At 63.9% G+C, this 56,868-nt stretch carries 48 protein-coding genes, 1 tRNA gene and 1 pseudogene (2 of these 50 running past the window's edge); 30 read left to right on the top strand and 20 right to left on the bottom strand.

The features are described from left to right. A protein-coding gene (locus tag ACTQ1Z_RS00570; protein ID WP_441857883.1) for a MalY/PatB family protein crosses the window boundary here: on the bottom strand, window positions 1-576 show its 5' portion. 606 nt of this gene lie to the left of the window's left edge; 576 of the gene's 1,182 nt are visible here — the first part of the coding sequence; it begins with the start codon at window positions 574-576; its stop codon lies beyond the left edge, outside the window. Between the two features lie 95 nt (window positions 577-671). After that, on the bottom strand, window positions 672-2,039 hold the full coding sequence (gene dcuC, locus ACTQ1Z_RS00565; RefSeq protein WP_441857880.1) for a C4-dicarboxylate transporter DcuC: 1,368 nt from the start codon (window positions 2,037-2,039) through the stop codon (window positions 672-674). A gap of 231 nt (window positions 2,040-2,270) precedes the next feature. Between dcuC and ACTQ1Z_RS00560 the strand changes: the two genes are divergently transcribed. Next, window positions 2,271-2,798, top strand: a complete 528-nt coding sequence (locus ACTQ1Z_RS00560; protein ID WP_320680076.1) for a MarR family winged helix-turn-helix transcriptional regulator — start codon at window positions 2,271-2,273, stop codon at window positions 2,796-2,798. A gap of 163 nt (window positions 2,799-2,961) precedes the next feature. Here the strand turns inward: ACTQ1Z_RS00560 and ACTQ1Z_RS00555 are convergent, their stop codons facing one another. Continuing rightward, window positions 2,962-6,270: an FtsX-like permease family protein gene (locus ACTQ1Z_RS00555; RefSeq protein WP_441857876.1), complete on the bottom strand. Its 3,309-nt coding sequence runs from the start codon at window positions 6,268-6,270 to the stop codon at window positions 2,962-2,964. A 240-nt stretch (window positions 6,271-6,510) separates the two neighbouring features. Beyond that, window positions 6,511-7,281, bottom strand: a complete 771-nt coding sequence (locus tag ACTQ1Z_RS00550) for a DUF3825 domain-containing protein (RefSeq protein ID WP_441857873.1) — start codon at window positions 7,279-7,281, stop codon at window positions 6,511-6,513. Window positions 7,282-7,421: 140 nt separating this feature from the next. On the opposite strand from ACTQ1Z_RS00550, the pseudogene ACTQ1Z_RS00545 reads away from it, so the two are divergent. From ACTQ1Z_RS00545 to ACTQ1Z_RS00530, 4 genes and pseudogenes are all read left to right on the top strand, one after another. Continuing rightward, window positions 7,422-8,160: pseudogene (locus ACTQ1Z_RS00545) on the top strand (DUF554 domain-containing protein). 204 nt (window positions 8,161-8,364) lie between these two features. After that, window positions 8,365-10,086, top strand: coding sequence for a TerB N-terminal domain-containing protein (locus tag ACTQ1Z_RS00540; RefSeq protein ID WP_441857870.1), 1,722 nt, complete (start codon window positions 8,365-8,367; stop codon window positions 10,084-10,086). Next, window positions 10,079-11,431, top strand: coding sequence for an ATP-binding protein (locus ACTQ1Z_RS00535; protein WP_320680084.1), 1,353 nt, complete (start codon window positions 10,079-10,081; stop codon window positions 11,429-11,431). The genes ACTQ1Z_RS00540 and ACTQ1Z_RS00535 overlap by 8 nt, the downstream gene beginning before the upstream one ends. Then, a complete protein-coding gene (locus ACTQ1Z_RS00530; RefSeq protein WP_441857867.1) occupies window positions 11,431-14,025 on the top strand; it encodes a DEAD/DEAH box helicase in 2,595 nt (864 codons plus the stop codon). Before ACTQ1Z_RS00535 ends, ACTQ1Z_RS00530 begins: the two co-directional genes overlap by 1 nt. Before the next feature lie 18 nt (window positions 14,026-14,043). On the opposite strand, the gene ACTQ1Z_RS00525 is transcribed toward ACTQ1Z_RS00530, so the two are convergent. The 3 genes from ACTQ1Z_RS00525 to ACTQ1Z_RS00515 are packed head-to-tail and all read right to left on the bottom strand — an operon-like array spanning window position 14,044 to window position 17,280. Next, window positions 14,044-14,886, bottom strand: a complete 843-nt coding sequence (locus ACTQ1Z_RS00525; protein ID WP_441857864.1) for a spermidine synthase — start codon at window positions 14,884-14,886, stop codon at window positions 14,044-14,046. A gap of 1 nt (window position 14,887) precedes the next feature. After that, entirely contained in the window at window positions 14,888-16,099 is a 1,212-nt protein-coding gene (locus ACTQ1Z_RS00520) for an MFS transporter (RefSeq protein ID WP_320680106.1), read from the bottom strand. A 17-nt stretch (window positions 16,100-16,116) separates the two neighbouring features. Continuing rightward, the gene (locus ACTQ1Z_RS00515; protein ID WP_320680091.1) at window positions 16,117-17,280 is read right to left on the bottom strand and encodes an FprA family A-type flavoprotein; all 1,164 of its coding nucleotides are present in this window, start codon (window positions 17,278-17,280) and stop codon (window positions 16,117-16,119) included. A 452-nt stretch (window positions 17,281-17,732) separates the two neighbouring features. Here ACTQ1Z_RS00515 and mgtA point away from each other — a divergent pair, with 452 nt between their 5' ends. Continuing rightward, window positions 17,733-20,519, top strand: coding sequence for a magnesium-translocating P-type ATPase (gene mgtA, locus ACTQ1Z_RS00510; RefSeq protein WP_441857861.1), 2,787 nt, complete (start codon window positions 17,733-17,735; stop codon window positions 20,517-20,519). 224 nt (window positions 20,520-20,743) lie between these two features. Here the strand turns inward: mgtA and ACTQ1Z_RS00505 are convergent, their stop codons facing one another. Continuing rightward, complete coding sequence (locus ACTQ1Z_RS00505) at window positions 20,744-21,265, bottom strand: hypothetical protein (RefSeq protein WP_441858779.1); 522 nt, start codon at window positions 21,263-21,265, stop codon at window positions 20,744-20,746. Between ACTQ1Z_RS00505 and ACTQ1Z_RS00500 the strand changes: the two genes are divergently transcribed. From ACTQ1Z_RS00500 to ACTQ1Z_RS00460, 9 genes are all read left to right on the top strand, one after another. Continuing rightward, a complete protein-coding gene (locus tag ACTQ1Z_RS00500) occupies window positions 21,167-21,697 on the top strand; it encodes a hypothetical protein (RefSeq protein ID WP_441857858.1) in 531 nt (176 codons plus the stop codon). The two genes, ACTQ1Z_RS00505 and ACTQ1Z_RS00500, sit on opposite strands and share 99 nt — an antisense overlap. Before the next feature lie 487 nt (window positions 21,698-22,184). Next, window positions 22,185-23,045: an HAD family hydrolase gene (locus ACTQ1Z_RS00495; RefSeq protein ID WP_320680102.1), complete on the top strand. Its 861-nt coding sequence runs from the start codon at window positions 22,185-22,187 to the stop codon at window positions 23,043-23,045. Between the two features lie 499 nt (window positions 23,046-23,544). After that, window positions 23,545-23,616 (top strand) — tRNA-Gln (locus tag ACTQ1Z_RS00490). Window positions 23,617-23,785: 169 nt separating this feature from the next. Then, complete coding sequence (gene glmU / locus ACTQ1Z_RS00485; protein WP_441857855.1) at window positions 23,786-25,195, top strand: bifunctional UDP-N-acetylglucosamine diphosphorylase/glucosamine-1-phosphate N-acetyltransferase GlmU; 1,410 nt, start codon at window positions 23,786-23,788, stop codon at window positions 25,193-25,195. Between the two features lie 141 nt (window positions 25,196-25,336). Beyond that, on the top strand, window positions 25,337-26,329 hold the full coding sequence (locus tag ACTQ1Z_RS00480; protein ID WP_441857853.1) for a ribose-phosphate diphosphokinase: 993 nt from the start codon (window positions 25,337-25,339) through the stop codon (window positions 26,327-26,329). Between the two features lie 69 nt (window positions 26,330-26,398). Then, window positions 26,399-27,025, top strand: a complete 627-nt coding sequence (gene pth / locus ACTQ1Z_RS00475) for an aminoacyl-tRNA hydrolase (protein ID WP_441857850.1) — start codon at window positions 26,399-26,401, stop codon at window positions 27,023-27,025. A 321-nt stretch (window positions 27,026-27,346) separates the two neighbouring features. Further along, complete coding sequence (locus ACTQ1Z_RS00470; RefSeq protein WP_293814475.1) at window positions 27,347-28,186, top strand: sulfide/dihydroorotate dehydrogenase-like FAD/NAD-binding protein; 840 nt, start codon at window positions 27,347-27,349, stop codon at window positions 28,184-28,186. Next, window positions 28,174-29,583, top strand: a complete 1,410-nt coding sequence (gene gltA / locus ACTQ1Z_RS00465) for an NADPH-dependent glutamate synthase (RefSeq protein ID WP_320680597.1) — start codon at window positions 28,174-28,176, stop codon at window positions 29,581-29,583. The genes ACTQ1Z_RS00470 and gltA overlap by 13 nt, the downstream gene beginning before the upstream one ends. Before the next feature lie 249 nt (window positions 29,584-29,832). Then, complete coding sequence (locus ACTQ1Z_RS00460; protein ID WP_320680599.1) at window positions 29,833-30,156, top strand: SHOCT domain-containing protein; 324 nt, start codon at window positions 29,833-29,835, stop codon at window positions 30,154-30,156. A 100-nt stretch (window positions 30,157-30,256) separates the two neighbouring features. On the opposite strand, the gene ACTQ1Z_RS00455 is transcribed toward ACTQ1Z_RS00460, so the two are convergent. The 3 genes from ACTQ1Z_RS00455 to ACTQ1Z_RS00445 are packed head-to-tail and all read right to left on the bottom strand — an operon-like array spanning window position 30,257 to window position 34,007. Continuing rightward, a complete protein-coding gene (locus ACTQ1Z_RS00455) occupies window positions 30,257-31,510 on the bottom strand; it encodes an FAD-binding protein (RefSeq protein WP_441857845.1) in 1,254 nt (417 codons plus the stop codon). Next, on the bottom strand, window positions 31,507-32,292 hold the full coding sequence (locus ACTQ1Z_RS00450; RefSeq protein WP_441857842.1) for an electron transfer flavoprotein subunit beta/FixA family protein: 786 nt from the start codon (window positions 32,290-32,292) through the stop codon (window positions 31,507-31,509). Before ACTQ1Z_RS00450 ends, ACTQ1Z_RS00455 begins: the two co-directional genes overlap by 4 nt. After that, window positions 32,289-34,007, bottom strand: a complete 1,719-nt coding sequence (locus ACTQ1Z_RS00445; RefSeq protein ID WP_441857839.1) for an FAD-binding oxidoreductase — start codon at window positions 34,005-34,007, stop codon at window positions 32,289-32,291. Before ACTQ1Z_RS00445 ends, ACTQ1Z_RS00450 begins: the two co-directional genes overlap by 4 nt. A gap of 204 nt (window positions 34,008-34,211) precedes the next feature. Here ACTQ1Z_RS00445 and ACTQ1Z_RS00440 point away from each other — a divergent pair, with 204 nt between their 5' ends. From ACTQ1Z_RS00440 to ACTQ1Z_RS00415, 6 genes are all read left to right on the top strand, one after another. Continuing rightward, window positions 34,212-34,790 carry a xanthine phosphoribosyltransferase gene (locus ACTQ1Z_RS00440; RefSeq protein ID WP_441857836.1) on the top strand — a complete coding sequence of 193 codons (579 nt, stop codon included), beginning with the start codon at window positions 34,212-34,214 and terminating at the stop codon, window positions 34,788-34,790. A 15-nt stretch (window positions 34,791-34,805) separates the two neighbouring features. Further along, window positions 34,806-35,462, top strand: coding sequence for a M48 family metallopeptidase (locus ACTQ1Z_RS00435; RefSeq protein WP_441857833.1), 657 nt, complete (start codon window positions 34,806-34,808; stop codon window positions 35,460-35,462). A 33-nt stretch (window positions 35,463-35,495) separates the two neighbouring features. Then, the gene (locus ACTQ1Z_RS00430) at window positions 35,496-35,966 is read left to right on the top strand and encodes a deoxycytidylate deaminase (RefSeq protein ID WP_293814468.1); all 471 of its coding nucleotides are present in this window, start codon (window positions 35,496-35,498) and stop codon (window positions 35,964-35,966) included. An 18-nt stretch (window positions 35,967-35,984) separates the two neighbouring features. Beyond that, on the top strand, window positions 35,985-36,356 hold the full coding sequence (locus tag ACTQ1Z_RS00425) for an ArsR/SmtB family transcription factor (protein WP_343005209.1): 372 nt from the start codon (window positions 35,985-35,987) through the stop codon (window positions 36,354-36,356). A 165-nt stretch (window positions 36,357-36,521) separates the two neighbouring features. Continuing rightward, window positions 36,522-36,740 carry a cation transporter gene (locus tag ACTQ1Z_RS00420; RefSeq protein ID WP_293835986.1) on the top strand — a complete coding sequence of 73 codons (219 nt, stop codon included), beginning with the start codon at window positions 36,522-36,524 and terminating at the stop codon, window positions 36,738-36,740. Window positions 36,741-36,845: 105 nt separating this feature from the next. Continuing rightward, complete coding sequence (locus tag ACTQ1Z_RS00415) at window positions 36,846-38,801, top strand: heavy metal translocating P-type ATPase (RefSeq protein ID WP_441857828.1); 1,956 nt, start codon at window positions 36,846-36,848, stop codon at window positions 38,799-38,801. Between the two features lie 427 nt (window positions 38,802-39,228). Here ACTQ1Z_RS00415 and ACTQ1Z_RS00410 read toward each other — a convergent pair whose 3' ends face one another. Further along, complete coding sequence (locus tag ACTQ1Z_RS00410; protein WP_293814464.1) at window positions 39,229-39,657, bottom strand: FKBP-type peptidyl-prolyl cis-trans isomerase; 429 nt, start codon at window positions 39,655-39,657, stop codon at window positions 39,229-39,231. Window positions 39,658-39,822: 165 nt separating this feature from the next. On the opposite strand from ACTQ1Z_RS00410, the gene ACTQ1Z_RS00405 reads away from it, so the two are divergent. From ACTQ1Z_RS00405 to ACTQ1Z_RS00395, 3 genes are all read left to right on the top strand, one after another. Beyond that, complete coding sequence (locus ACTQ1Z_RS00405) at window positions 39,823-40,230, top strand: hypothetical protein (protein ID WP_441857824.1); 408 nt, start codon at window positions 39,823-39,825, stop codon at window positions 40,228-40,230. A gap of 81 nt (window positions 40,231-40,311) precedes the next feature. After that, a complete protein-coding gene (locus tag ACTQ1Z_RS00400) occupies window positions 40,312-40,452 on the top strand; it encodes a hypothetical protein (RefSeq protein WP_320679251.1) in 141 nt (46 codons plus the stop codon). Between the two features lie 6 nt (window positions 40,453-40,458). Beyond that, on the top strand, window positions 40,459-41,415 hold the full coding sequence (locus tag ACTQ1Z_RS00395; RefSeq protein WP_320679253.1) for a DUF5692 family protein: 957 nt from the start codon (window positions 40,459-40,461) through the stop codon (window positions 41,413-41,415). A 137-nt stretch (window positions 41,416-41,552) separates the two neighbouring features. On the opposite strand, the gene ACTQ1Z_RS00390 is transcribed toward ACTQ1Z_RS00395, so the two are convergent. The 5 genes from ACTQ1Z_RS00390 to ACTQ1Z_RS00370 all read right to left on the bottom strand — a co-directional run bounded on the left by ACTQ1Z_RS00390 (window position 41,553) and on the right by ACTQ1Z_RS00370 (window position 46,766). After that, entirely contained in the window at window positions 41,553-42,182 is a 630-nt protein-coding gene (locus ACTQ1Z_RS00390) for an ABC transporter ATP-binding protein (RefSeq protein WP_320679255.1), read from the bottom strand. After that, window positions 42,179-43,132 (bottom strand): ATP-binding cassette domain-containing protein, encoded by a 954-nt coding sequence (locus tag ACTQ1Z_RS00385; RefSeq protein ID WP_441857819.1) that lies wholly within the window; start codon window positions 43,130-43,132, stop codon window positions 42,179-42,181. Before ACTQ1Z_RS00385 ends, ACTQ1Z_RS00390 begins: the two co-directional genes overlap by 4 nt. 9 nt (window positions 43,133-43,141) lie before the next feature. Further along, complete coding sequence (locus ACTQ1Z_RS00380; RefSeq protein WP_320679260.1) at window positions 43,142-44,077, bottom strand: ABC transporter permease; 936 nt, start codon at window positions 44,075-44,077, stop codon at window positions 43,142-43,144. After that, on the bottom strand, window positions 44,070-44,921 hold the full coding sequence (locus tag ACTQ1Z_RS00375) for an ABC transporter permease (RefSeq protein WP_320679262.1): 852 nt from the start codon (window positions 44,919-44,921) through the stop codon (window positions 44,070-44,072). The genes ACTQ1Z_RS00380 and ACTQ1Z_RS00375 overlap by 8 nt, the downstream gene beginning before the upstream one ends. A 207-nt stretch (window positions 44,922-45,128) precedes the next feature. Next, a complete protein-coding gene (locus tag ACTQ1Z_RS00370) occupies window positions 45,129-46,766 on the bottom strand; it encodes an ABC transporter substrate-binding protein (RefSeq protein ID WP_441857815.1) in 1,638 nt (545 codons plus the stop codon). A gap of 146 nt (window positions 46,767-46,912) precedes the next feature. On the opposite strand from ACTQ1Z_RS00370, the gene ACTQ1Z_RS00365 reads away from it, so the two are divergent. From ACTQ1Z_RS00365 to asnS, 6 genes are all read left to right on the top strand, one after another. Beyond that, a complete protein-coding gene (locus ACTQ1Z_RS00365) occupies window positions 46,913-47,578 on the top strand; it encodes a hypothetical protein (RefSeq protein WP_320679266.1) in 666 nt (221 codons plus the stop codon). A 5-nt stretch (window positions 47,579-47,583) separates the two neighbouring features. Then, on the top strand, window positions 47,584-48,339 hold the full coding sequence (larB, locus tag ACTQ1Z_RS00360) for a nickel pincer cofactor biosynthesis protein LarB (RefSeq protein ID WP_320679268.1): 756 nt from the start codon (window positions 47,584-47,586) through the stop codon (window positions 48,337-48,339). Between the two features lie 7 nt (window positions 48,340-48,346). Next, a complete protein-coding gene (locus ACTQ1Z_RS00355; protein WP_441857810.1) occupies window positions 48,347-49,729 on the top strand; it encodes a LarC family nickel insertion protein in 1,383 nt (460 codons plus the stop codon). Between the two features lie 2 nt (window positions 49,730-49,731). After that, window positions 49,732-50,289: a TetR/AcrR family transcriptional regulator gene (locus ACTQ1Z_RS00350; RefSeq protein WP_320679164.1), complete on the top strand. Its 558-nt coding sequence runs from the start codon at window positions 49,732-49,734 to the stop codon at window positions 50,287-50,289. Between the two features lie 73 nt (window positions 50,290-50,362). Next, a complete protein-coding gene (locus ACTQ1Z_RS00345; RefSeq protein WP_320679163.1) occupies window positions 50,363-51,391 on the top strand; it encodes a dipeptidase in 1,029 nt (342 codons plus the stop codon). 161 nt (window positions 51,392-51,552) lie between these two features. Further along, window positions 51,553-52,992: an asparagine--tRNA ligase gene (gene asnS / locus ACTQ1Z_RS00340; protein ID WP_320679162.1), complete on the top strand. Its 1,440-nt coding sequence runs from the start codon at window positions 51,553-51,555 to the stop codon at window positions 52,990-52,992. 330 nt (window positions 52,993-53,322) lie between these two features. On the opposite strand, the gene ACTQ1Z_RS00335 is transcribed toward asnS, so the two are convergent. The 3 genes from ACTQ1Z_RS00335 to ACTQ1Z_RS00325 form a co-directional block, all read right to left on the bottom strand. Continuing rightward, the gene (locus ACTQ1Z_RS00335) at window positions 53,323-53,625 is read right to left on the bottom strand and encodes a PTS sugar transporter subunit IIB (protein ID WP_320679161.1); all 303 of its coding nucleotides are present in this window, start codon (window positions 53,623-53,625) and stop codon (window positions 53,323-53,325) included. Window positions 53,626-53,837: 212 nt separating this feature from the next. Beyond that, window positions 53,838-55,493: a galactose/methyl galactoside ABC transporter permease MglC gene (locus tag ACTQ1Z_RS00330; RefSeq protein ID WP_293837083.1), complete on the bottom strand. Its 1,656-nt coding sequence runs from the start codon at window positions 55,491-55,493 to the stop codon at window positions 53,838-53,840. 19 nt (window positions 55,494-55,512) lie between these two features. Next, a protein-coding gene (locus ACTQ1Z_RS00325) for a sugar ABC transporter ATP-binding protein (RefSeq protein WP_293837085.1) crosses the window boundary here: on the bottom strand, window positions 55,513-56,868 show its 3' portion. It continues 153 nt past the right edge of the window; only the last 1,356 of its 1,509 coding nucleotides appear in the window; the start codon falls outside the window, past its right edge; it ends in the stop codon at window positions 55,513-55,515.

The following is a 56,868-nucleotide window of genomic DNA, read 5'->3' as shown; positions in this document are numbered from 1 at the left end:
GGCAAGGCAGAGCTCGCCCATGCGAGTGAGCTCCTCGCGGGTGAAGTTGCGGCCGGTCGGGTTCTGCGGGTTGCAGATGAACATGACCTTGAGGGCGGGATCCTTGAGCTTCTTCTCGAGGTCCTCCCAGTCGATCTCGTAGCGACCGTCGATGAGCTTCATCTCGTTGTAGACGAGCTGACGGCCGTTGTTCTTGATGAGGCCGTGGAACGGCGGGTAAACCGGGGTCTGGAGGAGGATCTTATCGCCCACGGCGGAGAACTCCTTGACGGTCCAGATCATGGCCATGATGACGTTCGGCGAGAAGTCGATGTAGTCGGGGTTCAGCACGGTGTTGTGACGAACCTTGTACCAACGAGCGACGGCGTTCTCGAAAGCGGAGTCGATGTAGGGATAGCCGTAGTGGGGCATGTCGACGCGCTTGTGGAGGGCCTCGGTGAGCTCAACCGGGCTCTGGAACTCGGAGTCAGCGATCCAGAAGGGGAGGACGTCGTCCGGGCAGAGGGACGGGTCGAACTTCTTGGCATCGGTGCCGCGGCGATCAACGCCCTTATCGAAATCGTAAACGTGGCTCATGATTTGCTCCATTTCTTTCTGAGTTAGAACGGACTGCAAAACAACGCATTACCTAAATAGTACTGGTGGTTAGGCCGGGCTAAATTGCGAATGGCTTAGAAGAACAGGGTCCAGCCGTAGCCGATGATGACGTTCAGCAGGAACATGGTGATGCAGGGGATCATGCAGCTCTTGGAGAGATCCTGCAGGTCGATGCCGCCCATACCAGCGGTGGCGATGATGACGCCGGCGACGGGGGACATGGAGCGGCCCATAGCGGTGGCGAGCTGCATCGGGACGGCGATGCTCTGGGTGGCCATGCCCATGGTGGTGGCCATATCCGGGACGAGCGGGCCGAAGGCGTACCAAGAGGCGTTGCCAGAGCCGAGGATGAAGGCACCGAAGAACGTGATGAAGGACATGCAGAGGACGACGATGATCGGGGCACCGTTGGCCTCGGCGAGGAGGCCGGAGACGACCGTCAGGCCACCGAGGAGCTTGATGCCCTCAGCGAAGATGGCGGCGGCAGAGAGGATGGAGACGACGCGAGCGAAGGCGCCACCCATCTCCTTCATGACGAAGCTCATGTCGTCGGTGACGACCTTGTCGCGCTTACGGGCAAGCTCGATGAGGAAGACGACGAGCAGGCAGAGCAGGTTCGCGACGGCGACGTCCATCTTGATGGGGCTGAAGGCGCAGGCAATGATGATGACGAGCGGGGCAACCGGGAAGATGGAGTACCAAACCGGGCAGTCAGAATCCTTGACGGCCTCGTGCTGGAGACCCTCGACGCCCTCAGAAGCGGCGGCCTTCTTGTCGCAGTGGTTGAGCCACATGGGAAGAAGGATGGCGGCGATAACGGACAGGATGACGCCGACGGGGAGCTGCCACTGCATGAAGTAGTCAATCATCGGGACGCCGACGACCTTCTCAGCGGCGAAGATGGCGGAGGAGTCGTTGGGGCCCCAGTCAAGGAAGCTGCCCATGACGACGGCGGTGCACGCGGAGAGCGGGCTGATGCCGAGGGAGATCATGATCGGGAAGGCGATGGACATAAGGAGCATCGCGTGGCCGGAAGCGCTGGGGATAACGAGCTTAAGAGCGCAGCCGATGAGGAACAGGAAGCTCAGAACGATGTAGGGGTTCTTGATGCCACCGAGGGGCTTGGTGGCGAGGAAGGCCAGCTTGGTGGAGGCACCGATGTGCGTCATGTACATCGCGTAGCCGGTGACCATCATAAGCGTGAGGCCGACGCCGCTCATGTTCTTGGAGAAGCAGTTCTTCGCGAACACGACGCAGTCGAGGAGGATGTTACCGGTGGTGTCCTCACCGAGGACGGAGGTGCCGGTGAAGGCGGAATAGGCCATCAGAACAGCGATGCCGGACATCATGAAGATGAAGACGGAGTTGACCTTCTTCAGGACGCAACGCACGACGAATGCGATGTAAATCAGCGTCAGAAGAACAGAGATTGCAGGACTCATCGACTCACTTCCTCTTTTCTTTGAGGTTATAAAACGACCAGATGCGAACTGGCTTGCCATGGCGTTGTTTAGCATCTACATCGCCGTAGTTTAGACGCTAACTTGCGTTGTTTTACACTTAAACTATGAACGGTAGTTTATCGGCCGCGAACGGTATCGCCATTCCCCTATTAATACTGTATGTTTTATTAGTAAACTCATACGGTTACCTCGAATGAAGGGAGGTTGTATATGACGCAGCCAGTACCCAATGACGGCATTCGTCACCCCATTGACGACGTCACGGCATGTGACATCCTCCATCAGATGTCTTCTTTCTATTCCGGAACGAAGAAGCCCCATGACTACGGCACCGGCGAGGCATACACCGCCTGGGAGACCCACGTCATCAAGTACATCGCCGATCACCCGGGCGTCACGCTCACCGACATGGCGCTCGCGTTTGGCAAGACCAAGGGCGCGTTCTCCCAAATCGTGAACAGGCTCGTCGCGCGCGGCCTTATCGTCAAGAACAAAGCGGAGGGTATGGACAACCGCCAGTTCCTCGAGCTGAGCGAGAAGGGCCTCGAGCTCAACGCCGCGCATGAGCACTATGATGCGATTCACTTTGGCGAGTCGATGTCCATCGTGAGGTCTCAGTACACAGACGAAGAGGTTGACCAGGCCTTTACGGTTCTGCTGTGCTGGCTCAACGCGCGTCGCGCTATCCACAAGAAGCGCATCGAGCAGCAGAGGGCTTCTGGCAACGACTCCTTCTAGGGATTGCGGAGCGGCAGGCCGCGCAAGATGTGCGCCGGTTCCAATGCCAGCCTCTTCACGCACATATATTGTTTGCGCGCACTAACATGTGGCCGGCAGGGGACGCTCCCCTGCCGGCCCTTTTCGTCCTGGATCTGTAACCGACCGCGATTCTCGTTTCCGCCTAGTCCACGCTCTTGAGTGCCTCGAGCATGTCGACACGGCGCAGATACCGGTTGACGACCGCATACATCGCCGCAACCACGAGCACGATGACGACTGTCGATACCACGAAGGGGAGCCACCCGCAAGCAGGATCGAACATCACGTTCTCCGGCGGCACGGCGGCGATGATGTACTGCTGCAGCATCCAGCCGAGCAGCCAGCCAACCGGCAGCGCAAGACACGAGTTGATGATTGTCTCGCGATAGATGTACATCGTGACTTCGCGTGGATAGAAACCGAGGACCTTGATCGTGGATAGCTCGCGGATGCGCTCCGCCACGTTGATGGTCACGAGGTTGTAGACGATCACCACCGCCAGCAGCACCGCCACCACGATAAGCACGCCCATGATCATGTTGAGGGACTTCACCACGACGTTGATCTGGTCGATAAGCGCCGCACTCTGCACACACCCCATCACACCCGAAAGGCCCATGAAGCGCGCCGCCTCGGAGCGAATCGCCGTCGTGCCGCTGTCCGCCAGGTTCACGACAAAGGCATTCGTCTCCAGGGGCTTGCCGAAGCATTTCTGGTAGGCCTCCGCACTCATGAACATGAAGTGCTCCATGTACATCTCGCAGATGCCAGCCACACGCACGCTGCACTCGCGGCCGTCCGCATCCTTGAACGTGAGAGTATCCCCTACGCGCAGGCCGATGAGGCTCGCGAGGCGCTCGGAAATCACGGCGCCATCCGGGGAAAGCTCGAGCGCCCTGCCGGTCGAGCGCTCGCGAATGCGCAGGTAACCAGCAAAAGCGCTCACGTCCTCCGGGACAAGGAGATTGATCTTCTGGTCATCGCCCTTGGCGCCGCCCCGCTTGGTCACGCTTTCGTAGCGCACAGGCAGGTGACTGGCGACAGCACTGGAGGCGAGCTCGGCATCTATCCCCGCGCGCTCGTCCTCGCTCACGTGGCTATTCTCGGCAACGATTAAGTCATAGCCGATGATGTCGCCAAACTGGGCCTCGGCAAGGCCGTTGATGGAGTTTCGAACGGCAAAGCCGCAGAACATGAGACATACGGCACCCGCCACGCCAATGACGGTCATGAGCATGCGCTTCTTGTAGCGAAGGAGGTTTCTGCAGGTGACCTTCTGCGTAAAGTTGAGACGATTCCACACCGGCGAGATGCGCTCGAGGATGACCTTCGAGCCGGCGGCCGGAGCTTTGGGGAGGAGGAGCTGGGCGGGTTTCTCCGCTAGACTTCGCTTGGCCACCGCCACCGCCGGGCCAACCGAGACGGCCAGGGCCAGCGCAAAGGCGGCCGCGCTCACCAGCGGGTGGAAGTGCATCTCGATGGGTGGCAGCACGAACTTCGAACCATAGGCGCTAAAGACGATGAATGGCATCAGCGTATGGCCGAGTGCGATGCCGACAAGCGCGCCAATGCCTCCCGCCGTAGCCCCATAGACCACAAACTTAAGCATGACGTCGCGGTCACGGTACCCCAAGGCCTTGAGGGTGCCGGAGTTCACGCGTTCCTCATCCACCATGCGAGTCATCGTGGTCGATGCCACGAGTGCCGCCACCAGGTAGAGAAAGTAAGGAAAGACGTCCGCGAGAGAATCGACGATCTCGCTCACGCTGCTGTAGGTCTTATAACCTTCTGAGCCCGGGGTTTCTCGACGCGAGTCGACGGCGTAAGCCGGTTGGTCGATGGAATCTCGTTGCTCGCGCGCATCGACGAGGGAGGCCTCGCCGTCGGCGATCTCACGCTCGGCATCGGGTAAGGCCTCGTTGTACTCCGCGAGAGCAGACTCGTATTCGGAGCGCTTTTGGGCAAGCATGCCCGCCGCCTCGTCATACGCGGCGCGGCCCTGCTGATAGGCAGCGAGCCCCTCGTTGTACTCGACCATGCCGGCGTCATAGGTGGCCTTGCCGGCGGCGTACTCAGCCTGGCTTGCGGATAGCTTCTCGGCGCTTGCGTCAATCTGCGCGGAGACGGCATCGAGCTCCTGTTGCTTGGCGGCAAACTCTGCCTGACCGTTCGCGACTTGCTGGTCAAGAGCCACCTGAGCCGAGGAAAGCTGCTGCTCAACGGCATCGAGCTGCGCTGATTGCTGGATGTAGCTCGCGTCGTCGATGAGGCCGGCGGCGTATGCCTGCTCAAGCTGGTCCCTCTTTTGCGCAACGTCCGCACGCTGGACGTCAATCTGCGCCTGCGTCTGGGCCGTTTGCTGCTCCGCTGCCACCTTGGCGTCATCGAGGGCTTGGACGGACGCCGCGTATTGGGAGCGCGCCTCGGCAAGCTGTCGTTCTCCTTCGTCTAGCTGGGCGCGGGCATCTGCAAGACGATCGCGGGAAGCGAAAAGCGTTTCGCGCGCACCCGCCAGCCGCGCGGCAGCCGCCTCAAGCTGTGACCAAGTGTCATCGAGGGTCACTTGTCCATCTGCGAGTCTCGCGGCAGCATCATCTAGCGCTGCTTTGGCATCGGAGAGCTGCTGACGAGCGTTGTCGAGGGTCGCCTGGCCATCAGCGATCTTGTCGTCAAACTCCGCGCGCACCGCAGCAAGACGGCGCTGCGGTGCGCGTGTGAGCGCGGTGGCAAGCTCCTCCTTATGAGCCGCGACGCGTGCGAGGTACTCAGCGCCATACGGGTCGAGACCCTCGGTGTCATCAAACGTAAGACGCGCAACCATGCGATAGTCCGCATTGAAGACGCCGGGCATTACCACGGCATATCCCGTAAGGTCACCCGTTCCCACCGTTGTCTTGCCCTTGTTCACGCTCGCGATGATCTCCGTCGAGCTCACGTGTCCCACAACGCGGAAGTGCGTCTGCGTCAGCACCGTGCTGCCACCCATGCCGGCCTTTTCGACCAGGTCGACCATCGAGCCGAGCGGAAAGCGATCTGCGAGGAAGGAGTCGACGGCTATTTCGTCAGGAGCCGAAGGCATGCGACCGTCAACGATCTCAAACTGACTTACGCGCTCAGGGACCGACTCGAGTCGAATGGAATCATTGGTGTCCGCAATCGTGACGTCCTTGAGGTAGCCGAACTCGACCTCGCGGACGCCGGGAGTCGCTTTGATATCCGCCTGGTCATCGGCGTCAAGGCCAAGGTCGCCAATAACGGTAACGTCCGCCATGTCGTAGCGGTCGAAGAATCGGGCGGAAGTCGCGCGCATATCCGGGCCCGCGACCTTGAGGCCCACGAGAGCGAAGGAGCCCAGGGCGATAAGGCAGACAATGGAGCAGAAGCGTCCCCTCGACTTCTTGAACGTGGCGAGGACGTCACGCCAAAGCATGGTCTTCTTTACGCGTGCCATGACGCTCTCTCCCGTACTAGGCCCAGTCACCTGCGGTTATTGTATCCATTCGACCGAGTGGGATTACATAAGTCTGTCTGATAAGCCAACCAGCGTGGTCCAAGCCGTCACCTGCCCGAAAAGGCAAACGGAAACCACTGGCGCGGCGGGGCACGCGCGGCGTTCGTACGCAGCGCAACGTACCAAGATGCCGTCCGATACCCCCGACGCCCCATCTGGCACACGCTCAGTTTCCTGGCCCTACTTTGCCAGCCAACTCGCCATCGGACGGCAAATCTGGCGCGCATTGTTATATGCCATATCAAGCGTAAGGCACGTTCGCGCAGAATAGAACCCGTCCTCACGGCAGATAGTCAACGCGAGCTCCGGCTGGCTGCCCGTAAGGCGAAGTGGCAGAAGCAGCTGGATGCGCCCGTTGTAGTACTGCGGCACCGCAATGGTGTAGTTCGCAGCCGCGCGGCGCTCGGCCTCCGCAACGGCGCCCTCAAAGGCCCGGCGCAGCAAGCACTCGTTTCCCTCGCCACGAAGTTGTTCCGGGATGCGAGCCAAGTTGTTCTTATCGCCCAAAATATGATCGATATTCGGACGAACCCGCAGGTGGAAATCGTAAATGAGGTCTGCGGGGTTATCGGTGTAATGAACGCGGGCAGGGAGCTCGTCAACCTCTGACAGCGCCAAGTCGCTCGACTTAAAGAAGCCCTTAAGGAACCATGGCTGGGCACCTGGGCGGTTGTTGGGCTGGAACAATGCGTATATCGCCTCGAAGCGCGGCGTGAAAAGCCCCGTATTGAAGCAGGCGAAATCGCCATCCAACACGATGAAGGACTTCCCTCTCCCCTCTTCATCGACGCGTTCCTGCAGGTACGCGGCACGACGGTACGTGAAGTCGATGTAGTTGAGCAATATCCTGTTATCCGGGCCCCAATCCTCGGGGTCAGCCAGGTCTGCCAGGTATTGGTAGCAGGGATAAGGACAGAAGGCGAAGTCGACAATCCTGTCAGGGTAGACCATGCGTCCTCCGTTTCTCGGGTTTGAGGCTACTATACGCGTCATCCATACCGCACGCATCGCAAGAATCGAGGCGCGAGCGCAGATGCCGCTTGTCGGCCGCCTGTATACTAAAGGACCGCGCAAACCAGTTAAGGAGCCCAATGCCCGGCCTCGGTACCCTCATCAACGTCATCCTGATCATTATCGGCGGGCTCATCGGCCTCGCCGCCAGCTCGCTCGTCACGGAGCGCCTGCAAGACGCGCTTCTCCGCGCATGCGGCGCGTGCATCGTATTCGTTGGCATCGCAGGCACGCTCCAGCACATGCTCGTCGCCACCGTTGCGGAAGACGGAACCGTTCTCCTCTCCACGTCGGGCACGATGATGCTTGTCGTGTCGATGGCGCTCGGTACGGTCATCGGCGAGGTCATCGACATCGATGCTCGCTTCGATGACCTCGGAAAATGGCTGCGCGACCACACTGGCAGCTCCGGCGACCCCCCGCTTCGTCGACGGCTTCGTCACCGCATCGCTCACCCTCTCGGTCGGTGCGATGGCCATTGTGGGTTCCATCCAAGACGGCCTTGCGGGCGATTGGTCCGCCCTCGCGCTCAAAGGCTCCATCGACGCGATCATCGTCTGCGCGATGGCGGCGTCTATGGGCAAGGGCTGCATCTTCTCCGCGCTCTCGGTTGGCGTTTTCCAGGGACTCGTCACGGCACTCGCCACGCTTATCGCCCCAGTCCTATCTGATGCGGCGCTCGCCAACCTCACCCTCGTAGGCTCTGTACTCATCTTCTGCGTGGGAATCAACCTCATCTGGCCTCGCACGTTCAAGCCGGCAAACATGCTGCCTGCCGTGCTCATCGCCGCCGCATGCGCGGGGCTCCCCTGGTTCTAAGCTCAAGCGGTCCAAAGCCCGGCTCCGGCGCGCGGCCTGGTCCTGGCGCGCGGCCCGGTTCTGGCCCAAAGCCTGATTCTGACCCGCAGCCTGGTTCTGACCCAAGGCCCGGCTTCCCTCGCGCCACCTGGGAGAAGCAAGTCAAACAGATGTTCGCAATCAGTGCTATCATAGGCGTCCCTAAGGCTGGCTCGGGAGGGAGGCATGATGCGATCTACCGCTCAAGAAGTTCTCGACATGCTCCTCCAGAGCCCCAGCCTCCGCCGCAGCGACTTCGTAGACCGCGTCTTCACGGATGAGCCCATCCTCATGCGCGGCTCCCAAATGGCCAGCTATGTCCCCCCGCGCATCCAAGAGATGCGCGAGATGGCGCTCTCGCCCGAAGGTCGTGGGATGATTGGCGCCCAGCTCTTCACCAAGCAAGCGCTCTTCATGGAGGATTACGAGGACGACGTCGAGTATCACGGCTCGTTCGAGCGCTATTTCCCCACTTACGTGGATATGAATGATCGCCAGCTCAGAGGCTATTTCTCATGGAGAAGCGCCATCCGTCGCGGAGAGGAGACCCCTAAGGCGCCCCTCTCCTTTGCGTTTGTTCACCTCTATGAGCTAATCGCCAGCATTGGCATCGAACACGAGCCCATCGGGCGTAGCCGCGAAGGTCTCACTAGGGCTGAGCAGGGTTTCCTTGCCATCGAGCATTTCTGGAAGACTCACGAGGACACCTACCCCGAGCTGCAACGTTACGTAACGCGCTGGCTCCGCGATTACGCGGTCTGGCATGGGCTTGACGCGTCCTACCTCGCTCCGTACGTAAATACCGCCTTTGACGAAGCGCTCGTCAGCCTCACGGAGTCCCTCGGCTCTTGGATGGCGGCGACGCCCCAGAAAAAGCCTCGCAAACAAGATGCGCGAGCAATGGTTCTCGCCGGTGCAGACAGGCCGGAGGAGGAGCGGCTCTTCTCCGCACTCGACCCGCTGTCCACCTACCGGCCGCGCGTAAGCCGCCTCTATCGCGACCGTCCGGAGACGCTCCGCCATGTGACCTGCTCCGCTATCGCTGAGCTTGCCCTCTATTACGAGAAGCACCGCAAATCTGGCCTTGTCGAAGATCTTTTCGGCAGCTCACAGGCCTTCCCCTACGTCATGTTCATGAACGCCGTCTTCTGGACGGGTAGCCCCCACGAAGACACGGTTTACGAGATAAGCCCATGCAATCGCTACGGTTGCGCCAAGGGGCGCTGGTATCACGAGGGATTCCTGACTACCGCCAAACGCAGCTCCAAGCTCGGAGCCATTCTCCGTCTGATCGACCAGCGCCTGCGTGTCGCGATTGACTATCCCCATCCGCTCACCAAGAAAGACGCGCCCAAGTACCTCGACAAGATCGTCGCGGAGCAGATAGAGAACCGCCTCGCTTGGGAGGCGGATCGCGAGGCAAGGGCCGTTCGGGTCGACCTCTCCCAACTCGCCGGCATTCGCGCCGCGGCAAACGCAACGTGCGATTCGCTCCTCATCGACGAGGAACGAGAGGATGAGGCTGTGTCGGCCGCGGCAGTGACGTCGGCGGCAGCAGTGGCCGTGTCGCCCGCGGCAGAGGCGATGCCAGCCGCGGCTGAAGCGGTGTCGCCCGCGGCCCCCACGCCGCAGGTCGTAGCACCCACCGAAGATTCTTCCGCGGAAACAACGCCGGCACCCTATGGCCTCACCGCCATTGAGCTCGAGCTTCTTCAGTCACTTCTCGATGGCACCCCATGGGAGGTCCCCGCAGGCACATCGCTCGACATGCTCGTGGACTCCATCAACGAGAAGCTCTTTGACTTGCTTGGAGATACCGCGCTCGAGTTCGACGGTTTAGTGTCCGGCATGCCCGCTATCATCGACGACTACGCAGAAGACGTGAGGGAGGCCCTCTCCTATGAGTGAAAACACAAGCCAGATGGAGCTATCCGCTGATGCGCCCGCCGCCAAGCCACGCGTGCCCAAGCGCATCGCCGCCGTCATCATCAACTCGCTCAAGGGTGGCGTGGTGCCGCGCATCGGCCTGCCCTACGTGACGGTCGGCCGCGAGACTGAAATTCGCGCCCTCCTCCATGACCTCGACCTTATCGCCAACGGCGGTGCCAGCTTCCGCTTCCTCGTAGGTCGCTACGGCGCGGGCAAGAGCTTCCTGCTCCAGACGATCCGCACGCATGCGATGGGCAAGGGCTTCGTCGTTGCAGACGCAGACCTCTCGCCAGAGCGTCGCCTCCAGGGCACCGCCGGGCAGGGCCTCGCCACCTATCGCGAGCTCATTCGCAACCTCTCGACCAAGACGCGTCCGGAGGGCGGCGCGCTCCAACTCGTGCTCGATCGCTGGGTCGCCACCATTGACGCCTCCCCCGCCGGCACGGAGGCAGCCCTCGCCGCAGCATGCGCCCCGCTCGAGGAGATGGTCCACGGGTTCGACTTCGCCCGCATCCTGCGCGCCTATCACGAGGCCAGCGCCCAGGGGGATGACGAGCGCCGTGCCGCCGTCCTCAGGTGGCTCCGCGGCGAGTACCGCACCAAGACCGAGGCCCGTGGCGAGCTCGGGATCTCCTGCTGCATCGGCGATGATGACTGGTATGACTACCTCAAGCTCCTCGCGCAGTTCCTCGTGGGCGCCGGCTATCAGGGCATGCTCATCCTCATCGATGAGCTGGTGAACCTCTACAAGATTCCCAACGCCATCACCCGCCAGTACAACTACGAGAAGATCCTCACGATGTACAACGACACGCTCCAGGGCAAGGCGCACCACCTGGGCATCATCATGGGCGGCACTCCGCAATCAATCGAGGACCGCCGCCGCGGAGTCTACTCGTACGAAGCTCTGCGCTCACGCTTGGCAGAGGGCCGCTTCGCCCGCGAGGGCATGTATGACATGCTCGCACCCGTCATCAAGCTGAATCCCCTCACCTATGAGGAGCTTCTCGTCCTGACGGAGAAGCTCTCGGATATTCATGCGGGCTACTTCGGGTATGAGCGCACGCTTGGAACGGAGGACCTCGTCAGGTTCCTCCAGCTCGAGTACGGGCGCGTCGGCGCGGATACCCATCTCACCCCGCGCGAGGTCATCCGCGACTTCGTCGAGCTTCTCGACATCCTCCACCAGAACCCCGGCACCACGATCGAGAGCATTCTCGCAAGCGATGGGTCCGGCGCCGCTGGCACAGCCTCCACCATCGCGGGCGCGAGCCGTCCCGCTGAAGGCACATCCAGCAGAGACTTCTCCGGGTTCAAGCTCTGATGGATACCTTCTCTCGCTATGCACCCTTCATCCAGGACTTCATCTATGACCATGAGTGGGAGAACCTCCGTGGCGTCCAGGTGGCTGCCGCCGAAGCCATCTTCAACACGGATGACAACGTCCTGCTCACCGCGTCAACCGCGTCCGGCAAGACGGAGGCCGCGTTCTTCCCCATCCTCACGCTCTTCGACGAGAACCCTCCCGCGAGCGTAGGCGCCATATACATCGGCCCCCTCAAGGCCCTCATCAACGATCAGTTCCTCCGCCTGGGGGATCTCTGTGACGAGGCGCACATCCCCGTCTGGCGCTGGCACGGGGACGTCTCCTCGAGCCACAAGGCCAAGCTCCTCAAGAAGCCGAGCGGCATCCTCCAAATCACGCCAGAGTCACTCGAGGCGCTTCTACTCCATAAGCACTCGGCCATCCCGCATCTGTTCAACGACCTTCGCTTCGTCGTAATCGACGAGGTCCACTCGCTTCTGCGCGGAGACCGCGGCGGCCAAACGATTTCGCTCATCGAACGCCTCGGTCGCATCGCGAGCGTCAACCCGCGCCGCATCGGGCTTTCCGCCACGATCGGCGACCCGGACGCCGCCGGCGCATTCCTGTCCGCAGGCACGGGTCGAGGATGGGTGGTTCCGCGCGTTCAGGAGCCTGAGCGCGTATGGAATCTCTCGATGGAGCACTTCTACCTCGATGGAGAGCAGGCGGGAGATGCCTCGCTCGCCGAGGCGCTGCGCTCGCTTCGCGATTTCGACGCGTCACGAAGGGCAGCGGACGCTCGCAAGGCGTCAAGCAGCAGCGCCGAGCCCGCAAGCAATGCCGGGTCCGCAGGCTACGCCGAGTCCGCAAACGGCGCTAGCGCTGGCTCCACAAGCGGTGCCGATGCTGACCCCACAAACACCGGCAGCGTAGAGACCACAGGCGAAGACGGCGGCTGCGTGTCTGGCCCCGCCGTCGCCTCAAGAGACGACGAAACCTCCCTCGCCGCCCCGTCCCCCATCGAGCCCGATGAAATCGACGACAACTTCTTCATCTGTCCCACGCTCGATGTCGCCACAGACGCCGCCCCCAAGGAGGCCGACCCCGGACTCGGTTATGTCTTCGAGCACTCACGCAACAAGAAATGCCTGCTCTTCGCCAACTCCCGCGAGGACGCAGAGGCCTACTGCACGGAACTCCGTCGTTACTGCGAGCTCGCGCACGAGCCGGATCGCTTCCTGATCCACCACGGCAACCTCTCGAGCTCGATTCGCGAGTCCGCGGAGGATCTCATGCGCGACGAGACGCAGTGCATGACCACGGTCACCACGGCCACCCTTGAACTGGGGATTGATATCGGCCGCCTGGAGCGCGCCTTCCAGATCGACGCCCCCTTCACGGTGAGCGCGTTCCTCCAGCGCATGGGTCGCACCGGCCGCCGAGAGCGCCCACCCGAGATGTGGTTCGTCATGCGCGAGGATCACCCTGACGTCAGGGCCCTCCTCCCGGAGACCATCCCGTGGAAGCTCCTCCAGGGCATCGCCCTCGTCCAACTCTACCTCGAGGAGCGCTGGGTAGAGCCGCCTCGCCTCGACCGCCTCCCCTACAGCCTTCTGCTTCACCAGACGCTCGCCACGCTCGCCAGCGAGGGCGAGCTCTCCGCGAGCGAGCTCGCGGGCAGGGTACTCAACCTCACCGTGTTCAGGCGCGTGAGTCCGGATGACTTCAAGGTCCTGCTCCGCCATCTCCTCGAGACGGACTATCTCGAGCTCACGGAGGCGGGGACGCTTATCGTCGGCCTCGCCGGAGAACGCGTCGTCAATTCGTACAAGTTCTACGGCGTCTTTCAGGAGAACATCGAGTACACCGTCCGCAGCGACTCAGCAGATCTTGGCACGCTCGTCGCGCCACCGCCCCCGGGCGGCAAGGTCGCCATCGCCGGCGCCACCTGGATGGTCGACGAGGTCGATCACAAGCGTCTCGTCGTCTACGTCACAAAGATCAAGGGCCGCGTGCCCGCCTATTTTGGCGAGTGCGCCGGCGATATCCACACGCACGTGCTCGAGCGCATGCGTCGCGTCCTTGAGGAGCGCTGCAACTATCCGTTCCTCATGCGCAACGCAACGGTACGTCTCGCCGTCGCGCGCCGCGCAGCCGCCGGCGCGGACATAGATCGCACGCCCCTCATCAACCTAGGGGAGGACACGTGGGCACTCTTCCCCTGGCTTGGAAGCTACGCGTTCCTCGCCCTCGAGCGCCTCATCAAGCACAAGTGCGCAAAACAGCTCGGCATCAAGGGCCTTGACCCGACTCGCCCCTACTACCTGCAGTTCCGCATGAGCGCGGGCCCCGGCGAGTTCTTTCGAACCCTCATCGACGAGGCGAACAAACCCTTCGACCCCCTCGACCTCCTCGGCCCGACGGAGGTCCCGGTTTTCGAGAAGTACGACAGCCTGCTCCCGCCCGAGCTCGTGCGAAAGGGCTTCGCGGAGGGCGTCCTCGACGTCCAAGGCATGAGGAGCCGCGTCAACGAATGGGAGCCCTACGCCACGAGCGCAGAGCTTCCGTCGGGCGGCGGGGTCCCCGGCGTCGACATCCCCTGGTTCGGCTGACGAGAAGGCTCTGAGCGACTAGTCGTACATCAGCTCGCCGAGGAACTCCTCGTCAAAGGGAATCGCATCCGGGACTGGCCAGTTGGCATCAGTCGCAACGAGCAGGTAGTTGTCCTCCACCGCAAAGGGGTCGTCCTCGCAGGGTATCACGTGCACATGGGCGAATACCTCGGCAAACGACGCGGCGATGTCTCGGAGGAACTCGATATCCGTCCCCGCCTCCGCGGAGACGACGTTTGCGAGCGCCAAGCCATCCGACGCAAGGTTGGCGCGCACCGCCCGCGCGGCTTCGACGGTCGCGAGTACGCGCACAGGCTCGGAACCGTCGAACGCGTCGAGCACGACCGCGCCATACGGCTCGCGCCCAGAGGCGGCACCGTCCTCGAGGAAGGCTCGCCCGTCTCCCGTGATGAGGCGGCAGCGACCCGGATGGGCGGACATCGCCTCGTCGAGGAAGAACCAGCGGCGCGCGACCTCGGTCACGGACGCGTCGATCTCAACCACGTCGAGCGAGACATCATCGCGCGTCACGAGCACGTGCTTGGGCCACGCGTAGCCACCGCCACCGATCATGAGGACGCGACGCGTGTCGGGGCGCAGCGTGAAGGCGTGGTCAAAGGCGCGGTAGTAGGAGAACACGGGCTCCATGCGGCGTTCGTCGAGGTAGGTGGCGCTTTGGTAGACGCCTCCCGTCTGCAGCACCCGCACGAGCTCGCCATCGTGGCCGCGGACCTGGCGCACGAAGCCCCACCCATCCGAGAGGCGAACGGGGCGCGGCAGCCACGAGGGCCAGCGGCCCTCGGCGCCGGGCCTGCCCACACCCGGCGCACGACGGCAGGCGTCTGTCGAGCGCTCCCCCATGCTAGGCTTTCGCCCTCGAACGGCGCTCGAGCGGAATGGTGACCAGCACGAGCCCAAGCGCCACCAGCGCGAACACGGCGCCCACAGCGCCAACGTTCGCAAGCCCGAGGTCGCTCACGATGACTCCGCCGACCGCCGTGCCAAATGCGATGCCAATATTGAACGCCGTCGCCTCGAGAGAGCTCGCGAGCGTGAGCGCCTTGGGGTGCTTACGCATTGCCGTGTTCATGAACATCGAGATGCAGGGCACAGACGCAATGTACATGAGCAGCGATATCGCCATGACACATGCGAGGCCCAGCGGCTGCGAGGAACCCGCGAGCCAGAGCGTGAGCAGCACGACGGAAAGCATGGGGAAGGTCACGCACAGCGCTCGAATTCCGAAGCGAGAATCAACCCAGCCGGAGAGCAGATTCGACGCAAACGTACCCGCGCCATACGCCATCAGCGTGGCGCTCGCGGCAAGCGGAGACATCCCGAGGACCGTCTCGAGATAAGGCGTGACATACCCATAGAACACGTAAATCGAGCCCACGCCAAAGACAAAGATGGCGATACCCGTCATAACCTGCGGCTCGAAGAGGAGGCGCACCTGCTCGCCGGCAGTCGCGGGCTCGTCCGTGGCACCCTCGCGCGGAAGCAATGCGATGAGAGCGGCACACGTCACGAGGGCGAGCGCAAGCGCGGCCCACATGATGATGCGCCAGTCGGAGAGAGCGGCCAGGGCCTTGCCGGCGGAGGTTGCGACAACCATCGCCACGGAGAACGCGGCGTAAACCACGCTGATCATCGCCGACGTCCGCTTCGGATCGACGAGCTCGGGGATGAACGTAATGCCCACGCCCAAAAACGTTCCAGAGACGGCACCGATAAGCACGCGGCTCACGAGGAGAATGCCAAACGTCGGAGCAAGCGACTGAACGAGGTTGGCGACGCAGAACACCGCCGAGTAGGCAACGACGAGATGGAAGCGCTTGAAGCGGCCCGTCGCAAGGGTGAGCAGCGGGGTCAGGAACGCATACGTCATCGCAAAAAAGCTGATGAGCTGGCCCGCCTCCGCAAGCGTCACGCCATAGGCGTCGGCAATCTCCTGCTCGACGCCTATGACGGCGAACTCAGAGCAACCCAAAGAGAAGCCGAGGACGACGAGCAGGGCCACGCAGATACGGCGACGTGCAGGCGACAGCGCGGAAGCTCCCGCCGTCTTGGTCATCTCTTCCACTTGCTCTCCTATCGCGCGAGCTCCTCGGCAAGCGCCTCGATCTGGGCACGCGTCTCATCGTTGACGGCACCTTTGACGGTAACGACGTTCTCGCAGATATCGATATCCTTCATCGCCTCGAGCTGGGAGCGCATGACCTTGGCGGCCATTGGCGCCCAGGAACCGGCCTCGACGAGAGCGACGCGACGGTTCTGGTAGGCGTGCTCGGCAAGCGTGTGAAGGAACGTGCTCATGTGCGGGAAGATGCTGCCCGCGTAGGTGATGCTCGCCAGCACGAGGCGATCATAGCGGAAGGCATCCTCTACGGCCTCGGACATGTCGTCACGGGCGAGGTCGAAGACCGAAACCTCCTGGCCGCGGGCCTTGAGCGCGTCCGCGAGCTCAAGCGCCGCCTGCCTCGTATTGCCATAGACGGAGGAGTAGGCGATGGTCACGCCCTTATCCTCCGGCTCGTAGCTCGACCACGTGTTGTAAAGGTCGAGGTAGTAGCCAAGATTCTCAGAAAGCACGGGGCCATGAAGCGGGCAAATGTGCGCGATGTCGAGCTTCGCGGCCTTCTTGAGCACGGCCTGGACGTTCTTGCCAAACTTGCCCACGATACCGAAGTAGTAGCGCCTCGCCTCGCACGCCCAGCCCTCCGGATCCTCGGAGTCGAGCGCACCGAACTTGCCGAATCCGTCAGCGGAGAAGAGCACCTTGTCCTCGGGCACATAGGAGAAGAGCACCTCGGGCCAGTGCACGTTGGGCGCGCCGACGAAGGTGAGACTGCGCCCGCCCAGCTCGAGCGTGGCGCCCTCCTTGACCACGAGCTTGCGCTCCGGATAGTCAGTGCCGAAGTAGGCAACCATCATCTTGAACGCCGGCGCCGAGGCAACGACGGTCGCCTCGGGGTAGCGCTCCATGAAGGCGGAGATGCTCGCGGAGTGGTCGGGTTCCATGTGATGAACGACGAGGTAATCAGGCGTGCGGCCCGCAAGCGCGGAGTCGAGGTTCGCCAGCCACTCGTCAGTGAAGTGGGCGTCGACGGTATCCGTAACAGCGATCTTCTCGTCACCGAAGATGACGTAGGAGTTATAGGACATGCCATTGGCGCGCACATCGTACTGACCCTCGAACAGGTCGATGTCGTGGTCGTTCACGCCAACGTATGCAATGTTGTCGGTAACGTTCATAAGACCCCAATCCTTACCATTTATCTAGCCGCCCCATCCTATCACCCACGCCAACGCATAAACGCGCCCTGGTTGGAAACAATTAGGAATGACAGACTTACGGCAACCTTACATAACCCAACTCCCCCTATTTGTTATCATTTAGCCGACACAGCAACGATGGGCACTGCCCCGGCACCAAGGAGGTGCGTCATGTCCGACGGTTCCAGTCATAGTCGCAACAACAGTCACGAACCCAAGACCCTCAAGTCCATGGAGGAGGCGCCCGCCCTCGGGATGGCGGCCGCCCGTCGCGCATAGCGGCAGCTAGACAGCTTGTCGGCAAGACAGCCGCACAGCTAACGGCCAAACGCTAAGCAGCTAGATAATCGCGCGCATGCACACGTTGTGCCTCCGGGGTCCCTGGCAAAGCGCCGGGGCCTTTTTAGTATCCCGGGATTGCGAGGTGCGCCATGATGCTGCGCGACCTCTTCGTTCGCATGCACGCGGACGTCCAGAAGCAGAAGCCCTCCGCCAAGAGGGAGTCCCAGGCCAAAGCCCAGCAGGAGTGGCTGCAACACGCCGCCGCGGCTCCTTCTTCAGAGCTATTCTGCGAGATAAACAGTTCCGAAGAAGGCCTCGCGTCTGACCAGGTCGACACAGCCCGCGAGTTCTACGGCGCGAACTCCGTCGCCCAGGCGGCCAAGCGTCCGCTGCCGGTCCGATTCCTTGCGTCCTTCGCGGACCCCTTCACCTACATCCTCGTCTTCATCGCCATCGTCTCGGTCCTGACAGACTGGGTCTTCGCCACCGGCACCGAGCGCGACCTCTCCACCCCACTGATCATCGGAGCGATGGTACTCGTCTCCGGCGTGCTGCGCTTCGTCCAGGACGAGAAGAGCACCGTCGCCGCAGAGTCCCTCGCCGAGATGGTCGAGTCCACCGCCGAAGTCGAGCGCGACGGCGACGGCGGCAACGAGACCCCGATCGACGAGATCGTCGTCGGCGACGTCATCCACCTCTCATCGGGGGACATCGTCCCCGCTGACCTGCGCATCTTTGCCGCCCGTGACCTCTTCGTGAGTCAGGCCTCACTCACCGGCGAGTCCGAGCCCATCGAGAAGCGCGCGAGCCTCGATGGTGCGGGCCTCGAGGGCCTCGACGCCACCACGACGGCCATCACCGACCTCCCCGACCTCGCCTTCATGGGCTCCACCGTCATCTCCGGCAACGCGCGCGGCGTCGTCGTCGCCACGGGCGCCCGCACGATGTTTGGCGAGGCCACGGGCACGCTCGTCGGCCGCAAGCGCGAGACCTCGTTCGACACGGGCATCAAATCGACGAGCCGCCTGCTCATGCGCCTCATGTTCGTCATGCTGCCGGTGGTCTTCGTCATCTCCGGCATTACCAAGGGCGACTGGGTTGACGCCCTGCTCTTCTCGCTCTCCGTCGCCGTCGGCCTCACGCCCGAGATGCTGCCCATGCTCGTCACCACCTGCCTCGGCAAGGGCGCCGTCGACCTCAGCCGCTCCCGCGTCATCGTCAAGCGCCTCGACTCGATCCAGGACCTCGGCGCCGTCGACGTCCTCTGCACCGACAAAACCGGCACCCTCACTGAGGACCGCATCGTGCTCGAGCGCCACCTCGACGTCAACGGCCGCGAGGACGCCCGCGTCCTTCGCTACGCCTTCCTCAACAGCTACTTCTCGACCGGCGTGAAGAACCTCGTCGACAACGCGATTATCGAGCGCGCCCTCGCGGAGGGCACCGACGAGGTCGACGCCGTGACGAAGGGCATCCCCGTCACGGCAGAGGAGCTGGCCGAGTACTACCACGGCATCGACGAGCTGCCGTTCGACTTCGAGCGCCGCCGCCTCTCCGTCGTCGTGGGCGACGCCAAGGGACGCACGCGCATGGTGACCAAGGGCGCCCTCGAGGAGGTCCTCGGCATCTGCTCGCGCGTCGAAGTCGATGGCCAGGTCCTCCCCCTAACCGACGAGCTCGTGGAGAAGGTCATCTCTCGCGGCGCGGACCTCGCAGACGAGGGCATGCGCGTCCTCGGCGTCGCCCGCAAGGACAACCCCGCCGGCACCGGTATCCTCACGGTCGATGACGAGCGGGACATGGTCCTCATCGGCTACCTCGCCTTCCTCGACCCGCCCAAGGAGAGCTCCGCCGCAGCCGTCAAGGCCCTCCTAGAGCACGGTGTGGAGACGAAGGTCCTCACGGGGGACTCCGCTCGCGTCGCGGCGCACGTCTGCCGAGCCATCGGCATCCCCGCCGACAACGTCCTCACCGGCACCGGCGTCGAGGCTATGGACGACGAGGAGCTGGCAGCTGCCGTTCAGCAGACGTGCATCTTCGCCAAGCTCTCCCCCTCCCAGAAGGCACGCGTCGTCGCGACGCTCCGCGGCCTCGGCCACGCCGTCGCGTACATGGGTGATGGCGTAAACGACGCCGCCGCCATGTGCGAGAGCGACTGCGGCATCTCGGTCGACTCCGCCGTTGACGTGGCCCGCGAGGCCGCTGACATCATCCTGCTCGAGAAGGACCTCATGGTCCTCGAACGCGGCATAGAGTGCGGCCGTCGCACCTACGCGAACATAATCAAGTACGTGGAGATGACGGTCAGCTCGAACTTCGGCAACATCGCGAGCGTGCTCGTGGCGGCAGCGCTGCTGCCGTTCCTCCCCATGACGGCCGTCCAGCTCCTCCTGCTCAACCTGATCTATGACCTCACCTGCACGGCCATCCCCTGGGACAACGTCGACGAGGACGCCATCCGCACCCCGCGCCGCTGGGACACCGCGTCCGTTCGTCGCTTCATGGTCGCGTTTGGCCCCCTGAGCTCGGTCTTCGACATCCTCACCTTCGCGGCGCTCTTCTTCTTCGTGTGCCCCGCCGTCGCGGGCGGTGCCTGGGGCACGCTTGACGCCGCGGGTCAGGCGCTGTTCGTCGGCACCTTCCAGGCTGGCTGGTTCGTCGAGAGCATGTGGACGCAGACCCTCGTCGTGCACCTGATCCGCACCGAGAAGGTCCCGTTCATCGGCAGCCGTGCGTCACTGCCGCTTGTGATGCTTGGCTCGATGGGCATCGCCGTGGCGACGCTGCTGCCGGCGAGCGCGCTGGGCGCGGCGCTCGACTTCTGCAGCCTGCCGCCGGCGTTCTGGGGCGTCCTCGTCGCGATGGTGCTCGGCTACACGGCCGTCGTCTCCGGCATGAAGAAGTTTTTCCTGAGCCGCAACGACTCGCTGCTGTAGGGACGAGACGGCCGGCGGAGCAAGGCTGGCGAGCGCCAGGGTCGCCCGTACCCCACCCGCGACCTGCAAAAGGGACTGTCCCTTTTGCAGGTCCCAGTTCGTTTGCAGGTCCGGCAGGTCGGTGGGAGACGAGTTGACAAAGGGACTGTCCCCTTGTCAACTCGCTACATCTCGGCGGTACCGAAGCAGCCGGAGGGGCGCCGGCCCGTGAGTCCAGGCGACCCCTATCTCTTGCGGCAGAGAAGCACGTTGCGTCCGGGGACGAGCCGATACGCGACGTCATGGCGCCAGGTCTTCGTGGCCAGCTTGACCACCTCGTGCGCGAAGCGCCTGAACTCGCCCTCGTCACCCGAGGGCAGGCGCATCTCGACGGAAGAGGCGCCACGCGCTCGCCGCAGGATCGCCCTCGCCCCACCCATATCCCACGCCTCGAGGTCAAAGGCGTCGTAGTAGCCCGCCGAGACATCGCACGCGGGGCTAAATCCAACGGCTGCGGCGAGGTGGGTTAGTGTGGCCTCGGCATCAGACAAGCCGAGATAGGCGTGGCTGCAAGTCCAGCCGTCGCACCCCGCGTCCCAATAGGCGTCCACATGCACCCAGCGAGGCGGCGCGCCCCTCTCGGCGGACACGTCGACGAGGTTCCAGGCATGGCTGGTCTCACCGTCGCGACCGCGCTTCGGGGGCCGGTCCCCGCCCGTAGCCCACCCGCTCACGACGGCGCACGGCACATGCGCCGCGTCACACAGCAGCTTGAACGCGCGGGCATAACCCGTGCAAACGGCCCCGGTGTGCCCACGGCCAAGCGCACCGACCGCGTTTCGCAGGTCGGCACCGCCCTCGATGCCAGCGCCAAGGCTGAGCAGCCCGTCATGGATGGCGGCGACGCGCGCCAGCCCCGCGGGAAGGGCGGAGGCCGCCTCGAGGATCGGGTTCGCGCTCGGGCTATCGCGTCGAGCTCCGAGCGCGCCTCGGCCTCGTCGCGCAGGCAGGAGAAGGACATCTTCGTGACTCCCCGCGACCCGCGCTCGACCGTCGTCGCGGACGAATTCGCCCAGATGATACGCGGGTTGTCGTACATCACCAGGCGGAACACCTTGAACGCCGCGGTGTGGTCGAGGCCGCCGGGAAGCGTCACCTCGCGCGAGAAGGTGGCGAGCGCGTCGAGAATCTCCTCGTAGTAGGCGCGCGAGACCGGCCCCAGGGTCGAGCGATATAGCTGCGCGACCATCCTCATGCCGCCTCTACCACAGGGGTGGCCTTGGCCATCTCGGCCTCGACGTGGCAGTACGGGCACGCACTGAAGCCACGGTGGTACGCGCCCGCAGGGACAATCGACAAGCTGGTCGAGGTAGTCGCCCAGCAGGCGCTCCCACTGGCCCGGCGCGAGGCGATGGCTCGGGTCATCGTCGAACAGGCTCCACTGGAAGGCCTCCTGGAAGAGTGTCGGGAGATACTCCAGGGGCAGAGCCAGGGCTTGAGCTTAAGACCGGGCGCGGTGCCGACGAACGGGGAGGCGCCTTCCGCCACCAACTCGATTACCGCATGTAAGGTACCACATGCACGCATGGGCGAGGCCTAGCCCGAACAGCCACCGACCTCTCTCGCCGCCAACTCCCCCAAGCGGTTATCATGTGCGCGACGGAACGCGCGAAACGGGGGCAACGCATGACACTCACAGAACAAGAGCTGACCGAGAAGGCCAAGGACATCAGGCTGTTCGCCTTCGACCTTGACGGCACCCTGATGAGAGACGACAAGAGCGTCTCGGAACGCACGCAGAACGCGATTCGCGAGCTTCTCGCCCGGGGTATCGAGGCCGTCCCCGCCACGGGCCGTGCCTGGCAGGGCCTTCCCATGCCCGAGATCGGCATGGATGACTTCCACTACCTCGTAGCCGCCTGCGGAGCCATCATCCGAGACCTGCGCACGGGCGAGTTCTTCTGTCGCAAGACCATCGACGCGGGGACCGCGGCCGACCTCCTTCGCACCTTCATGAAGCCGGGCATCTCCGCCTATGTCTGCATCGACGACGAGCCTGGCACGCGCTATGGCTGCGCCGTGAACCGCGAGGAGTTCGATCGCGTCGCCACCACGTTTACCCCGCGTAACGGCTATGACGGCGCGGCGGATATCGCCGATAGGGTCGAACGGCTGGGCAAGGGCGTGCTCAAAGTTGGCATCAACTTCATCGACCCGTGGCGCGAGGAGGACTTCCTCTCGCTCCCCGCGAACTCCGGCCTCACGGTAAACCCCGCCGCGGTGAACAACATCGAGTGGGACGCCTTCGGCGTGAGCAAGGCGCGCGGCCTCGAGGAGCTCGCCCATCACCTGGGCTTTGGCCTCGAGCAGGTGTGCACCATCGGCGACTCTGGCAACGACGTCGAGATGCTCGAGGCGGCGGGCCTGGGCATCGCCATGGGAAACGCCTCGGACGTCGCCCGCGACGCAGCGGACTTCACGCTCGACCTCACGAACGAGCAGGACGGCCTCGCCGACTTCGTGGAACGCTTCCTACTCGGCAAGTAACCGGGGGCGACCGCATGCCACGAGCAAGTAGCCCACGGGGCAATCGCAGCATCCTTTGAGATGGCGCGGGACCAGGCCTCGCTCGACGACAGGCGGGCACAAACTGCGCTCGGCGGCGGAAGAAGGGCCAGGCTACGCCCAAAAGTCCTCATCGTCCGCCAAACCGCCCACTTATTTGCCCAAAATGTCGTCTCAGAATTAACGGATAGCGACTGTGAGCAGCCAAACTGTGATCGGCCGAGTAGACCCCTCTTTTTCTCGCAACAAAACCCCAGTTGAGACTCGACTCAGGGCGACCGTCTACTCGCCCACACGTCATTTGGCTGCTCGCAGTCGCTATCCTCTATTTTTTAGAGCCGATTTAACGCCCCGAAATGCCGCCACATTCCATCGATCGCAACCTCAGACGGCTCTTCACACCCTATCGATCGCAGCCGCAGATGGCTCTTCGCACCCAACGTCGCCACAAGCTGTTACACTTAACCGGCCAGCGTGTCGCTGGGGTATCGTCCAGTGGTTAGGACCCGGGATTTTGATTCCCGTTACCTAGGTTCGAATCCTAGTACCCCAGCGATGCGCTGGTTTTTTGTTTCTATGCGGCATGGCGCCGCGAACGCGGCAGAAGGCGCGGTGCCTTCCTCATCCGCTCACGCAGCCCTTTCCGGACTCTCCACATCCGTGCGCTATCATGACGAGGTTCGCATCCCAAGGCGGATCCCGCCCCAACGGAAGGCAACTCCATGGCAAACGCCACCGCAATCATCCTCGCCGCCGGCGAGGGCACGCGCATGAAGTCCAATCACGCCAAGGTCTCCCACAAGATTCTCGGCAAGCCGATGATCCGCTGGGTGGCGGATGCCGCCATCGCAGGCGGCTGCGACCGTGTGGTCGTCGTTGTCGGCAGCCACGCTGATGAGGTCCGCGCCATCGTCGACGCCGCCTATACCGGCTCCGCCGCTACGGTCGAGTGCGTCGAGCAGGCCGAGCGCAAGGGCACGGGCCACGCCGTCAAGGTCGCCCTCGAGGCCACCGGCATCGACGAGGGTCCCGTCGTGGTCCTCAACGGCGACCTTCCGCTGGTCACCGCCGAGACCATTCGCTCCTTCGCCGAATCCGTCTCCGCCGGCAACGCCGCGGCGACCGCCTTCACCATCACCCCGCCCGATCCGTTCGGCTATGGCCGCATCGTCCTCGCAGAGGACGGCACCATCGAGCGCAACATCGAGCAGAAGGACTGCACGCCCGAGCAGGCGGCGACGCTCCTCGAGTGCAATGCCGGCTGCTACGCCTTCGACGGCGCCCAGCTCGCCGCCCACATCGGCGAGGTCGGATGCGACAACGCCCAGGGCGAGTACTACCTCCCCGACATGCTCGAGATCCTCAAGTCCCACGGTCAGGCCGTTCGCGCCTTCCACTGCGATGACTATCGCGAGGGCCTCGGCGTGAACTCCCGCGCCCAGCTCGCCCAGCTCACCGCCATCGCGCGCGACCGCATCAACGAGCATTGGATGGCCGAGGGCGTCACCTTCATCGACCCCGCCCAGGCTTGGATCGGCCCGGACGCCACCATCGGCCGCGATACCGTCGTCTGGCCCCAGACCCATCTCATCGGCGAGTGCCACATCGGCACGGATTGCCAGCTCGGCCCCAACAGCCGCCTCACCAACACGAGTGCCGGCAACGGCTGCGTCATCGACGAGACCGTCGCCATCGACGCCAAGCTCGAGAACGCCGTCGATTGCGGCCCGCGCGCCTATCTGCGCCCCGGCACCCACATGCTCAACGGTTCCAAGGCCGGCACGCACGTCGAGATCAAGAAGTCCACGATTGGCGAGGGTTCCAAGGTCCCGCACCTCTCCTACATTGGCGACACCACGATGGGCAGCGGCGTTAACATGGGAGCCGGCTCCATTACCTGCAACTATGATGGCGTCCACAAGCATAAGACGGTCATCGGCAACGACGTCTTCGTCGGCTCGGACACCATGATCGTGGCCCCGGGCGAGATTGGTGACGGCGCCCTCGTCGCCGCCGGCTCCGTCATCACCAAGCCCGTCTCCGCAGACGCGCTCGCCATCGGCCGCGCCCGCCAGACCGAGATCGCAGGCTGGGCTTCGAAGCACTTCGAAGCTCTTCGCGCACAGAAATAAGGCAATCGACCGCCGCGACAAGCACCTGCGGCGGTTTGTATGAAGTACCATAGAGGGACATGCGACGTTTCGACGCCGTAGTCGGATTCCCCCACCGGCAGTTTTTGGCCACGTACTCTCTTACGAAAGGGCGGCACTCAGATGTACGAAGACCTCGACCAGCTTGTTACCATCAAGAAGCGCCTGAGGATCTACAGCGGATCGAGCAACCCCAAGCTCGCTGCAGATATCGCGAAGATTTTGGGCGTCGAGGTTGATGGCCTCGTGCTCGAGCAGTTCGCCAACGGCGAGATCTACGCTCGCTTTGACGAGACCGTCCGCGGTTGCGACGTGTTCTTCATCCAGTCCATCGTTGGCAAGAACGTCAACGACCTCATGATGGAGACCCTTATCGTCGCCGACGCCGCGCACCGCGCCTCCGCCCGCTCCGTCACCGCGGTCATCCCCCACTACGCCTACGCCCGTCAGGATCGCAAGGCCGGCCCGCGTGAGCCAATCACCGCTCGCCTCGTCGCCAACCTGCTCGAGTGCGCCGGCGTTGACCGCGTCATCACGCTTGACCTGCACCAGGGCCAGATCGAGGGCTTCTTCGACGTCCCCGTCAACCACCTCACCGCGCTCCCGCTCTTCGGCCAGTACTTCATGAAGAAGAACTTCGACTGGGAGAACACCGTCGTCGTCTCCCCCGATGTGGGCCGCGCCAAGGCCTGCAAGAAGCTGTCCGATCAGCTCGGCTGCGACCTCGCGATCGCCCACAAGGGCCGTCCGCACCACAACCAGGCCGAGGTCATGGGCATCATTGGCGACATCAAGGACAAGACCTGCATCATCAACGATGACATGATCGACACCGCGGGCACGCTCTGCGCCGCCATCCGCGAGCTCAAGACCATGGGCGCCGGCGACATCTACGTGTGCGCCACCCACGGCATCTTCTCCGGCCCGGCCATCGCGCGCCTGAATGACGCCCCCATCGTCGAGTGCGTCGTAACCGACTCCGTGCCCCAGCCCGAGGAGAACCTCCAGGGCAAGGTCTCCACGATCAGCGTCGCCAACGAAATCGCCGAGTGCATCTACCATGTCTTCACCGAGACGAGCGTCTCCGGCATGGTCGGCGGCCGTTTCGCGCTCTAAGGCATCCCTAAGCAAGCAACGGGGCCGCGCGCTCACCTGGGCGCGCGGCCTTTCTCATGAAGGAGCATCATGCCCGCAAAGCCGCAAGCACAACCCGGAACCATCCGCCTGGTCGCAGGTCTCGGCAATCCCGGCGACGAATACGCGAACACCCGCCACAACGCAGGCTTCCGCGCCATCGACGTGCTGGGTGAGCGCCTGGGAGCCGGCTACTGGAAGAGCCAGTGCGGAGCCGAGGTAGCCGTCGTGCGCGTCCGCGGCGAGGAGGGCCCGCGCGAGGTAGTGCTCGCAAAGCCGCAGAGCTACATGAACACGAGCGGCGGCCCTATCTCCAAGCTCTGCGCCGAGTATCACGTCACCCCCGACGAGGTCCTCGTCATCCATGACGAGCTCGACCTCGACCCTGGGGTGGTCCGCGTGAAGTTCGGTGGTGGCCACGCCGGCCACAACGGCCTCAAGTCCATCATCAACAAGCTCGGCACCAAGGACTTCTCCCGCATCCGCGTGGGCATCGGTATGCCCCCGGGACGTATGCCCGTCGTTGACTGGGTGCTCAAGGAGTACCGCACTGGCGAGATGGAAGACGTCCGTCTCGCCGCCGTTGACGCGGCGGACGCCGTCGAGACGTGCCTCGAACGAGGTGTCATCTTTGCCCGCGACCACATCAACGGGGCCGGCAAGCCGGGCAGCAGATAGCACACGGCCGCTGAGCCGTGAACGGTAGGTATTCGCCTGCGAGCGGCATGACGCTGCTCGCAGGCTTTTTTCTCCACCGGCGCAACGCCCGAGCGCCGTCGCAGGTCAGCGCGCCGCCGGCCAAAAAGTTGACCTCTGTCGCATGGTCATTTAGCCAAATACCCGCAGGTCACAGGCATTATTGTCAAGACAATTCCGATATCCGAACGCACGCAGCGCGATAGAATTACGTCGTGTGTGCAAACACGCGCCAACGCACGTCGACTCGGGGCAAAAGGTCGGCGCTCAGGCGCACGAAGCAAGACAGGAGAGGAGATCTGCATGTACAAGATCCTCAAAAAGACGCAGTTCTCGGAGAAGGTGTTCGAGTTTCGCGTAGAGGCGCCGCAGATGGCGAAGAAGGCTCACGCCGGCCAGTTCCTCATGGTCCGCGCGAACGAGCAGGGCGAGCGCGTTCCGTTCACCCTCGCCGGCTGGAACGCCGAGGAGGGTTGGGTCGAATTCATCTTCATGGTGATCGGCAAGACCACCGAGATGCTTTCCGCCTACAACGAGGGTGACGAGCTTCAGGACGTCACCGGCCCCCTGGGCAACCCCACCGAGATCGAGGGCGATCGCGTCGTCGTGCTCGGCGGCGGCGTCGGCCTGGCCATCGCCTACCCCGTTGCCCGCACCTTCTGCGAGGAGGGCAAGAAGGTCTCCGTCATCATGGGCGCGCGCACCAAGGACCTGCTCATCCTGACCGACCAGTTCAAGGCGCTCCCGCTCGAGGGTCTCTACATCACCACGGACGACGGCTCTGAGGGCGAGAAGGGCGTTGTCACCGCTCCGCTCGAGCGCCTCTGCCAGGAGGGTGCCGTCGACGGCGCCTTCTGCGTTGGCCCCGTCCCGATGATGAAGTTCTCCGCCCTTACGGCCCAGAAGTACAACCTCCCGATCATCGCCAGCCTGAACCCGATCATGGTCGACGGCACCGGCATGTGCGGCTGCTGCCGCGTCGAGGTTGGCGGCAAGACCCGCTTCGCCTGCGTCGACGGCCCGGATTTCGACGCCACCCAGGTCGACTGGGATGACCTTCGCGCCCGTCAGGGTTCGTACCGCGCCGAAGAGGGCGAGTCCCTCGAGGCTTACAAGGAGGAGAGCTGCGCATGCCACAGGTAAACGGTAAGTACAAGCCCAACATGAAGGCTCCCCGCACCCCTTACGTCGAGGAGCTTCCTGAGGAGCGTGCGCAGGACTTCCGCCCGGTCGACCGCGGCTACTCCATGGCTGACGCCGTGGCCGAGGCCAACCGCTGCCTCGACTGCAAGAACCCCAAGTGCGTCCAGGGCTGCCCGGTCAACATCAACATCCCCGGCTTCATCGAGAAGATCCGCGAGGGAGACTTCGGTGGCGGCCTCGACATCATTCGCGAGGCGAGCCTTCTTCCCTCCGTCTGCGGCCGCGTCTGCCCGCAGGAGAACCAGTGCGAGGGCAACTGCGTCCTTAACAACAAGGACCGCGCCATCGCCATCGGCCAGCTCGAGCGCTTCCTCGGCGACAACGCCACCGAGCTCGCCCATGACCCCGAGATTAAGCCGTCCAACGGCAAGAAGGTCGCCGTCGTGGGCTCCGGCCCCTCCGGCATCGCCTGCGCCGGCGAGCTCGCCCGCAACGGCTATGAGGTCACGGTCTTCGAGGCCTTCTTCACCGGCGGCGGCGTCCTGACCTACGGCATCCCCGAGTTCCGTCTCCCCAAGGCGATCGTCAAGCGCGAGATCGACGGCCTGGAGAAGCTCGGCGTCAAGTTCGAGTACAACAGCGTCGTGGGCCGCATCACCGACGCCAAGGAGCTCTTCGAGGAGCAGGGCTTTGACGCCATGTACCTCGCCGTGGGCGCCGGCCTGCCCAAGTTCCTGAACGTCCCGGGCGAGAACCTCCCCGGCGTCTTCTGCGCCAACGAGTACCTCACCCGCGTGAACCTCATGAAGGCTGAGAAGTTCCCGGTGTACGACACCCCGACCAAGCACGGCAAGAACGTCGTCGTGTTCGGTGGCGGCAACGTCGCCATGGACGCCGCGCGCACCGCGCTCCGTCTCGGCGCTGACACCGTCACCCTCGCTTATCGCCGCACCGAGGAAGAGATGCCCGCCCGTAAGGCCGAGCTCCACCACGCCAAGCAGGAGGGCGTCAAGATCCTCCCGCTCGTCTCGCCGCTGGAGTTCGAGGCCGATGAGAATGGCTTCGTGACCAAGGTCAAGCTCGAGAGGATGGAGCTTGGCGAGCCCGACGAGAGTGGCCGTCGTCGTCCGCACCCGATCGAGGGCTCCGAGTTCGAGATCCCGTGCGACGTCGCCGTCACGGCCATCGGCACGAACGCCAACCCCTTCCCGAAGCTCGCCGCCGAGGAAGTCGCCCTCAACAAGTGGGGCTACATCGAGGCAGACGAGAACGGTCGCACGTCTGACCCGCGCATCTGGGCCGGCGGTGACATCGTCACTGGCGCTGCCACGGTCATCCTGGCCATGGGTGCCGGCAAGAAGGCCGCGCACTCCATGATGGAGGTCCTGGAGGGCTAAGCGCCTCTCACGGCATCACTAGTACGCCAGCGACCCCGAAGCCTCACGGCTCCGGGGTCGCTTTTTTGTATGCGAGCGCACCCGAGACACGAAATTGAAACTGCTGACAACCAAAAGAGAGCCCAAAAGCAAGCTTCCCCCGATAAGAAGACTCTCATTTCCGCATGACAGCCTCGCCCCGTCTCAAATCCAACAGAGATTATTCATTGAGATGTAGGGCTCTTCCTACCATCTAATTGGTAGGAAGAGTTGACCTATAGGTCAACCGGCGTCGAAGAGAATGGCGAGGATATGGACTGGTTTTTAGCGCTTTTGTTATTGGCGGTCTACGCGGTCTGCGGAGGCATTTCTGGAAAAATCGCAGAAAACAGAGGACTGAATTACACGCCCTACTTTGCACTCGGCCTCCTTCTCGGGCCTCTTGGTATCCTTATCACCGCGGTTCTCGCAAATTCCCCTCTCCCAAAGGAGGACGATCCTGACAGCATCCTCAAGTACAAGCAATTGCTTGACCAGGGTGTCATCACGGCAGACGAGTTTGAGCAGAAGAAGAAGGAGCTGCTCGGCAATTAGTGCAATGAGCACTTCGCTGCAAAAGATCGGCCCCGGGATCCAATAGGGTTCCGGGGCCGTAATTCGTTACGGAATACGCAGGGCTTAGAAGCATCACAAGCTACTCGAGAGCCTCGAGCTTCTCGATAAGCTCGTCGATGACGGCGTGGCAATCGGCGACCACCTTGTACTGCGCGGCGCCGAAGATCGGGGCGTCGGGGTCGTCGTTCACGGCGACGACCGTCTGCGCGCCCGAGATGCCCGCGAGGTGTTGGATGGCACCGCTCACGCCAAGGCTCAGCAAGAGCTTCGGCGCCACGGAGACGCCCGTCTGGCCGATCTGGTGCGAGTAGTCGAGCCAGCCGGTCTCGACAACCGGACGCGTGCAGCCGATCTCAACCTTGCAGCCCAGGCGCTCGCCCAGAAGCTCGACGAGCCTTCGCACGGGCGCAAGCGCCTTCTTGCTGCCAACGCCGCGCCCCACCACGACGAGGACGTCAGCATCAATGATCGAGCCATCGGTACCCGCCGCCTCGCGAGAAAGCACACGCACGCGGCGCTCGACCCCCTCCGCCAAGGGAACGTCCTCGACGACAACGCTCCGCACTTCGCGGGGTTCAGGGGCCGGGAAGATCCCCGGACGCACGGTCGCCATCTGCGGGCGGTGACTCGGACAGACGATGGTCGCCATCAGGTTGCCGCCAAACGCCGGACGCGTCTGGTGGAGAAGGCCCTTCTCGGTATCCATCTCGAGGACCGTGCAATCTGCGGTAAGACCGGTCTGGAGGAGAACCGCGACGCGCGGCGCGAGCTCGCGGCCAAAGTTGGTCGCACCATAGAGGATGACCTCGGGCTTGCGCTCGAGGGCAAGGTCGCAGAGCCACGCGGCGTAGACCTCGGCGTCATTCTCGGCGAGGCGCTCGTCGCGCGTGCGGATGACCTCGTCCGCGCCGGCGGAGAGGAGGGTGAGAACGTTCGCGTCCGCCTCGGCGGCGCCGTCGGCGGTGGCCTCGTCATCGCCAGCGACACCCGCGCCGAGAGGCTCCCCGAGCACGGCAACGAGCTCGCAGCCGCGCTCGTCGGCAAGCTCGCGTGCCTTGCCCAGCAGCTCACATGCCACGGGCAACACCACGCCCGCAGAATCCACCTGCGCGAATACCCAAATGTTCTCGTATTCAGAGAGGTCGACGCCCACAGCGTCCTTCTCAATCGAAAGAGCGCCAACAGGGCACGCGTCAACGCACATGCCGCAGCTCACGCAGCCGTCAAGGACGCGCGCCTTGCGATCGACGACTTCGATGCCCGCGTTCCCGCACACGCGCTCGCAGCGACGGCACCCCACGCACTTCTCGGCAGTAACGACCAGACCGCTCATCGCGCAACCTCCCCGATGACACGCAGCAAGCCCGCGGCCTGCTCGCAGACGGACCCCTCGAGCTCGACGGCCTCGTTCGAGCGCTCCGGCACGAAGGACCGGACCACCTGCGTGGGCGACCCGTCAAGGCCGCAGCGGGCGCGATCGGCTCCCGCCGCCACGGCATCAAGGACCTCGACCTCCGCCGCCTCGCCCGCTCGCACGCCGGCGATGTTGGGCATGCGCAGGGTCGCGATGTCCTTCGTCGCCGTAATGACCGCGGGGAGCGGTACCTCGACGACCTCGGCGCCCTCATCCGTGTCGCGACGCACGACAAGCGAGCCCTCGTTGGCGTCGATGACCTCCGAGACGCCGGCGACACAGGGGATACCCATGATGCCCGCAAGCTCGGGGCCAATCTGCGCCGTGTCGCCATCCACCGCCATCTTGCCGCAAAGAACGAGGTCAGGACACTCGCCAGCCTCCCCCAGCGCAAGCGAGAGGGCATATGAGGTAGCAAGCGTGTCCGCTCCGGCGAACGCGCGGTCCGAGAGGAGCGTCGCCGAGTCCGCACCACGGGCGATGGCGTCGCGCAGAAGGCGCGCCGTGTCGGGAATGCCCATCGAAAGTGCGCGGACCGTGCCGCCGAGGCGCTCTTTGAGCTCGAGCGCAACCTCGAGCGCCGCTGTGTCAAACGGGTTTACGACGGACTGACGCCCGTCTCGCACGATCGTGTTGGTCTTGGGGTCCATGCGCACCTCGGTGGTGGAGGGCACGGCCTTCATGCAGACGACCATCCTCATGCGCGCTCACCGCCCTTCTCGGCATCGACGGGCACGGCGTTCGCCCCAGCCGTGGCGTCGGTCCCGGACGCGGCTTCGGCCCCAGCCCCGGTGCCAGCCCAGCCACCCGCGTCGCGAGTGCCCAGGCGCTCCGCGACCATCTCATCCAGCAGTTCCTCACTAAAGAGGTTGCCTCGTCCGAGCTGGCCCTTGGGGTCGAGCTGGCACTTGAGCCGCGCCATCTCGCGGATGTGCGCGAGACCATACATCGTCTCGAGGAAGCCACGTTTGATCTTGCCCACGCCGTGCTCAGCAGAGACCGCCCCGCCCATGCGTGTGACCTCAGCCGCCCAGCCAGCGAAGAGCTTCTTGCCAGCGGCAAAGTCGCGTGAATCGCGAGGCAGCACGTTCACGTGCAGGTGATTGTCGCCAATGTGCCCCCACGCGGCGCTCTCGAGACCCGCCTCGGCAAGCGTACGGCGGTAGAGCGACACGACGTCATGAAGGCGCTCGTCCGGCACGGACATGTCGCTCCCCAGCTTCGTGATGGAGGGGTCGGTCCTACGACGCTCGTCAATGAGCATGTTCACGCTCTCCGGAACGGCATGACGGAAGAAGCGCTGGCACTCGCGGTCCACGTCCGTGCGCGCGACCCAGGTGTCAATCTCGCTTGCCCCCACCTCGGCCATGGCATCGCCAATCGTGTAGAGCTCGGAGGCGACCTCCGTCTCGTCGTTGCAATCGAGCTCGACGTAGACGCAGCACGCAAAGCGCTCCTCCACCGAAGGCAGGCTCGCGAAGGCGACGCTGTTCTCGCGCTGGGAACGCAGGATCGAGAGGGCGCCATCGTCAAAGTACTCGATAGCCTTCGCGCGTGAGAGGCGCGGACGCACCGCGCAGGTAAAGTCGAGCGCCGCCGTCTCGTTCTCGAAGAAGCAGCTCACGCCCCACACGACCGCCGGCGCCGGCGTAAGGGCGAGCTCAACCTCGCTCACCACACCAAGCGTGCCATCAGACCCCACGAACAGGTCAACAGCGTCCATGTCATCCTCCACGAAGTAGCCGGAGGCGTTCTTGGTCTTGGGCATCTCATACGTGGGGAGGTCGAGCGTGATCTCGCGGCCACCCTCCGTCACGAGCGTGAGCGCACGTCCGTTCGCGCGCACCTCGCCGCGACGCAGCGCGACGACGTCACCATCCGCGAGCACGACGCGCAGGGCGCTCACGTGAGGACGCACGGGACCGTAGCCGTAGCTGCGGGCCCCAGAGGCGTTACAGGCCACCATGCCGCCGATGCACGCGCTCGTCTCCGTTGGGTCCGTGGGAAAGAACTGCTCGGGACCGGCATAGAGCTCCTCAAGCGCCGCCAGGCTCTCCTTGTCCCAGCCCGCCGTGGGAATGGCCTTGTTCGCTAAGGCCTTACGCAGGTTGGCGAGGACGACGCCCGGCTGGACGCGCAGGTAGAACCTGCCATCCCCATCTCGCCGGAGCCCGAGATAGCCATCCATGCGCGCGAGGCTCATGACATGGCCGCCGTGCGGGACGGCACCAGCGGCAAGGCCGGTCCTCGCGCCCTGGACGGTCACGGGGCCTCCCGCGACGAACGCTTCGCGCAAGACGGCGCGAATCTCGTCCTCATTCACGGGAAAGGAAATGCTCTCCGCCTCTCCCGCACTGCGTGACTCATCGCGAACGTATTCCTCGTATTCCGAGGTAAAGGGTCTGACTTGCACCATGCGAACCTCTTTCGCGCCGCCAGTTTGTAGGGAGCCACGATACGCGCCATAGGTTGCCGTTTCGTTTCTCGAATTTACGTATCTCGGATGCGTTGCTCGATATCGCACGACAAACGGGCGAATACGCGGCATAATGGTCAGAAAAGTTCGCGCGGTCCCACCCAAACGCCGCGCCCATCCCACTAGTTCAGGAGGCAGCGCCGCATGAAGGAACTCGAGGATCGCATTCGCCAGGACGGCATCGTTCGCGAGGGCAACGTCCTGAAGGTGGACAGCTTCCTCAACCACAAGTGCGACGTCGCACTCTATGACCAGATGGGTGCCGAGTGGGCCCACCTGTTCGCCGGCAAGCACGTCGACAAGATCCTGACGATCGAGAGCTCGGGCATCGGCATCGCCTGCGTCGCCGCCACCCACTTCAACGACGTGCCCGTGGTCTTCGCCCGCAAGACCGAGTCCAAGAACCTCGACGGCGAGCAGTACCGTACCCAGATCAAGAGCTACACCAAGGGCCGCACCTACGAGGTCATCGTCGCCAAGCGCTTCCTCGAGCGCGGCGAGCACGTCATCATCCTCGACGACTTCCTGGCCATGGGCTGCGCCCTTAACGGCCTCCTCGAGATCTGCGAGGAGGCGGGCGTCGTGGTCGAGGGTATCGGCATCGCCATCGAGAAGGGTTTCCAGCCCGGTGGCAAGAGCCTGCGCGAACGTGGCTACCAGGTGGAGAGTCTCGCCATCGTCCAGTCGATGGACGCCGCCACCGGCGAGATCGAGTTCGCCTAGGCTCAGCGTAAACCCGTGAGCAGCTTCATTCTCTACGTGAACGACGGGGATGGCGTACGCGTTGGCGACGCCATCCCCGTTTCCGTGACGCGCAAGCACGTGCGCAACCTCAACCTGCGCATCCACCGTGACGGTTCGGTCGTGCTGAGTATGCCGATGGGCATGCCGGCAGGTCGCGCCCAGGAGTTCCTCGACAGGCGCGCGGCGTGGATTCGCAAGAACGTCGACTCGCGCCTCAAGCGTGCCGCGGTGCAAGATCTCCTGGCGGGTCAGGGCGCCTCCACCTATCCGCTCTGGGGTGAGTCCGTTAAGGCTCCGGATGGTGGCAAGCTCACGCTGGACGAGGTCGACGAGATCTACCGAGAAGAGCTCGCCCGTCGCCTGACAGAGATCGTCATGTGGATGGAATCGCAGGTGGGAGCCCACGCAAGCTCCTGGAAGATTCGCGCCATGGCGACGCGCTGGGGATCGTGCACCCCTAAGACCGGTGCCATCCGCATCAACGCGCGCCTCGCCGCCTACCCGCCCGAATGCCTCTCCTACGTTGTCGCGCATGAGCTCGCGCACCTCCTCGAGCCGACCCACAACGCTCGATTCCACGCGATCGTCGCTCGCGCGATCCCCAACGAGCCCGAGATTCGCGCCCGGATGCGCAAGCCGCCCGTGGGGTAAGATTCACGAAGGAAACGAGACCAAGGAGCCAGCATGCCGGGTAAGCGCACCGATGTCATCAGTTGGGACGAGTTCTTCATGCGTGTCGCCGTTGCGGCGAGTCTTCGCAGCAAAGACCCAAACACCCAGGTGGGCGCCTGTATTGCAGACACCAACCATCGCATCCTGTCCGTGGGCTACAACGGCACCCCCACCGGCCTCAACGATGACGACTTCCCCTGGGAGACGGACGCTGACCCCCTGCTCGACAAGCACAACTACGTGATCCACGCCGAGGCGAACGCGATTCTCAACTACCGCGGCTCGCTCAAGGACCTCGACGGCGCGAGCGTCTACGTGACCCTCTTCCCCTGCCACGAGTGCGCCAAGACCCTCGTACAAGCAGGCATTGGCGAGGTCGTCTACCTGGGCGACAAGTACGAGGGCACGACGGACAACCTCGTCTCCAAGAGCATCCTCGATCGATGCGGCATTGGCTATCGCCAGATCACGCTCTCTGACTAGCCCCAAGGAGGCACACCCATGACGGAGACGAACAAGGAAACGGCCCTCGCGAGCAACGACGAGCCCAAGAGCAGCATCATTCCCGTTGGCAAGGCGCCTGAGTGCGAGCCAGACGAGGAGCTTCTCTATGACCTTGCGGACCTTTTCAAGGTCTTCTCTGACACGACGCGCATCAAGATCCTGTTCACCCTCATGGGGCGCGACCTGTGCGTGGCGGATATCGCAGACGAGACGGACACCACGCAGAGCGCCGTCTCTCACCAGTTGCGCACGCTCAAGCAGGCGCACCTCGTGAAGTTCGTGCGCGACGGACGCAACATCGTCTATTCCCTCGCGGACGACCACGTCTACACGATGCTCAACGTCGGCCTCAACCACATCTGCGAGTGAGTTTACCCGCCACCCATGCAAATCGCCCGCTTACCCAATTCTCGTTGACATATGAATACGCGCTCATATAATTTGCTTTAGCCGGGTATATGAATGGTTGTTCAGATGTTCCGGTTATCGTAAATATACAAGTGAGGGCACGGCCCTTAAGAGAAAGGTCCCATCATGAAGAAGGCGTTCAAGCTCGACGAGATTGATTGTGCCAACTGCGCCCGCGAGCTGCAGGACGAGCTCTCCAAGCTCGAGGGCGTCAAGTCCGTCTCCGTCAATTTCATGACCCAGAAGCTCACCCTCGAGGCCGATGACGCGGAGTTCGACGAGGTCCTCGAGCGCGTCGTCGACTTCACCGCCGATGCCGAGCCCGACTGCGAAATCATCCGTTAGCAAGCCATCCCCTGCCGCTGACCCTACTTTTCGCGGCGGGGGTCTTTTAAATGCTAATATATGAACGGCTGCGCATACGTTCATCGATTTGGGAGAGGAAGCACAATGGCAGACCAAAAGAAAAAGAAGCGTCGCAAGAAGGAGACGCAGGAGCAGAAGCTCCGTCGCATCCTCATCGCGCTTGTCGTCTTTGCCGTTATCTTCGCGATAGATAAGCTCGGCGCACTCAAAGCCGCCTTTGGCGACCCGGGATGCGTCTATGCAAGCTTCGTACTCTATCTCGTGCCCTTCGTCATCGCTGGCCACGATGTCCTCAGGAAGGCCTATAGCAACATCCGTCGCGGCAAGGCCTTTGACGAGTCGTTCCTCATGGCCGTCGCCACGATCGGCGCCTTCGCGATGGTCCTCTTCCCCGACACTGACCCGCACATGTCCGAGGGCACGGCCGTCATGCTCTTCTACCAGGTGGGCGAGCTGTTCCAGGCATACGCCGTCGGCAAGAGCCGCAAGTCCATCGCTGCCATGATGGATATTGCCCCCGACTACGCAAACATCGAGGGTGCGAACGGCGAGCTCGAGCAGGTCGACCCGGACGAGGTCGCCGTGGGGTCTGTCATTGTGGTCAAGCCGGGCGAGCGCATCCCCATCGACGGCACCATCATCGAGGGCGCGACCCAGCTCGACACTGCCACGCTGACGGGCGAATCCGTCCCACGTCATGCCGAGACGGGTGCAGACGTCATCTCGGGCTGCATCAACATGACCGGCCTCATCAAAGTCAGGACCACCAAGCCCTTTGGGGAGTCGACCGTCTCACGCATCCTCGAACTCGTTGAGAACGCCAGCGAGAAGAAGGCCAAAACCGAGAACTTCATCACTCGCTTCGCCCGCGTCTACACCCCGTCGGTCACCGGCGCCGCCGCCCTCCTCGCCCTTGGCGGCGGCCTCATCACCGGCGCCTGGAGCGACTGGATCCTCCGTGGCCTCACCTTCCTCGTCGTCTCCTGTCCGTGTGCCCTCGTCATAAGCGTGCCGCTCAGCTTCTTCGGCGGCATTGGTGGGGCGTCGCGCATCGGCGTTCTCGTAAAGGGATCGAACTACCTCGAGTCCCTGGCGGAGGTCGACACCGTCGTCTTCGACAAGACGGGCACCCTTACCAACGGCACCTTCAACGTCGTCGCCATTCACCCAGAGTCCGGCATCGACCCAGATTATGTCCTCAGCCACGCCGCCTACGCGGAGGCCTTCTCGGACCATCCCATCGCGCTCTCCGTCAAGGCTGCGTATACGGGCGAAATTGACCGCAATCGCATTCGTGACGTCCAGGAGGAGAGTGGCCACGGCGTCGTGGCTCGCGTGATCGAGGAGACCCAGGCCGCAGAGCACGTGGTCCTCGTGGGCAATGACAAGCTCATGCGTGCGCACGGCGAGACCTGGCACGATTGCTCGCTCACCGGCACCATCCTGCACGTCTCGGTCGATGGCCGCTACGTGGGCCACATCGTAATCGCGGACGTCGTGAAGGACGACGCCGCGCAGACCATCCGCGACCTCCACGCCTGCGGCGTCCGCCGCTGCGTCATGCTCACGGGCGACCGCGAAGAGGTTGCGAAGGCCGTGGCGGAGCAGCTCGGCATCGATGAGTTCCACGCACAGCTCCTGCCCGCGGACAAGGTCGAGCGAGTCGAGACGCTGCTCTCGAGCGAAGATACCAAGCACAAGCTCGCCTTCGTTGGCGACGGCATCAACGACGCCCCGGTTCTCACCCGCGCGGACGTGGGCATTGCCATGGGAGCGATGGGCTCCGACGCCGCCATCGAGGCAGCCGACGTCGTCCTTATGGACGACAAGCCCTCGAACATCTCGCGAGCCATCCGCATTGCCCGCAAGACGATGGGGATCGTCTGGCAGAACATCGTCTTCGCGCTTGCCGTGAAGCTCCTGATTCTGGCGCTAGCGGCGTTTGGCATCGCCAACATGTGGCTCGCCGTCTTTGGCGACGTGGGCGTCGCGATCATCGCGATCCTCAACGCCATGCGCGCCATGCACGTCGAGGACTAGCAACGCGAACCTGCAAAAGGGACAGTCCCTTTTGCAGGTTATGCACGTCGACAGCTAACGAAAAAGGTGACAAAGGGACTGTCCCTTTGTCACCTTTATCAACTTTTGGTGCCGCATAACAATGCCCCCGCCGCGAGGGGGCGCGACGGGGGCCAAAGGAAGGAAGGTACTTTGTACTTACCCCTCCACCAGGCGTTATAGCGTCGCCGCACGAGCTTCACGTCTCCGCCACGTTCACGCCACACCGCCACCACGTCCGCGACACATCACCGCCATAAATGAGACGGTGCCCCTTCGCCTTCGGCTCTCGCCGAGCGAAGGGGCACCGCTTTTCTTACCAAACCGTCTGAATTCTCGACCCCGGAGACTCGGCCCCAAAGCCGCCATCCCGAAGTCGCGGCATAGCCACGGCCACGCTACAGCAACCCTACTCCTCGACCTCGAGAAGCTCGATCTCGAAGTTGAGCGGCTTGCCCGCAAACTCGTGGTTGGCGTCGACCTTGATCTGTGCCGGGGTCACCTCGACCACGCGCGCGGGAATGACCTGGTTGTTCGGCCCGCGAAGACCAACCTGGTCGCCCACGGACATGCGCTCCATGCCAAGGGCCTCCTCGCGACGGAACGTAAAGACGAGCTGATCGTCATGCTCGCCATAAGCCTCGCTGGGGGCAAGGTGGACGTTCTTCTTCTCGCCAACCTGCATATCCGCAACGGCAAAGTCAAACCCGGGAATCATCTGCTTGGCGCCGCACGTGAACTCAAGCGGCGTGCCTCGATCGTAGCTGCTGTCGAACTGCGTGCCGTCGTCGAGCGTGCCACGGTAGTTGACCTTGACCTTTTTACCGATGTTGGACATTTCATGTCTCCTGTCTATGGCGCCCTCAATACTGCTGAGGGTTTTCAGACCAGGTAGGATAAACATTCGTAAACCAAAGGGCAATATATCCGTTTCTTTATCTTCACACTGGAAACACACTGTTGATATAGTTAAGGCTTCCGTATCGCAATGAAAGGGGCCCGCATGTCCTCTGCCCAGAAGACCGTTAAAATCCTCAGCTTCATCGCCATGGCGATCGCCATGGTCTTCATCGTCGTCGGCGCGCTCTGCCTTGCCGGCATCCCGGTCATCTCCAGCGACAACCCCGAGGTCCTCCGCCAGCTTGGCATCCTCTGCTTTATCGACGCCGTCGCCTTCGTCATCTACGTCGTCCTCGGCATCCGCGGCGCCAACTCTCCGCGCAAGATTGGCCCGTTCCGCGTATACACCGTAATCATGCTCGCGTTTGGCGTGCTCAACGTTGCCGTCGCCGTTGCCTCTCACCCCGAGAACATCATCGGCAGCGCCGGCGTCTCGACCATCGCCTCGCTCGTCCTCGCCATCGCCGGCTTCATCACCTCTGGCAAGGTCGTCAAGGAACTCGACCGCTAAGGACTCGCCCGGCGCACCATACGAGCCCCTCACCGGGCCATGAGCCCAGCAACAGCACATTTCACACAAGATGGACGGGTCATGGCATGGGAAGTTGCCGTGACCCGTTTTTCATGCGCCACGAGCGATGCACAGTGCCCGTCCACGGCACGACAAAAGAAGGAGGAAACGATGCTCTTCGACGTCTACGGCACCAACGCACCATTCCAGTGGCTTGGCTAGGTCCTCGTGTTCGTTGGCCTCATCCTCGCCAATGAGTTCGCGCGCCGCTCCAAGGTTGGCGGGCTCATCATGTTTGGCGCCCTTCCCATCGCCATGACCGTCTACTGCGTGGCCATCGGCATCGGCGTGGCACAGGGGGCCGATTGGGCGCTCAACAACCCCACGCACGTCTACCAGAACAGCTGGTTCCACTACGCCAAGGTCTACGCGGCGCTCGCCGGCTGCCTGGGCTTCATGGTCATCAAGTACAAGTGGGGCAGACTCGGCCGCGCCCACTGGTTCCGCGCCTGGCCGTTCGTCATCGTTGCCATCAACATCCTGATCGCGGTGTGCTCCGACTTCGAGAGCGCCTACCACTTCATCGCGCTCGGCGAGACCACCTGGGTCACGTCCGAAGGCGCCACGCAGCTCGCCGGATGGAACAACGTGTTCAACGGCATCGCCGGCATCATCAACATCTTCTGCATGACCGGCTGGTGGAGCGTCTACGCATCCAAGGACGAGGCGGATATGCTCTGGCCCGACATGACGTGGGTCTATATCATCGCCTATGACATCTGGAACTTCTGCTACACGTACAACTGCCTGCCCACGCACTCCTGGTTCTGCGGCTTTGCGTTGCTGCTGGCCCCCACCGTGGCAAACTTCTTCTGGAACAAGGGCGGCTGGATCCAGAACCGCGCCTACACGCTTGCCATCTGGTGCATGTTCGCGCAGGTTTTCCCCTACTTCCAGGAGCAGTCCGTCTTCGTGACGCACTCCACGCTCAATCCCACCTCCGCGCTCGTAGTCTCCGTACTCGCGCTCGTGGCAAACGTGGCGGCCATCATCTACATCGTCTATCGCGCCAAGAAGCTCGGCGTGAATCCCTACAAGAGCGACGTCTTCAAGGGCACGCGCGACTGGGAGCAGGCCACGGCCCGTCGAGAGCCCGCCGAGAACGACCCCGCACTCGCGGCCTAACACCTCACAACAAAGCCCAATGCAACGACCCCGGCACCATGGCAATGGTGTCGGAGTCGTTTGTCACCGCGCAGCGGGGGCAGGGCCGCCTTTGTCACCGCACAGCGTGGTGGCGCGATGGGGCAGGGCCGCCTTTGTCACCGCAGCTCCACACGTCTCGTGGCCACACGGCTAACGAGCGCTGGGGAGTGCGAGACGAGCACGAGGCCCCAGCCGTCGCGCTCCTGTAGGTCCATCAGCACATGCCACAGCTCGGCCTGCGTCACGGCGTCGAGCATGGCCGTAGACTCGTCGGCGATTAGGTAGCGAGGTCGCACGGACAGCGAGCGCACCATAGCGAGGCGCATGAGCTCGCCACCGCTCAGCTCGTGCGGGCGCCGCGCGAGCCACTCCTCGCGCACGCCGAACGAACCGAGAAGCTCGTCCGCACGCGCACGCGCCTCGCCCGCTCCGGCAACCTCCTCCAGGCTCCGCCCAAGTCTCACCCGCGGGTCAAACGCCAGCTCGGGATGCTGGGGCAGCAGCTGCACGGGGCTTGCCTCGCCCCGCAGGCGCGCAATGGGACGCACGGGCTCGCCGTCCGCGAGCACACACCCAGACGCAGGCACCAGATAGCCAGCAAGCAGCTGGCACAGCGTCGTCTTTCCGCGGCCAGACGGGGCCGTGAGCGCCACGCGCTCCCCCGGCTCCACCGAAAGGCTCAGACCTCGGTACAACTCGCGCCCACACGGGTAGCGAAAGGAGATGTCTCGTGCCTCGAGGCTCATCGGGCCACCTCCAGATCGTCGCCAACCGTACCAAACGTCGCAAAGTCGTGGCCCGGCAGCGCATGCCACAGGGCACGCGAGAAGGGGTGCCTCAGCAGCTCCGGAGCCGAGAAGCTCCCCACGCCCGTCTCCTCCACGACCGTGCCATCCCGGAATACCGCCACGCGGTCGGCAACGCGCAGCGCAAGCTCGATGTCGTGCGTGATGAGCAGCACGCCGCCGCCCGCGTCCGCAAAGGCGCGCAGGTCGTGGAGGGCATGCACCGCAAGGTCAAGGTCGAGGCCCGGCGTAGGTTCGTCGGCGATGATGAGGCGCGGCTCCTCCATGAGCGCGCACATAAGCAGCACGCGCCGCGCCATGCCGCCGGAGAGTTGGTGTGGATAGAGGCGCTCGACCTGCTCGCCCAGCCCATACGAGGCAAATAGCTCGCGCTGGCGGGCCAGCCTGCGCGCGGCGTCCGCCCTTCGCTCGGCACGCGAGGAGCCACGAGACACGCCGCGGACCTGATCGCCCACGCGCATGAGCGGGTCGAGATTATCCACGCCCTGCGGCACGAGCGAGATCCCGTGCCCCCGCAGCCGCGCAAGCGACGCTGCGTCCTGCGCGGTGCCGTCAAACCAGATGAAGCCCGTCACCTCGGCGTTCGTCTCGTACTGGCCCATGAGGGCGTCTGCGAGCACCGTCTTTCCCGAGCCGCTCGCCCCCACAACGGCCAGGAGCTCGCCCTCGTGCACGGAGAGCGTGAGGTCGTGCAGCACCTCGCCGCGGCAGCGAGCGCCGGAGAAGTACGGGGCGGTCGGGTCGTAGTCATCGAACGCCACGCTCAGGTGCTCCACGGCGAGCAGGTGGTGCCCGCCGGCATGATGCGAGGAGCCCGCATGGCTGTGATGGTGGTGCAGCTCGCCGGTCACGTGAGCCACGGCATGGCCACCCGTCTGCAAAGCGTCCATGAGCCTCCCCTACCTCTGCGACGAACGTGCCGACGCGAGGGCGCGCGCCAGCGAGCCCAAGCATGCGAACGCGAGAACAACGACGAGCAGCGCCGCGCCGGGCAGCGCCGCGAGCCACCAGTACCCCGCGGAGAGGTACTGCATGGACTCCGACAGGATCACGCCCACGGCGGGCTCATCCGGCGAAAGGCCAAATCCGAGGAACGTGATAGACGCCTCGTGCAGGATCGCGTGCGGGAACATCAGAACGACGCCCACGAGCAGCTGCGGAAGCACCGCCGGCAGCACGTGGCCGCGCACGACTTGCCAGGGCGTGGCGCCCGCGGCGCGCGCCGAGGCGAGCCAGGGCTGCTCGCGCAGCTGCACAATCTCTGCTCGCAGGACGCGCGCGAGGCTCGGCCAGTGCGTGAGGGCCACGCCAACCGTGACACCCACGGCGCCGCGGCCAAGCGCATAGCTCACGAGAATGAGGAGCACGATGTGCGGGATGCCCATAACGAGGTCGACAAGCCACGACACGGCGGCGTTTGCCACCCTACCGCCGAGAGCCGCCACACAGGCGAGCGCAAACGCGATGACGCCCGAGCACGCCGCCGCGAGCAGACCCACGAACACCGAGGTGGAAAGGCCCGCAAGCGTACGGGCAAGCATGTCTCGACCCATCCAGTCCGTACCAAAGGGATGTGCGGCGCACGGTGCGAGGTTCTTGGCCGTAAAGTCGCTCGCCACGGCGACGCCCGCAAGGCACCTGCCCGCGACCACAACGAGCGCGAGCAGCGCGCAGGCCCCCACGAGGCCGACGAGCATGAGGCGTCGGTTGCCCAGGCGACCCCGTTCGGGCGTGTGGAACACGGTGCGGGAGCCGTCCTCGCCATGGCACCCGCCCTCGCCGCGGGGCCCGGGGCACGCCACGCGCGCCTGGGACGTGCTAACGACACTACCCACGAGACCTCGCCTCCCACCCACGCACGCGCGGGTCGATGACGCCGTAGAGCACGTCCGCGAGGGCGTTGCCCACGAACACGACGAGCGCCGAGACAAGCGCGATGGCCACGAGCAGCGGCGCGTCCCCGCCGAGGCCCGCCGTGACGGCCGCCTGGCCAAGGCCGGGGTAGGAGAACACCTGCTCCACGAGCACCGAGCCGCCAAACACCTCGCTCACGTTCGACAGCTCGATCGTGAGCGCGGGCACGACGAGATTTCTCAACCCATGACGGGCAAGTAGCGCGAGGCCAGACTCGCCCCGGCTGCGCGCAAAGCGCACGTAGTCACTCGCCATGACGTCAATCGTCTTCTCGCGCGTGTGCAGAGCGATGCCGGGCATGTTGGACACGGCAAGCACCAGGGCCGGAAGCACGAGGTGATGGAGCCTGTCCGCCCAGCTCACCTGCGAGGCCGCCACGCCCACAGGCACCGAGAATCCCAGCGGAAACCACCCGAGCCACACGCAGAAGACCATGAGGGCCAGAAGGCCCAGCCAGAAGGCCGGCGTGGAGGAGAGCAGGTAGCACGTGCCAAGGGCCACGCGGTCAAGGGTGCCGCCCTCTCGTATCCCCATCGCGATCCCGAGCACAAGCCCGCCGGCACCGGCGAGCAGCCAGGCGGCGAGCATGAGAGCGGCCGAGCTCGCGAAGCGCTCCCCCACGACCTCCGTCACGGGCCGAGCGAAGCGTAGGCTCTCCCCGAGGTCGCCGCGAAGGGCACCTGCTGCCCAGTGGGCATAGCGCTGCCATATGGGCGTCGAGGAACCCCAGTACTGCTCGAGCTCCTCGCGCTGTCCGACGCTCATGTGGGCATAGGACGCCTGCCCCACGTTGGCCCTTACCGGGTCAACGGGCGAGGCCCCCACGAGTGCGAACGTCACGACGCTTGTGGCCAGAAGCAGTGCCGCGAGGCGCAGCAGTGCCCTCGCCCATCTCGGCAGGGCCCTTGTCGGCCTCGCCCCCGTCGGACCCGCCTCCGCAGACCCTCTCTCCAACAGTCCCCTTCCCATCGGCTACTGCCAGCTCCAACGGTCGACGTTGTTGAGCACGGACCAACCATGACCGTGGGGCTGCAGCTTCTGGCGGGCCACGGTGAGGCCGTCGCGCTTCCAGTACAGGTGGCTCACGTTGGCGAGCCACACCCACGTGGCGTCGCCGGCGGGCGCAATGCCGCCCACGCCATCCCACTCGGACTGCTGCCACAGCGGGTAGGACGCCTCGACGTCATCGGCGGCGAGCGCCTCGTCGAGATAGGCGTCCACGGTAGCGTCCGAGTAGCACGAGTAGTTCATCGCGCCCGAGCTGTGGCTGAGCTCGTAGACGTCAGAGGGTGAGTTGGAGCCCCAGCCCCAGGTGATGGGGTCGCTGAACTCATGGGGGTAGAGGTCGTCCCAGCTGCCGCCGTGCGTGTTGACCTCGATGCCGATCTGGACCATCTGATTCGCGAAGGCGTTGGCCATGGACTGGCGCACCGAGTCGCTGGCGGGATAGTAGAGGTCAAGAGAGCAGCGCAAGCCCTCACGCGCGTACACGCCGTCCTCGCCGAGCGCCCAGCCCGCACCCTCGAGCTGGGCCTTAGCGGCCTTGGGGTCATAGTCGCAACGCATGTCGTCGCTTGCCCACGGCATGCCGTCGCCGATGCTGTAAGCAACCTTGCCGTAGCCACCCAGGACGTCGTCCACGATCGCCTGGCGGTCGACGCCCAGATTGATGGCGCGGCGCACCTCGACGTTGCAGGTCACGTCATTGCCCGCCGGGTAGGTGACGTCGCCGTCGGCACGCTCGGAGCCCGCCGGGATGACGGGCAGCTGGATCCCGCGAGAGTCCACGGTGTCGTAGGCCTCGAGCGAGTAGCCCTCGATCGTCTGGTCGGCGAGCGTGGCAGAGGTGTAGGCCATGTCGACCTGGCCGGCGCGCGCGGCGGCAAGGGCAGCGTCCTCGGCCATGAACACGACGACAACGCGCTCGATGTTGGGCTTTTCGCCGTAGTAACTCGGGTTTGCCTCGAGAATGGCCTGCTGGCCGCGATCCCACTGCACAAGCTTGTAGCGCCCCGAGCCTATGGGGTTGGCGCCGTAGTCGGGGCCATAGGCGTGCTCGGGCACGATGCCCATGTTGGCAAGCGTGTATAGCAGCGTGTTGCAGGGCTTGGAGAGCGTGATGAGCGCCGTCGTAGCGTCGGGCGCCGTGGCGTCGGCGACCATGGAGAGGTCCGCCTGGGCGTTCTTTGAGCCGCGGATCGTGTTGATGGTAAACGCGACGTCCGCGGCCGTGAGTGCCTGGCCGTCCGAGAACGTGGCGTCGTCGCGGATCTTGAACGTCCAGGTGAGCTTGTCAGGCGAGCATGACCAGTCCGTCGCGAGGTCGTTGGTGAAGTTCATGTCCTCGTCGGTGACGATGAGGGTCGACTGGATAAGGGGCTCGTGCACGTGCTCGCCGCAGCCCCAGTCGACGCAGGGGTCAAACCCGGCGTCCGGCTCGTTCTCGGCGCTCATCGCGATCGTGACCTGATGAGTGGCGTCCACGTCCGAGGCGGTCGCGGCGTCCGCGCGTCCACCCCCGTTGCCACAACCCGCAAGGCCGCACGCGGCAAGCGCCGCCGCTATGCCGCCGCCCACGAAGGCACGCCTCGTCACATTCGCACCGCTCACTTGAAACTCCTTCCCCACGCGCCACGACGGCACGCACACATGGAAATAAAAGGTCTGTCTTGTCGAACAGAAGAGTACTATCGTTCAATGGTATCCGAACGGATTGAACAGACTGTTCCGTAACTAGCATGCAGGAGGCATCATCCATGCAGTTCGACCTCGACAAGGACATTCGCTACGGCCTCGCCTACTCCGGCGGCGTCGACTCGTGCTACCTGCTCGCGGAGCTCCTCCGCGAAGGCTACGACGTCAAGGCCTACACAATCCTCGACGACCTTCAGATCACGCGAGACACCGATGACTCCGTGACAATCGCCAAGATGCTCGGCGCCGAGCAGGAAATCATCCCCATCAACATCTGGGACGGCCACGAGGACCTGCGCGCCAACCCCTGGGACCGCTGCTACCACTGCAAGTCCATGGTGTTCGGCACCATCCTCGAGCACATGCGTGCAGACGGCCGTACCGTCCTGCTCGACGGCACGAACGCAAGCGACCGCGAGGACCGCAGGCCGGGATTCCGCGCTATCCACGAGCTTGGCGTGCGCTCGCCGCTGCGCGAAGCCGGCCTCACGAAGGACCAGGTGCGCGAGAACTCCGCCAAGCTGGGGCTGCCTACGGCCAACAAGCCGAGCTACGCCTGCTACGGCGCCTACTTCGACAGGGGCGAGGCCATCACACCCGAGTCGCTGAAAAAGACGGTCGACAAGTTCATGGCCTCCCACCCGGACGCGGCAGACCGTGTTCGCACGGACGGCAACATTGAGCCGAGCCCGGCCGAGGCCGCCGCGCTCGCCCGAGAGAAGGCGTAGCAGAGATGACAAAGGTGCCGGGGTCAACCGTCACACCCAAAGTGGCAGACATCGGCTATGCGCAGCTCGACCTCACACGAGGCGCCAGGTGCGGCGCAGGCGAGGTCGTCTACGGCGAGGGCAAGACGGCCGAGCAGGTCGCCGGTATCGTGGACGCGCTCATCGCCGCAGGCCAGCGCCACGTGCTCGTCACGCGCCTGTCCGCCGAGAAGTTTGAGCGGGCCCGCGAGCTCATGGAGAGCGGCACGCCCCTCGAGTACCACGCCGATGCCCGCATCGCCATCGCGGGCGGCATGCCCGAGCAAAGCGGCAACGGCACCATCGTCGTGGCTTGCGCGGGCACGAGCGACCTGCCGGTGGCCGAGGAGGCCGCACTCACGGCCGAGTTTCTCGGCAACCACGTCGAGCGCGTGCGCGACGTGGGCGTGGCGGGCCTGCACCGACTACTCGCCCATGCCGACCAGCTCGCCCGCGCGCAGGTCATCGTGGCCGTGGCCGGCATGGAGGGGGCGCTCGCGAGTGTCATCGGCGGACTCGTCTCGTGTCCCGTCATCGCCGTTCCCACGAGCGTGGGCTACGGCGCCAACCTCGGCGGCCTCTCCGCCCTGCTCTCGATGCTCAACTCATGCGCGAGTGGCGTAAGCGTCGTGAACATCGACAACGGGTTCGGCGCCGGCTACCAGGCGAGCCTCATCAACCACCTGCCGGGGCGAACCCCGGCGCAGACCCACGACGCCCGCCCGGCGGACGCCCAGCGATAGGAGCACCATGGGCAAGACCCTCTACCTTGACTGTAGTTCCGGCATCAGCGGAGACATGACCGTCGCGGCGCTGCTCGACCTCGGCGCGAGCGAGCAGCGCCTGCGCGAGGCGCTTTCCACGCTACCCGCCCACGGCTTTGACGTAGCCGTAACCCGCGTGAGGAAAAGCGGACTGGACGCCTGCGACTTTGACGTTCGCCTCGACGCCGCACACGAGAACCACGACCACGACATGGCCTGGCTCTACGGCCACCTCGACGCCAGCGATCACGAGCACGCGCACGAGCACGATCACGATCACGAACACGCACACATACACGAGCACGAGCATGAGCACTCGGCGGAGCACGATCACGCACACGAGCACCATCATCACCATCACGAGCACCGCTCGCTCGCGGACGTCTGCGCGATCATCGACGCCTCGGCCATGAGCGAACACGCCAAGGAGCTCGCCCACGCCGTGTTCGGGAAGCTCGCAGAGGCCGAGGCGAAGGCACACGGCGCCACACCCGAGACCGTGATGTTTCACGAGGTAGGCGCCATCGACTCCATCGTCGACATCTGCTCGGTGGCCATCTGCCTCGACGACCTAGACGTCACCGAGGTCATCGTGCCCTCGCTTGCTGAGGGGCACGGCACGATCCGCTGCGCCCACGGCATCATGCCCGTTCCCGTGCCCGCCGTGGTGAACCTGTGCCAGGCGGCTGGCATCGCCCTTGTGCCCGCGCCCGTCACCGGCGAGCTCGTTACGCCCACGGGTGCTGCCATCGTCGCCGCGCTGCGCACGGGCAGCGCCCTTCCCGCGAGCTACGCCATCGAGCGCGTGGGCTACGGCGCCGGCAAGCGCGCCTACGAGAGCTGCTCGGGCGTGCTGCGCGCCGTCCTCATCGCATCCGCGGGCAGCGACGACGCGGGCGACGGCGACCGCAGCACCGTCACGAAGCTCGAGAGCGACCTCGACGACTGCACCGGCGAGGCGCTCGGCCGCGTCATCGAGCTGCTCATGGCCGCCGGCGCTCGCGAGGCGCACGCCATCCCGATCGTCATGAAGAAGGGGCGCCCGGGTCACCAGCTCGAGGTCATCTGCGATGGGGAGCTCGCGCCCGCGCTCGAGCGCATCATCTTCGAGAACACCACCACCATCGGCATCCGCTCCATGGACATGCGCCGTCATGCCCTCCCACGCACGCCCGACAACATCGAGACGCCCTATGGGCGCGTCTCCACGAAGCTCGTCGTGATGCCGGACGGCCACGTGCGGGCCTATCCCGAGTACTCCTCGGTCATTGAGGCATGCGAGCGCACGGGCGCATCGTTCCAGGACGTGTTCCGTGCCACGCAGGCGGCCGCGGTTAACGCACGCAGCGGCGACGCGCGAGAGGCATAGAGATGGACAAGAGACGCCAGCGCACCCGCGAGGCCATAGAGACCGCATTCGTCGAACTCATCGATGAGCGGGGCTATGCGAAGACCACGGTCCAGGACATCCTCGAGCGCTCCGGTGTGGGACGCGCCACGTTCTACGCGCAGTTCCACAGCAAGGACGACCTGCTCGAAGCCCAGGTCTGCGCTCTGTGCGACCACGCGCTCGACATGGGCGCGGCAACGCCTGTCTCGCCGCTCGTCCAGACCGAGCGCGTGCTGGAGAACCTCCTCCACCGCAGGGGCGGGCTGCATGCCCTCATCGTCGACGAGGGCTCCGAGCGCTTCGCCGACTGCCTGCGCCACGCCATCGTCACCCGCGCGGATGCCGCCGTCCCCGCCTGCCCCAGGGGCGCGGCCGCACGCATGAACCGCTCGTTTCTGCTGCACCACATAGCCGCGAGCTTCGTGGGCATGGTGCGCTGGTGGGCATGGAACGACTTTGCCGCCACGCCGCGCGACCTCGCAACCGACTATCTCAATGCAATCCTCCCGCTGTTTGGCGAGAGTGCGCCCACGGAGTAAAACTGTCCCAGGCATCGAGCCGGGCGCGCCCGCGGCGCAAGCTCGCGAGTGGCTCGGACATAAGGAGCACACGATGAGCTACCCCATCTTTGACCTGCACTGCGATACGGCAGACCGCCTGGCCTGGCAGTTCCTCCCGGACGATATCAAGCAGACGTGCGGCATGGACTTCTACGGATCTGGAGACGCAGACGACCCATCCGCGTGCCGAGACCTTGCGAGCAGCCACTGCCACATCTCGCTTGACAAGATCGGCAACACGCCATGGGCGCAATGCTTTGCCTGCTATGTGCCCGATGCCCTCTCGCCCGAGCAGGCCACGGGCTTTCACGGGAGCGTAATGACCCACCTCGCGCACGAGGTTGAGCGCAACGCCGGGCGCGTCATCCCTGTGGCGTCGGCATCCCAGCTCCGCGGCGTACTCGAGGGCGGCGACGAGCCACACGTGGCGGCCGTCCACACGATCGAGAACGCCCGCATGTTTGCCGCGGACCTCGGACTCGTCGAGCGCTATGCCGCAGACGGCCTCCTCATGGCCTCGCTGACATGGAACGCCGCAGGCCCCCTCGCAAGCGGCAACGACACCCATGAAGGCCTCACCTCGCTCGGACGCGAAGTGCTCGCCGAGATGGGCCGCCATAACATCGCCGTCGACGTCTCCCACTTGAACGACGAGTCCTTCGCGGACGTCGCCCGCGCGACCGACAAGCCGCTCGTCGCGAGCCACTCAAACTCCCGCGCCGTCTGCAACCACCCGCGTAACCTCACAGACGCCGAGTTTGCCGAGATTTGCGCTCGCGGTGGCGTCGTTGGCCTCAACTACTGCAGCTATTTCCTCGCGGAGGGCGCCAGGGGCGCGACGGGCAAGTCCGTCACGTTCGATCAGATCGCCGCCCACATTGAACACTGGCTCGACCTTGGTGGAGAGAACGCCATCGCGCTTGGCGGGGACCTCGACGGCGCGGATGTCCCAGACCTGCTCGATGACGCAGACAAAATGCCCGTTTTCCAGTGCCTGCTCGAGAAGCGCTTCGGCGAGGACGTCACCGCGAAGCTCTGCTACGAAAACGCCCTCAACTTCTTCGAGCGCTACCACGGTTAGGCGCCGCCCGTAGCCGCCGGCGAGCCACCTCGGCCAAAACGCGGCGGACGCCCCGCGCGTCGGCCCGTGCCGCCTGCGCCCCGCCGAACAATTGCCGTACCCTGCTATCATCTTCTCTCGGAATGGGCGCTCGCTCGAGCGAGCTCAATAAGGGAGAGAACATGAATCGCACCAAGATTGTCGAGCTCTATCGCAACATGGAGCAGCTTGACGGCAAGACCGTCACCGTCGCCGGCTGGACCAAGTCCGTCCGCGACATGAAGAACTTCGGCTTCGTCACGCTCAACGACGGCAGCTGCTTCAAGGACCTCCAGGTCGTCATGAACCGCGAAGCCCTCGCCAACTATGACGAAATCTCGCGCTGTTCCGGCTACACGGCGCTCGTCTGCACGGGCACCGTCAAGCTCACGCCCGACGCCCAGCAGCCCTTCGAGCTCACCGCGGAGACCATCACCGTCGAGGGCGCCTGCGCCGCGGATTACCCGCTCCAGAAGAAGCGCGCCACGGTCGAGTTCCTGCGCACCCAGCAGCACCTCCGTCCGCGTACGAATCTCTTCCGCGCCGTGTTCCGCGTCCGCTCCGTGGCTGCCGCGGCCATTCACAGCTTCTTCCAGGGAAGAGACTTCGTCTACGTCAACACCCCGCTCATCACCACGAGCGACTGCGAAGGCGCGGGCGAGATGTTCCGCGTCACCACGCTTGACCCGAAGAACCCGCCGCTCGTGACCGAGGAGCAGGCTGCCGCCAGTAACGGCGAGCTCGTCGCCGGCGATGTCGACTGGAGCCAGGACTTCTTCGGCAAGCACGCGAGCCTCACCGTCTCCGGCCAGCTCAACGCCGAGAACTTCGCCATGGCCTTTGGCGACGTCTACACCTTTGGCCCCACCTTCCGCGCCGAGAACTCCAACACGACGCGCCACGCAGCCGAGTTCTGGATGGTCGAGCCCGAGATGGCCTTCGCAGACCTCAACGACTACATGGACAACGCCGAGGCCATGCTGAAGTACGTCCTCACCACCGTCATGGAGACTTGCCCGGACGAGCTCGCCATGCTCAACAAGTTCGTTGACAAGGGCCTGCTCGACCGCCTGCACCACGTCGCGACGAGCGACTTCGCGCGTGTCACCTACACCGAGGCCGTCGAGATCCTCGAGAAGGCCGTCGCCGATGGCCACAAGTTCGACTATCCCGTCAGCTGGGGTATCGATCTCCAGACCGAGCACGAGCGCTTCCTCACCGAGGAGCACTTCAAGCGCCCGACCTTCGTGACCGACTATCCGGCGGAGATCAAGGCCTTCTACATGCGCATGAACGATGACGGCAAGACCGTCGCCGCGGCGGATTGCCTGGTTCCCGGCATTGGTGAGATCATCGGCGGCTCCCAGCGCGAGGAGCGCCTCGACCTGCTCGAGCAGCGCATCGCCGACCTTGGCATGAACCCCGAGCAGTACAAGTACTACCTCGACCTTCGCCGCTATGGCTCTTGCAAGCACGCCGGCTATGGCCTCGGTTTCGAGCGCCTCGTCATGTACCTGACGGGCGTGGGCAACATCCGCGACGTCATCCCGCACCCGCGCACGGTCGGCAACGCCGAGTTCTAAGGCGAGACAAGCGCGCAAGTGGCCACTCGAGCCACGCCTGCACCATATCGCGTTGACGCGCAAGCAAAGGACGGGTCGCTCCCAGCGGAGCGGCCCGTCCTCTTGTTTTAGGCAGGCGCATGCAAGGCACCCGCAAGCGCGTGCAACACACACTGCCACTTGCAACCGCGCACCCGAAAGAGAACCCAAAAATGAACCGGCCCGTCAGCGCTCGCGCAGCACCCATCCCAAAACGCAAAAGCGCCCGTGCAGGGAGGTTGCACGGGCGCGTATGTAGCAACTGGCCTCAAGCGACGCCAGGAAGGGGAGCATGGCTCAGGCCAGGTGACGCTAACAACTACCGAGAGCGGCGAGTCCCATATCGAGGAGCAGGGCGGCCCGCTGAGGCTGGTACTCATCAGGAGCGATAGTAACGACCTTCTTAGCACCCGCCTCTTCAAATGCCGTCTTCGCGAAATCGACCGCGGGAGACAGCATAATCACATCAGCGTCCTCCACGTGATCGACGGCCTCGCCAACCGGCATCGACTTGATGTCGATATCAAGGTTGCGCCCCTCGACGAGCGCACGCATCTTGGCGGCAATAACGCTCGAGGTAACGCTAAGAGTGCAACACAGAACGATCTTCTTCATGACCATGCCTTCCGTCTCTGAGGCGGGAACACGATTCACATGCCATGCGAGGTCGATGGGGCGCGCTTCCGCATGAGCCGTACAAACGCGACGAGGCGCGCCTTGCCCGCTCGTCCTACATATCGCACAAGGACAATTTCCACTCACGGGCCAAGCGAAGCAAAAGGGGTGGCTCCCGCCCGCAAGCCATTCGAGCGGGAGCCGAGGGGGGCCTACTTCTTCTGGACGTACTTGAGGCAGTCGAGCGTGACGGCAGTGAGGATGATGATGCCGGAGAACACGAACTGCAGGTTGGTGTCGATGCCCAGAATGGTGAGGGAGTAGGTAAGCGCGGTGAAGATCAGCACGCCGACCGTGACGCCCGAAATCTTGCCGATGCCGCCGGTGAAGGAAACTCCGCCGACCACGCAGGCCGCGATGGCGTCCATGTCCCAACCCTGACCATAAGCGGCGGAGCCAGAACCGACCATGCGCATGCACTCGAGCCAGTCGCCGAAGCCATAGAGGATGCCGGCGAGCACGAAGGCACCGATGGTGACGCCGAAGACGGAGATGCCGGAGACGGCAGCGGCCTCGGGGTTGCCACCCACGGCGTAGAGGTTCTTACCGAACGTCGTCTTGTTCCAGATGAACCAAACGATTGCGACGGCGAGGGCGGCCCAGAGAATGATCGTCGGGAAGCCATTGACCTTCGGGATGAAGATGCCCGGGATGGCACCCTCAATGGCACCGAAGGAAACACCCTTGGTGGCATAGGTCACGAGGCCAAAGATGATGAGCATGTTGGCCATCGTGGAGATGAACGGGTGCATCTTGAAGCGCGCCGTGAAGAAGCCGGCGATGGTCGTGAACATCGTCGTCAGGCAAATGCAGACGACGAGGGCGAGAAGCGCACGCGGAACGAGGGGGACCGAGGTGAAGTCGAAGACGACACCAAAGACCGAACCCGTGTTGATGCCCTGGTGCATGATGATCGTCGAGGCGGTCATACCCATACCGACCATACGACCAATCGAAAGGTCAGTGCCCGTAAGCAGGATCAGGCCGGCGACGCCAAGGGCGTAGAACATGCGCGGCGAGGCCTGCTGCAGGATGTTAAGGACGTTCTGGTAGGTGAGCAGCTGCGTGCCCTTGACGATCGGGGCGGCGATGCACAGGCCGATGAACACGAGAAGAATGACGATGTACAGGCCGTTCTTCAGGAAGAAGTTGCGCGTGTTGAACGTGTAGAGGTAGTTCTCGCGCTTCTGCGCCTGCTTCTCGGCGAAGGTGAACTTGCCCATGCGCAGCATGTCGATGAGGTGGTACTCATAGGCGAAGGCCTCGTGCTGGCGATCCTTGATCTGCTGCAGCTCGGTGGTGTAGGTCACCTTGGCGTCGAACTGACGGTTCTTGTAAATGTAGTTCTCCTCCTTGACCTCCCTGGAATCAGAGAGACCTGCGAGGGTCTGCTTGTGCTCCTCGGCGAGGTCGGCGAGCGCCTTCTCGTACTTGGCCTTGGCCTCGACCTTCTGCGCGGCGCAGCTGGCCTTGACGGGCTCGTAGTACTCGGAGTCGAAGTGCTGCTTGAGATATGCCTCGGCGTCGGCGATGAGCTTGTCGACCTCAGGCTTGTTGGCGGCCTCGACCTTCTTGGCCTTCTCCATCTCGGCCCTGTACTCGGCGATGGCCTCGTCGCGCTCGGCCTTGGTGAGGACGCGATCGGACTTGGTGACGTCGATGCTGGTCTGAAGGGTGACGACCTTCGTCGTGCCCTCGGCACGGAGCTCGTCGACCTTGCTCTGGATAGTGCTTACATACTCATCGATCGGCTGGATGAGTTTTGCCTCATCGTCGATCGAGAGAATCTTTCCGCTGGGTGCGGCCATATGATCAGACTCCCTCCTGTTACAGGTACTTGGCGCTCAGGCGCAGAAGCTCTTCCTGGTTGGTCTCGGACGTGTTCACGATGCCGGAAAGTCGGCCGTTGGACATGACGCCGATGCGGTTGGTGATGCCGAGGATCTCGGGCATCTCAGAAGAGACCACGATGATCGTCTTGCCCTGCTTGGCCATCTTGATGATCAGCTCGTAAATCTCGTACTTCGCACCAACGTCGATGCCGCGCGTGGGCTCGTCCATCATGAAGACCTGCGGTCCGCGCTCGAGCCACTTGCCGAAGATGACCTTCTGCTGGTTGCCGCCCGAAAGCGACGAGATGAGGTCGTCGGGGCCCATGCACTTGGTGTTCATCGTCTTGATCTCTTTGGCGGTCGCGCGGACCATCTTGTCCGTCGAGAGCGCAACGCCGCTCTTGTACTGGTTGAGATTGGCGATGGTGGTGTTGAACGTCAGGTCGCCCTTGAGGAACAGGCCGTTGGCCTTACGCTCCTCGGTGATGAGGGCAAAACCGTGTTCCATGGCGTCGCGCGCGTTGTTGAAGTTCATAAGGCGATCGCGAAAATAGACGCGACCGGCAGCACGCGTACGCACGCCAAAAATCGTTTCGAGCAACTCGGTTCGGCCGGCGCCCACCAGACCATAAAGGCCAAAGATCTCGCCCTTGCGAACATCGAAGGTGATGTCCTGCAGGTGCGGCTCGAACTTGGTGGACAGGTGCTGGATCGAGAGGATCGGCTCGCCGGGCTCGTTGTCGACCGGCGGGAAGCGGTTCTCGAGCGAGCGGCCGACCATGGCCGAGATGAGCTCGTTCATATTCGTGTCTGAGGTGTGCTTCGTCATGACGAGGTTGCCGTCACGGAGCACGGAGATGTCATCACAGATCTCGAAGATCTCGTCCATCTTGTGGGAGATGTAGACGAGCGCAATGCCCTGGCTTTTAAGCATGCGCATCATCTGGAAAAGCTTCTCGACTTCCTGAGCCATCAGCGACGAGGTGGGCTCGTCGAGCACGATGACCTTGGCGTTATACGAGATTGCCTTCGCGATCTCACACATCTGGCGCTGCGAGACACTCATGTTCTTCATCGGCTGGGTGAGGTTGACCGTCATGCCGAGGCGACGGAACAGGTCCGAGGCCTCCTTCTTCATGCGGGCCTCGTCGATGATGCCGGCGCCGTTAACGGGATAGCGACCCAGAAACAGGTTGTCTACCACGTTGCGCTCGAGGCACTGGTTGAGCTCCTGGTGGACCATGGCCACGCCGTTCTCGAGCGCGTCCTTAGGACCGGAGAAGCTCACCTCCCTGCCGTCGAGGATGATGTCACCCTCGTCCTTCTGGTAAGTGCCAAACAGGCACTTCAT

Source organism: Parolsenella sp. LCP21S3_E11, assembly GCF_052118165.1.
Taxonomy (GTDB): Bacteria; Actinomycetota; Coriobacteriia; order Coriobacteriales; family Atopobiaceae; genus Parolsenella.
This window is presented reverse-complemented; position numbering and strand designations above follow the sequence as displayed.

What these genes read in the sequence shown, in the direction of transcription:
- ACTQ1Z_RS00470 (WP_293814475.1), top strand. Translation starts at nt 27,347, where the DNA reads ATGTACAAGATCCTCAAAAAGACGCAGTTCTCGGAGAAGGTGTTCGAG.
- ACTQ1Z_RS00455 (WP_441857845.1), bottom strand. Translation starts at nt 31,510, where the DNA reads ATGAGCGGTCTGGTCGTTACTGCCGAGAAGTGCGTGGGGTGCCGTCGC.
- ACTQ1Z_RS00330 (WP_293837083.1), bottom strand. Translation starts at nt 55,493, where the DNA reads ATGGCCGCACCCAGCGGAAAGATTCTCTCGATCGACGATGAGGCAAAA.
- pth (WP_441857850.1), top strand. Translation starts at nt 26,399, where the DNA reads ATGCCCGCAAAGCCGCAAGCACAACCCGGAACCATCCGCCTGGTCGCA.
- ACTQ1Z_RS00335 (WP_320679161.1), bottom strand. Translation starts at nt 53,625, where the DNA reads ATGAAGAAGATCGTTCTGTGTTGCACTCTTAGCGTTACCTCGAGCGTT.
- ACTQ1Z_RS00355 (WP_441857810.1), top strand. Translation starts at nt 48,347, where the DNA reads ATGGGCAAGACCCTCTACCTTGACTGTAGTTCCGGCATCAGCGGAGAC.
- ACTQ1Z_RS00520 (WP_320680106.1), bottom strand. Translation starts at nt 16,099, where the DNA reads ATGACCAAGACGGCGGGAGCTTCCGCGCTGTCGCCTGCACGTCGCCGT.
- dcuC (WP_441857880.1), bottom strand. Translation starts at nt 2,039, where the DNA reads ATGAGTCCTGCAATCTCTGTTCTTCTGACGCTGATTTACATCGCATTC.
- ACTQ1Z_RS00500 (WP_441857858.1), top strand. Translation starts at nt 21,167, where the DNA reads ATGGCTGGTCTCACCGTCGCGACCGCGCTTCGGGGGCCGGTCCCCGCC.
- ACTQ1Z_RS00345 (WP_320679163.1), top strand. Translation starts at nt 50,363, where the DNA reads ATGAGCTACCCCATCTTTGACCTGCACTGCGATACGGCAGACCGCCTG.
- asnS (WP_320679162.1), top strand. Translation starts at nt 51,553, where the DNA reads ATGAATCGCACCAAGATTGTCGAGCTCTATCGCAACATGGAGCAGCTT.
- ACTQ1Z_RS00525 (WP_441857864.1), bottom strand. Translation starts at nt 14,886, where the DNA reads ATGGGGGAGCGCTCGACAGACGCCTGCCGTCGTGCGCCGGGTGTGGGC.
- ACTQ1Z_RS00555 (WP_441857876.1), bottom strand. Translation starts at nt 6,270, where the DNA reads ATGGCACGCGTAAAGAAGACCATGCTTTGGCGTGACGTCCTCGCCACG.
- glmU (WP_441857855.1), top strand. Translation starts at nt 23,786, where the DNA reads ATGGCAAACGCCACCGCAATCATCCTCGCCGCCGGCGAGGGCACGCGC.
- ACTQ1Z_RS00420 (WP_293835986.1), top strand. Translation starts at nt 36,522, where the DNA reads ATGAAGAAGGCGTTCAAGCTCGACGAGATTGATTGTGCCAACTGCGCC.
- ACTQ1Z_RS00390 (WP_320679255.1), bottom strand. Translation starts at nt 42,182, where the DNA reads ATGAGCCTCGAGGCACGAGACATCTCCTTTCGCTACCCGTGTGGGCGC.
- ACTQ1Z_RS00480 (WP_441857853.1), top strand. Translation starts at nt 25,337, where the DNA reads ATGTACGAAGACCTCGACCAGCTTGTTACCATCAAGAAGCGCCTGAGG.
- ACTQ1Z_RS00430 (WP_293814468.1), top strand. Translation starts at nt 35,496, where the DNA reads ATGCCGGGTAAGCGCACCGATGTCATCAGTTGGGACGAGTTCTTCATG.
- ACTQ1Z_RS00350 (WP_320679164.1), top strand. Translation starts at nt 49,732, where the DNA reads ATGGACAAGAGACGCCAGCGCACCCGCGAGGCCATAGAGACCGCATTC.
- ACTQ1Z_RS00450 (WP_441857842.1), bottom strand. Translation starts at nt 32,292, where the DNA reads ATGAGGATGGTCGTCTGCATGAAGGCCGTGCCCTCCACCACCGAGGTG.
- gltA (WP_320680597.1), top strand. Translation starts at nt 28,174, where the DNA reads ATGCCACAGGTAAACGGTAAGTACAAGCCCAACATGAAGGCTCCCCGC.
- ACTQ1Z_RS00405 (WP_441857824.1), top strand. Translation starts at nt 39,823, where the DNA reads ATGTCCTCTGCCCAGAAGACCGTTAAAATCCTCAGCTTCATCGCCATG.
- ACTQ1Z_RS00540 (WP_441857870.1), top strand. Translation starts at nt 8,365, where the DNA reads ATGATGCGATCTACCGCTCAAGAAGTTCTCGACATGCTCCTCCAGAGC.
- ACTQ1Z_RS00375 (WP_320679262.1), bottom strand. Translation starts at nt 44,921, where the DNA reads ATGAGCGTCGGACAGCGCGAGGAGCTCGAGCAGTACTGGGGTTCCTCG.
- ACTQ1Z_RS00365 (WP_320679266.1), top strand. Translation starts at nt 46,913, where the DNA reads ATGCAGTTCGACCTCGACAAGGACATTCGCTACGGCCTCGCCTACTCC.
- ACTQ1Z_RS00530 (WP_441857867.1), top strand. Translation starts at nt 11,431, where the DNA reads ATGGATACCTTCTCTCGCTATGCACCCTTCATCCAGGACTTCATCTAT.
- ACTQ1Z_RS00400 (WP_320679251.1), top strand. Translation starts at nt 40,312, where the DNA reads ATGGCATGGGAAGTTGCCGTGACCCGTTTTTCATGCGCCACGAGCGAT.
- ACTQ1Z_RS00410 (WP_293814464.1), bottom strand. Translation starts at nt 39,657, where the DNA reads ATGTCCAACATCGGTAAAAAGGTCAAGGTCAACTACCGTGGCACGCTC.
- ACTQ1Z_RS00535 (WP_320680084.1), top strand. Translation starts at nt 10,079, where the DNA reads ATGAGTGAAAACACAAGCCAGATGGAGCTATCCGCTGATGCGCCCGCC.
- ACTQ1Z_RS00445 (WP_441857839.1), bottom strand. Translation starts at nt 34,007, where the DNA reads ATGGTGCAAGTCAGACCCTTTACCTCGGAATACGAGGAATACGTTCGC.
- larB (WP_320679268.1), top strand. Translation starts at nt 47,584, where the DNA reads ATGACAAAGGTGCCGGGGTCAACCGTCACACCCAAAGTGGCAGACATC.
- ACTQ1Z_RS00415 (WP_441857828.1), top strand. Translation starts at nt 36,846, where the DNA reads ATGGCAGACCAAAAGAAAAAGAAGCGTCGCAAGAAGGAGACGCAGGAG.
- ACTQ1Z_RS00560 (WP_320680076.1), top strand. Translation starts at nt 2,271, where the DNA reads ATGACGCAGCCAGTACCCAATGACGGCATTCGTCACCCCATTGACGAC.
- ACTQ1Z_RS00440 (WP_441857836.1), top strand. Translation starts at nt 34,212, where the DNA reads ATGAAGGAACTCGAGGATCGCATTCGCCAGGACGGCATCGTTCGCGAG.
- mgtA (WP_441857861.1), top strand. Translation starts at nt 17,733, where the DNA reads ATGATGCTGCGCGACCTCTTCGTTCGCATGCACGCGGACGTCCAGAAG.
- ACTQ1Z_RS00495 (WP_320680102.1), top strand. Translation starts at nt 22,185, where the DNA reads ATGACACTCACAGAACAAGAGCTGACCGAGAAGGCCAAGGACATCAGG.
- ACTQ1Z_RS00515 (WP_320680091.1), bottom strand. Translation starts at nt 17,280, where the DNA reads ATGAACGTTACCGACAACATTGCATACGTTGGCGTGAACGACCACGAC.
- ACTQ1Z_RS00385 (WP_441857819.1), bottom strand. Translation starts at nt 43,132, where the DNA reads ATGGACGCTTTGCAGACGGGTGGCCATGCCGTGGCTCACGTGACCGGC.
- ACTQ1Z_RS00425 (WP_343005209.1), top strand. Translation starts at nt 35,985, where the DNA reads ATGACGGAGACGAACAAGGAAACGGCCCTCGCGAGCAACGACGAGCCC.
- ACTQ1Z_RS00550 (WP_441857873.1), bottom strand. Translation starts at nt 7,281, where the DNA reads ATGGTCTACCCTGACAGGATTGTCGACTTCGCCTTCTGTCCTTATCCC.